Annotated in this window: 56 protein-coding genes and 1 pseudogene (1 of these 57 running past the window's edge); 29 read left to right on the top strand and 28 right to left on the bottom strand. The window is 70.3% G+C overall.

All coding sequences use genetic code 11. The annotated features are described in order from the left end of the window. Window positions 1-208: 208 nt before the first annotated feature. Window positions 209-1,012 carry a DUF222 domain-containing protein gene (locus ASD43_RS14060; protein WP_235564196.1) on the top strand — a complete coding sequence of 268 codons (804 nt, stop codon included), beginning with the start codon at window positions 209-211 and terminating at the stop codon, window positions 1,010-1,012. Next, window positions 933-1,400 (top strand): HNH endonuclease signature motif containing protein, encoded by a 468-nt coding sequence (locus ASD43_RS17650; protein ID WP_327044411.1) that lies wholly within the window; start codon window positions 933-935, stop codon window positions 1,398-1,400. The genes ASD43_RS14060 and ASD43_RS17650 overlap by 80 nt, the downstream gene beginning before the upstream one ends. Here ASD43_RS17650 and ASD43_RS14065 read toward each other — a convergent pair. Then, window positions 1,321-1,974: a response regulator gene (locus ASD43_RS14065; RefSeq protein ID WP_056419716.1), complete on the bottom strand. Its 654-nt coding sequence runs from the start codon at window positions 1,972-1,974 to the stop codon at window positions 1,321-1,323. The genes ASD43_RS17650 and ASD43_RS14065 overlap by 80 nt on opposite strands. Before the next feature lie 226 nt (window positions 1,975-2,200). Here ASD43_RS14065 and ASD43_RS14070 point away from each other — a divergent pair, with 226 nt between their 5' ends. Then, window positions 2,201-3,361, top strand: a complete 1,161-nt coding sequence (locus tag ASD43_RS14070) for a sensor histidine kinase (RefSeq protein WP_056419720.1) — start codon at window positions 2,201-2,203, stop codon at window positions 3,359-3,361. A gap of 319 nt (window positions 3,362-3,680) precedes the next feature. Here ASD43_RS14070 and ASD43_RS14075 read toward each other — a convergent pair whose 3' ends face one another. Next, the gene (locus ASD43_RS14075; protein WP_056419723.1) at window positions 3,681-4,424 is read right to left on the bottom strand and encodes a GntR family transcriptional regulator; all 744 of its coding nucleotides are present in this window, start codon (window positions 4,422-4,424) and stop codon (window positions 3,681-3,683) included. 168 nt (window positions 4,425-4,592) lie between these two features. On the opposite strand from ASD43_RS14075, the gene ASD43_RS14080 reads away from it, so the two are divergent. The 6 genes from ASD43_RS14080 to ASD43_RS14105 all read left to right on the top strand — a co-directional run bounded on the left by ASD43_RS14080 (window position 4,593) and on the right by ASD43_RS14105 (window position 11,443). Next, window positions 4,593-5,522, top strand: a complete 930-nt coding sequence (locus ASD43_RS14080; protein WP_056419727.1) for a phosphate/phosphite/phosphonate ABC transporter substrate-binding protein — start codon at window positions 4,593-4,595, stop codon at window positions 5,520-5,522. 333 nt (window positions 5,523-5,855) lie between these two features. Next, window positions 5,856-6,704: a phosphonate ABC transporter ATP-binding protein gene (gene phnC, locus ASD43_RS14085; protein ID WP_056419730.1), complete on the top strand. Its 849-nt coding sequence runs from the start codon at window positions 5,856-5,858 to the stop codon at window positions 6,702-6,704. Beyond that, window positions 6,701-8,437, top strand: coding sequence for a phosphonate ABC transporter, permease protein PhnE (gene phnE, locus ASD43_RS14090; protein WP_056419733.1), 1,737 nt, complete (start codon window positions 6,701-6,703; stop codon window positions 8,435-8,437). The genes phnC and phnE overlap by 4 nt, the downstream gene beginning before the upstream one ends. After that, window positions 8,434-9,579, top strand: a complete 1,146-nt coding sequence (locus ASD43_RS14095) for a TIGR03364 family FAD-dependent oxidoreductase (RefSeq protein WP_056419736.1) — start codon at window positions 8,434-8,436, stop codon at window positions 9,577-9,579. The genes phnE and ASD43_RS14095 overlap by 4 nt, the downstream gene beginning before the upstream one ends. After that, window positions 9,576-10,343: an HAD family hydrolase gene (locus ASD43_RS14100; RefSeq protein WP_082539475.1), complete on the top strand. Its 768-nt coding sequence runs from the start codon at window positions 9,576-9,578 to the stop codon at window positions 10,341-10,343. The genes ASD43_RS14095 and ASD43_RS14100 overlap by 4 nt, the downstream gene beginning before the upstream one ends. 11 nt (window positions 10,344-10,354) lie before the next feature. Beyond that, window positions 10,355-11,443 (top strand): alcohol dehydrogenase catalytic domain-containing protein, encoded by a 1,089-nt coding sequence (locus ASD43_RS14105; RefSeq protein WP_056419739.1) that lies wholly within the window; start codon window positions 10,355-10,357, stop codon window positions 11,441-11,443. Window positions 11,444-11,500: 57 nt separating this feature from the next. Here the strand turns inward: ASD43_RS14105 and ASD43_RS14110 are convergent, their stop codons facing one another. Continuing rightward, the gene (locus ASD43_RS14110; protein ID WP_056419742.1) at window positions 11,501-12,037 is read right to left on the bottom strand and encodes a CinA family protein; all 537 of its coding nucleotides are present in this window, start codon (window positions 12,035-12,037) and stop codon (window positions 11,501-11,503) included. Continuing rightward, the gene (locus ASD43_RS14115; protein ID WP_056419746.1) at window positions 12,034-12,555 is read right to left on the bottom strand and encodes an FHA domain-containing protein; all 522 of its coding nucleotides are present in this window, start codon (window positions 12,553-12,555) and stop codon (window positions 12,034-12,036) included. Before ASD43_RS14115 ends, ASD43_RS14110 begins: the two co-directional genes overlap by 4 nt. 124 nt (window positions 12,556-12,679) lie before the next feature. On the opposite strand from ASD43_RS14115, the gene ASD43_RS14120 reads away from it, so the two are divergent. The 3 genes from ASD43_RS14120 (at window position 12,680) to ASD43_RS14130 (ending at window position 15,045) form a co-directional block, all read left to right on the top strand. Next, the gene (locus ASD43_RS14120; protein WP_056419749.1) at window positions 12,680-13,027 is read left to right on the top strand and encodes a DUF7882 family protein; all 348 of its coding nucleotides are present in this window, start codon (window positions 12,680-12,682) and stop codon (window positions 13,025-13,027) included. A 118-nt stretch (window positions 13,028-13,145) separates the two neighbouring features. Beyond that, entirely contained in the window at window positions 13,146-14,030 is an 885-nt protein-coding gene (locus tag ASD43_RS14125) for an SDR family oxidoreductase (RefSeq protein WP_056419752.1), read from the top strand. Window positions 14,031-14,058: 28 nt separating this feature from the next. Then, entirely contained in the window at window positions 14,059-15,045 is a 987-nt protein-coding gene (locus ASD43_RS14130) for an EamA family transporter (RefSeq protein ID WP_082539476.1), read from the top strand. A gap of 12 nt (window positions 15,046-15,057) precedes the next feature. Here ASD43_RS14130 and ASD43_RS14135 read toward each other — a convergent pair whose 3' ends face one another. After that, window positions 15,058-15,819, bottom strand: coding sequence for a YidC/Oxa1 family membrane protein insertase (locus ASD43_RS14135; protein ID WP_056419755.1), 762 nt, complete (start codon window positions 15,817-15,819; stop codon window positions 15,058-15,060). A 63-nt stretch (window positions 15,820-15,882) separates the two neighbouring features. After that, window positions 15,883-16,155 (bottom strand): DUF6412 domain-containing protein, encoded by a 273-nt coding sequence (locus tag ASD43_RS14140; protein ID WP_056419759.1) that lies wholly within the window; start codon window positions 16,153-16,155, stop codon window positions 15,883-15,885. A 48-nt stretch (window positions 16,156-16,203) separates the two neighbouring features. On the opposite strand from ASD43_RS14140, the gene ASD43_RS14145 reads away from it, so the two are divergent. Then, entirely contained in the window at window positions 16,204-17,250 is a 1,047-nt protein-coding gene (locus tag ASD43_RS14145; RefSeq protein WP_056419762.1) for an NAD(P)H-dependent flavin oxidoreductase, read from the top strand. Window positions 17,251-17,314: 64 nt separating this feature from the next. Here the strand turns inward: ASD43_RS14145 and purU are convergent, their stop codons facing one another. Continuing rightward, a complete protein-coding gene (gene purU / locus ASD43_RS14150; RefSeq protein ID WP_056419764.1) occupies window positions 17,315-18,166 on the bottom strand; it encodes a formyltetrahydrofolate deformylase in 852 nt (283 codons plus the stop codon). Between the two features lie 77 nt (window positions 18,167-18,243). On the opposite strand from purU, the gene ASD43_RS14155 reads away from it, so the two are divergent. Then, window positions 18,244-18,714: a hypothetical protein gene (locus tag ASD43_RS14155; RefSeq protein ID WP_056419766.1), complete on the top strand. Its 471-nt coding sequence runs from the start codon at window positions 18,244-18,246 to the stop codon at window positions 18,712-18,714. A gap of 3 nt (window positions 18,715-18,717) precedes the next feature. Here ASD43_RS14155 and ASD43_RS14160 read toward each other — a convergent pair whose 3' ends face one another. The 6 genes from ASD43_RS14160 to ASD43_RS14185 form a co-directional block, all read right to left on the bottom strand. Beyond that, window positions 18,718-19,434, bottom strand: coding sequence for a glutamine amidotransferase-related protein (locus ASD43_RS14160; RefSeq protein WP_056419769.1), 717 nt, complete (start codon window positions 19,432-19,434; stop codon window positions 18,718-18,720). Between the two features lie 69 nt (window positions 19,435-19,503). Then, the gene (locus ASD43_RS14165) at window positions 19,504-20,193 is read right to left on the bottom strand and encodes a LysR substrate-binding domain-containing protein (protein ID WP_082539477.1); all 690 of its coding nucleotides are present in this window, start codon (window positions 20,191-20,193) and stop codon (window positions 19,504-19,506) included. A gap of 94 nt (window positions 20,194-20,287) precedes the next feature. Continuing rightward, window positions 20,288-20,695, bottom strand: coding sequence for a DapH/DapD/GlmU-related protein (locus ASD43_RS14170; protein ID WP_045253907.1), 408 nt, complete (start codon window positions 20,693-20,695; stop codon window positions 20,288-20,290). Between the two features lie 82 nt (window positions 20,696-20,777). After that, complete coding sequence (locus ASD43_RS14175; protein ID WP_056419780.1) at window positions 20,778-21,551, bottom strand: DNA-formamidopyrimidine glycosylase family protein; 774 nt, start codon at window positions 21,549-21,551, stop codon at window positions 20,778-20,780. Further along, a complete protein-coding gene (locus ASD43_RS14180; protein ID WP_056419782.1) occupies window positions 21,551-22,303 on the bottom strand; it encodes an EI24 domain-containing protein in 753 nt (250 codons plus the stop codon). The genes ASD43_RS14175 and ASD43_RS14180 overlap by 1 nt, the downstream gene beginning before the upstream one ends. Before the next feature lie 34 nt (window positions 22,304-22,337). Continuing rightward, window positions 22,338-26,960 carry an ATP-dependent helicase gene (locus tag ASD43_RS14185; protein WP_056419785.1) on the bottom strand — a complete coding sequence of 1,541 codons (4,623 nt, stop codon included), beginning with the start codon at window positions 26,958-26,960 and terminating at the stop codon, window positions 22,338-22,340. Window positions 26,961-27,029: 69 nt separating this feature from the next. Between ASD43_RS14185 and ASD43_RS14190 the strand changes: the two genes are divergently transcribed. Further along, on the top strand, window positions 27,030-27,440 hold the full coding sequence (locus tag ASD43_RS14190) for a DUF6157 family protein (RefSeq protein ID WP_056419790.1): 411 nt from the start codon (window positions 27,030-27,032) through the stop codon (window positions 27,438-27,440). A gap of 2 nt (window positions 27,441-27,442) precedes the next feature. Here the strand turns inward: ASD43_RS14190 and ASD43_RS14195 are convergent, their stop codons facing one another. Continuing rightward, window positions 27,443-29,155, bottom strand: a complete 1,713-nt coding sequence (locus ASD43_RS14195; protein ID WP_056419801.1) for an ABC-F family ATP-binding cassette domain-containing protein — start codon at window positions 29,153-29,155, stop codon at window positions 27,443-27,445. A gap of 305 nt (window positions 29,156-29,460) precedes the next feature. Beyond that, window positions 29,461-30,117, bottom strand: a complete 657-nt coding sequence (locus tag ASD43_RS14200; protein ID WP_235564185.1) for an alpha/beta hydrolase — start codon at window positions 30,115-30,117, stop codon at window positions 29,461-29,463. A gap of 113 nt (window positions 30,118-30,230) precedes the next feature. On the opposite strand from ASD43_RS14200, the gene ASD43_RS14205 reads away from it, so the two are divergent. Further along, window positions 30,231-30,833, top strand: coding sequence for a DUF4916 domain-containing protein (locus ASD43_RS14205; RefSeq protein ID WP_045253901.1), 603 nt, complete (start codon window positions 30,231-30,233; stop codon window positions 30,831-30,833). A gap of 57 nt (window positions 30,834-30,890) precedes the next feature. Here the strand turns inward: ASD43_RS14205 and ASD43_RS14210 are convergent, their stop codons facing one another. After that, a complete protein-coding gene (locus ASD43_RS14210; RefSeq protein ID WP_056419805.1) occupies window positions 30,891-31,958 on the bottom strand; it encodes a threonine aldolase family protein in 1,068 nt (355 codons plus the stop codon). A gap of 83 nt (window positions 31,959-32,041) precedes the next feature. Between ASD43_RS14210 and ASD43_RS14215 the strand changes: the two genes are divergently transcribed. Then, entirely contained in the window at window positions 32,042-33,457 is a 1,416-nt protein-coding gene (locus ASD43_RS14215) for an MFS transporter (protein ID WP_082539490.1), read from the top strand. An 18-nt stretch (window positions 33,458-33,475) separates the two neighbouring features. On the opposite strand, the gene ASD43_RS14220 is transcribed toward ASD43_RS14215, so the two are convergent. Together ASD43_RS14220 and ASD43_RS14225 are read right to left on the bottom strand one after the other, a co-directional pair. Beyond that, a complete protein-coding gene (locus ASD43_RS14220; RefSeq protein ID WP_056419806.1) occupies window positions 33,476-34,117 on the bottom strand; it encodes an SDR family NAD(P)-dependent oxidoreductase in 642 nt (213 codons plus the stop codon). 129 nt (window positions 34,118-34,246) lie between these two features. Then, window positions 34,247-35,686 carry a DUF6421 family protein gene (locus ASD43_RS14225; RefSeq protein WP_056419808.1) on the bottom strand — a complete coding sequence of 480 codons (1,440 nt, stop codon included), beginning with the start codon at window positions 35,684-35,686 and terminating at the stop codon, window positions 34,247-34,249. A 72-nt stretch (window positions 35,687-35,758) separates the two neighbouring features. Here ASD43_RS14225 and ASD43_RS14230 point away from each other — a divergent pair, with 72 nt between their 5' ends. The 6 genes from ASD43_RS14230 (at window position 35,759) to ASD43_RS14255 (ending at window position 39,777) form a co-directional block, all read left to right on the top strand. After that, the gene (locus tag ASD43_RS14230; protein WP_056419812.1) at window positions 35,759-36,223 is read left to right on the top strand and encodes an Lrp/AsnC family transcriptional regulator; all 465 of its coding nucleotides are present in this window, start codon (window positions 35,759-35,761) and stop codon (window positions 36,221-36,223) included. 66 nt (window positions 36,224-36,289) lie between these two features. Beyond that, a complete protein-coding gene (locus ASD43_RS14235) occupies window positions 36,290-36,979 on the top strand; it encodes a hypothetical protein (protein WP_149422457.1) in 690 nt (229 codons plus the stop codon). 35 nt (window positions 36,980-37,014) lie between these two features. Then, window positions 37,015-37,632: a TetR/AcrR family transcriptional regulator gene (locus ASD43_RS14240; RefSeq protein WP_235564197.1), complete on the top strand. Its 618-nt coding sequence runs from the start codon at window positions 37,015-37,017 to the stop codon at window positions 37,630-37,632. Between the two features lie 144 nt (window positions 37,633-37,776). Further along, complete coding sequence (locus tag ASD43_RS14245; protein ID WP_056419820.1) at window positions 37,777-38,067, top strand: DUF4287 domain-containing protein; 291 nt, start codon at window positions 37,777-37,779, stop codon at window positions 38,065-38,067. Window positions 38,068-38,106: 39 nt separating this feature from the next. Beyond that, window positions 38,107-38,751, top strand: a complete 645-nt coding sequence (locus tag ASD43_RS14250; RefSeq protein WP_056419822.1) for a dihydrofolate reductase family protein — start codon at window positions 38,107-38,109, stop codon at window positions 38,749-38,751. 48 nt (window positions 38,752-38,799) lie between these two features. Beyond that, window positions 38,800-39,777 carry a 1,4-dihydroxy-2-naphthoate polyprenyltransferase gene (locus ASD43_RS14255; RefSeq protein ID WP_056419825.1) on the top strand — a complete coding sequence of 326 codons (978 nt, stop codon included), beginning with the start codon at window positions 38,800-38,802 and terminating at the stop codon, window positions 39,775-39,777. Window positions 39,778-39,858: 81 nt separating this feature from the next. Here the strand turns inward: ASD43_RS14255 and ASD43_RS14260 are convergent, their stop codons facing one another. Beyond that, the gene (locus ASD43_RS14260; RefSeq protein WP_056419827.1) at window positions 39,859-40,152 is read right to left on the bottom strand and encodes a DUF4229 domain-containing protein; all 294 of its coding nucleotides are present in this window, start codon (window positions 40,150-40,152) and stop codon (window positions 39,859-39,861) included. 37 nt (window positions 40,153-40,189) lie between these two features. Continuing rightward, on the bottom strand, window positions 40,190-41,083 hold the full coding sequence (locus ASD43_RS14265) for a hypothetical protein (RefSeq protein ID WP_056419830.1): 894 nt from the start codon (window positions 41,081-41,083) through the stop codon (window positions 40,190-40,192). Window positions 41,084-41,232: 149 nt separating this feature from the next. Between ASD43_RS14265 and ASD43_RS14270 the strand changes: the two genes are divergently transcribed. Further along, a complete protein-coding gene (locus ASD43_RS14270) occupies window positions 41,233-42,213 on the top strand; it encodes a glycosyltransferase family 2 protein (RefSeq protein ID WP_056419833.1) in 981 nt (326 codons plus the stop codon). Further along, the gene (locus ASD43_RS14275; RefSeq protein ID WP_056419834.1) at window positions 42,210-43,568 is read left to right on the top strand and encodes a polysialyltransferase family glycosyltransferase; all 1,359 of its coding nucleotides are present in this window, start codon (window positions 42,210-42,212) and stop codon (window positions 43,566-43,568) included. Before ASD43_RS14270 ends, ASD43_RS14275 begins: the two co-directional genes overlap by 4 nt. Here ASD43_RS14275 and ASD43_RS17335 read toward each other — a convergent pair. Continuing rightward, window positions 43,555-43,725, bottom strand: coding sequence for a hypothetical protein (locus tag ASD43_RS17335; RefSeq protein ID WP_162247504.1), 171 nt, complete (start codon window positions 43,723-43,725; stop codon window positions 43,555-43,557). The two genes, ASD43_RS14275 and ASD43_RS17335, sit on opposite strands and share 14 nt — an antisense overlap. On the opposite strand from ASD43_RS17335, the gene ASD43_RS14280 reads away from it, so the two are divergent. The 3 genes from ASD43_RS14280 to ASD43_RS14290 all read left to right on the top strand — a co-directional run bounded on the left by ASD43_RS14280 (window position 43,655) and on the right by ASD43_RS14290 (window position 47,265). Further along, complete coding sequence (locus ASD43_RS14280; RefSeq protein WP_442922235.1) at window positions 43,655-44,860, top strand: cytidylyltransferase domain-containing protein; 1,206 nt, start codon at window positions 43,655-43,657, stop codon at window positions 44,858-44,860. The genes ASD43_RS17335 and ASD43_RS14280 overlap by 71 nt on opposite strands. Window positions 44,861-44,944: 84 nt before the next feature. Continuing rightward, complete coding sequence (locus tag ASD43_RS14285) at window positions 44,945-45,817, top strand: N-acetylneuraminate synthase family protein (RefSeq protein WP_045253890.1); 873 nt, start codon at window positions 44,945-44,947, stop codon at window positions 45,815-45,817. Then, window positions 45,814-47,265: a DUF6716 putative glycosyltransferase gene (locus ASD43_RS14290; protein WP_157551046.1), complete on the top strand. Its 1,452-nt coding sequence runs from the start codon at window positions 45,814-45,816 to the stop codon at window positions 47,263-47,265. Before ASD43_RS14285 ends, ASD43_RS14290 begins: the two co-directional genes overlap by 4 nt. Before the next feature lie 8 nt (window positions 47,266-47,273). On the opposite strand, the gene ASD43_RS14295 is transcribed toward ASD43_RS14290, so the two are convergent. After that, on the bottom strand, window positions 47,274-48,209 hold the full coding sequence (locus ASD43_RS14295; protein WP_157551048.1) for a hypothetical protein: 936 nt from the start codon (window positions 48,207-48,209) through the stop codon (window positions 47,274-47,276). A 381-nt stretch (window positions 48,210-48,590) separates the two neighbouring features. Between ASD43_RS14295 and ASD43_RS17250 the strand changes: the two are divergent. Beyond that, window positions 48,591-48,666: pseudogene (locus tag ASD43_RS17250) on the top strand. 52 nt (window positions 48,667-48,718) lie between these two features. On the opposite strand, the gene ASD43_RS14300 reads toward ASD43_RS17250, so the two are convergent. The 6 genes in view from ASD43_RS14300 to ASD43_RS14325 are tightly spaced (at most 11 nt apart) and all read right to left on the bottom strand, a layout consistent with a single transcriptional unit that may run on beyond the window. After that, on the bottom strand, window positions 48,719-49,609 hold the full coding sequence (locus ASD43_RS14300; protein ID WP_056419849.1) for a siderophore-interacting protein: 891 nt from the start codon (window positions 49,607-49,609) through the stop codon (window positions 48,719-48,721). Continuing rightward, a complete protein-coding gene (locus ASD43_RS14305) occupies window positions 49,606-51,414 on the bottom strand; it encodes an ABC transporter ATP-binding protein (RefSeq protein WP_056419851.1) in 1,809 nt (602 codons plus the stop codon). Before ASD43_RS14305 ends, ASD43_RS14300 begins: the two co-directional genes overlap by 4 nt. After that, window positions 51,407-53,056, bottom strand: a complete 1,650-nt coding sequence (locus ASD43_RS14310; RefSeq protein ID WP_056419854.1) for an ABC transporter transmembrane domain-containing protein — start codon at window positions 53,054-53,056, stop codon at window positions 51,407-51,409. The genes ASD43_RS14305 and ASD43_RS14310 overlap by 8 nt, the downstream gene beginning before the upstream one ends. Beyond that, on the bottom strand, window positions 53,053-53,841 hold the full coding sequence (locus ASD43_RS14315; protein ID WP_056419859.1) for an ABC transporter ATP-binding protein: 789 nt from the start codon (window positions 53,839-53,841) through the stop codon (window positions 53,053-53,055). The genes ASD43_RS14310 and ASD43_RS14315 overlap by 4 nt, the downstream gene beginning before the upstream one ends. A gap of 11 nt (window positions 53,842-53,852) precedes the next feature. Beyond that, window positions 53,853-54,950 (bottom strand): FecCD family ABC transporter permease, encoded by a 1,098-nt coding sequence (locus ASD43_RS14320; protein WP_056419862.1) that lies wholly within the window; start codon window positions 54,948-54,950, stop codon window positions 53,853-53,855. Beyond that, on the bottom strand, window positions 54,947-55,655 hold the 3' portion of the coding sequence (locus ASD43_RS14325; RefSeq protein ID WP_056419866.1) for a FecCD family ABC transporter permease. 365 nt of this gene lie beyond the right edge of the window; 709 of the gene's 1,074 nt are visible here — the last part of the coding sequence; its start codon lies beyond the right edge, outside the window; the stop codon is at window positions 54,947-54,949. The genes ASD43_RS14320 and ASD43_RS14325 overlap by 4 nt, the downstream gene beginning before the upstream one ends.

Below are 55,655 nucleotides of genomic sequence, written 5' to 3' on the forward strand. Positions count from 1 at the left end.
CCCGATCGAGAAGGTGTGGGACCGGCTGAGTGTGGATCAACGCCTGGCGGCGGATGTCGCGTTGGCCGGGTGCGCCCGCGGATACGGTGTCGTGGTCGGTGATGATGACGGTGACAGCGACGATGTCTCTGATGTGAATGAGGAGGGTGTGGCCGGTCCTGCGCCGACGGTGCAGGATCTGGCGATGCTCGCGGAGGATCTCGCGTCGATGTTCGACCCCGACGGGGAAGAGCCCAGGGATGAGGTGGCGTGTCGTCGTCGGGGTGTCACGATCGGCCGGTTGACGGACGGGGTGCATGCGATCCGCGGGTTTCTGACCCCGGATGTCGCCGGGCAGTTCCAGGCGATCCTGGACGCGATCCTCAACCCCAAAGGCGACGGACCGCCGATGCCGGGCGTGCATTTCGTGCCGAGCGACGGCTTTGCCGCCAGTGCGGAAGCCGATGCCGATGCCGATGCCGATGCCGATGCCGGCACTGGCATGGGCGGTGTGGGTGTCGATGTCGATGCCGAGGGTGAGGATCCGTTCAACTCGGATCCGCGGTGTGTGCTCGATGACCGCACTTCGGCGCAGAAGCGTCACGATGCTCTCGCGATGGTTCTCACGATCGCGGCCCGCCACAACGACATGCCCACCCTCGGTGGTGCGGCACCGGTCCTCGTCGTGAACGTCGACGCGACAGACCTCGCCGCCCAGAGCGGCGCCACAGGTCTCGTCGCTGACGGCAGCCACATCGCCGGAGCCGCCTTCGGAAACGCTGCGCAGGGATCTTCCTTCAGCAACGCCGCGCAGGGGGCCGCCTTCGGCAACACTGCGGAGTCGGGCGGCGGGAATGGTGGGTGGGCGACGGTCACCGGTTCCGGTGCCCATGTGCCCGTCTCCGTCGCCGCGCAGATCGCATGCACCGGAGCGATTCAGCGGGTGATGTTCGATGAGGGGCGGATCATTGCGATCACGACCACCGATCGGGTCTTCACGGTGCATCAACGGCGGGCGATCATCGCTCGCTGAGGGGCGGATCATTGCGATCACGACCACCGATCGGGTCTTCACGGTGCATCAACGGCGGGCGATCATCGCTCGCGACAAGGAATGTCTGATCCCGGGATGTCATGTTCCGGCGTCATGGTGTGAGATCCATCACGTGATCGAGCACGCGAGGGGTGGTCCGACGCATACGGACAACGGTGTGCCGTTGTGTTGGTGGCATCACCGATCGCTCGGGAAGTCCGGGTGGGAGATCCGCATGAACGACGGCATTCCCCAGGTGCGAGGGCCGGCGTGGTGGGACCCCGACCAACGATGGCGCACCCCGCGACTCAGCGGAAGTCGACGAGTCCGGCGTGCGCCGCGGTCACGAGGATCTGCACGCGATCGCGTACGTGCCATTTCGACATGATGCGTCCCAGGTGCGCCTTGACCGTTCCCTCGGAGACGATCAGAGTGCGCGCGATCTCCGCGTTGGACATCCCCTGCGCCAACCGCTGCAGCACCTCCTGCTCGCGATCGGTGAGGACCTCGAGTGTGCCGTCGCTGCTCATCGGCTCGGTGTCGCGCACATGCTTGATCAGCAGTGACGCGATGCGCGGCGACAGGGAGCTCGCTCCGCTGTACACCTCACGCACGCCTTCAAGGATGCTGGCCGCGCTGGAGTCCTTCAGAAGATAGCCCGACGCCCCCGCACTCAGCATGGGCAGTACGGTGTCGCTGCCGTCGAGAGTGGTCACGGCGAGGATCTTGACCTCAGGCCAGCGACCGCTGATCACACCGGTCGCCTCGATGCCATCCATCTCCGGCATCTGCACGTCCATCATGACGACGTCAGGGTGCTCACGCTCGACCGCTTCGATGCCTTCCAGGCCCGTCTCTGCCTCGGCCACGACGTTGATCTCGGGGTCGCGAGAGACGAAGTGCGAGAGTGCTGAACGCACCAGTGGGTCGTCGTCGACGATGAGAACGCGGATTTCCGGCATGTGGGAAGCCTAACGGGGGTCGCTGCGCGGTGCTCAGACCTAGACCTTTGGCTAGTGATGTCTGGACTTGTGACAGATGTGAAGCGCTCGGATCACCGAGAAGATGAACTTATTACTTCACAAAAGTCCAACAACGGAGGTGAATCACTATGACTTTCTGGCAGGCATTCAACCAGTTCTTTGGCTTCACTCGCTAATCTACCTGGCTATTAGGAGATACTGAAGCATGGCTTTTGGTCCTCCCCGCACTGGCGACTCTGTCGTTTCACGGCTCGGGAAGGGTGAGAAGCTCAGCACGATCGAACGCATCGCCATCCTCGCGACCGTCATCACGATGGTCGTCTTCGGGATAGTCGGACTGTTCCTCCCTCCGGGAGTCGACCCGTTCGTCGCCGCGGTCAGCATCGCGTCGACCGCCGTGCTCGTCCTGTACCTCTGGTGGCCTCTCATCGCGACGTGCGCACTCGCCGTCGTGTTCGCACTCTCGTTCTTCACGGGTAGCCAGACGGAAGTACTGACAGTCGCCGCACTCGCTGCAGCACTGATCATGCGACTCGGCTGGAACGCGCTCATCCTCTCTTACGCGGGAGTCTTCCTCCTCGCGACGGCGCTCGTCGCCTTCGGGGAGACGAGCACCCCGATCAACCTCGGCATCTACCTGATCTCCGCGACTGTCGCCGGAGCTGTGGGCTTCGCGCTGCGCGTGGCGTTCGCCCGAGGGCGAACCCTCGAAGTCCAGCTGGCCGAGAAGGCCGAGCAGGAGCGCCAAGCAGTACTCGCCGAACGGCGATGGATCGCCGGCGAGCTGCATGACAGTATCGCGCACCACCTCACCGTGGTGTCCCTGCACGTGCAGATGCTCGACGATCAACGAACGAGCTCCGATTCTCAAGAGGCGATCCGGATCGCCGCCCGCAAGGCGATGACCGACCTCCGCTTCGTGATCGACCTCGCCGACGACGGCCCCCGCTCCGAGGGCATGCCGACCGGCGACCTCGCCGCATCCGTCGACGAGGCGATGCAGGAATTCGAATCCGCCGGGCACACGGTGCTGCTCGACGGAGACCCCGCCGACGAGCGCGTCCCTCGCGCCGCCGAGATCGTCCTTGCCCGCATCATGCGTGAGTCCGCCACGAACATCCTCAAGTACGCCGGTGCGGGAGAGATCGAGATCCGTTTCGACATCGACGATGATCTCGCGCAGATGGCTGTGAGCAGTCCTCTGTCGGTGACTCCGCGCCGCGAGCTCTCCTCCAGTCGCACCGGCATCGGCCGAATGGCGGAGCGCGTGCTCGGCGCGAGCGGAGAGTTCAGTGCCGGAGAAGTCGATGGTCGGTGGGTCGTGACCGCACGTCTACCGATCGCTCGATCTGTCGCGAAGCCCTGACGGACGGTCGCTCGCTCGCATCCCCGTCTCGAGAGAAATACCGGAACGCGTTCTGAAAACCCGCGGAAATCCGGACCCCGATCGGGAAACACTAGACGAAGGTCTATGCGATGTCTCGACATTAGGCCGTATTCGATGGTGTAGCCGCCCGCTTACATTGGGTATACCCCAGAAATAGCGCATCCCCAGCGCTGTGATCGCGAGCGCGGTCTTGGTATCTGATCCCCATCGCGCTCGCGATCGGCTTCTCTCCTCACGGAGATCGAGGCCATCGCCCGGGCTCTCAGGAATCGCCCCGTTCTCGGTGATCGCCCGGTTCTCAGCCGCCGACCGCCCGCATGTAGTGCCCGTCCGTCGAGATTCCGGATGCGGCCACCGTGAACCGCACGACCTCGCTCAGATATCGATCCTCGGAGGCCTCGAAGATCCGACCCTGCGCGTCTCTCGAGATGCGGCTCAATCGCAGGATCGGTGTCCCCTGCGGAACGCGCAGCAGTGTCGCATCCTGTTCGTCAGCCGCGACGGCATCGATCTGGTGCTCCAGGCCCACGATCGGGTGGCCCACCGATCCGAGGTACTCGGTGATCGAGACCTCGTCGGTGTCGATGTCGAACAGACGCCGCCCGACCGCCTCCGTGTAGAAGAGGCGCTCCAGCATGGTGGGCCGTCCGTCGAGCGACCTCAGGCGCACGACGCCCACGATCGTGTCGTCGGGCGACACTCCGAGCGCCTCGGCGCGATCGCCCGCGCGACGCAGGCTCAGCTCCTGCGTCTGCGCACCCGGAGTGACCCCGAGGTCGCGCGCCCAGCGCGTGAAGGGGACCGACACGTCGACGGCCTGATTCGCCTTGCGGGCGACGACCCGCGCGGGGCGACCGCGACCGGTCTCGATCAGTCCCTCGCCGCGCAGTGCCGCCAGCGCGTTGCGGATCGGGCCGCGGGAGGTGTGCCAGCGCTCGGCCAGATCGGCCTCGGTGGGCACGTCGTCTCCCGGCCGCAGCACCCCCGAGGCGATCTGCGCCCGGAGGTCGTCGGCGATCTGGGTGTATACAGCTTCAGCCACATAGGCATACTACTTGGCACTCTCGATGATCTCTGTGGCGTTCCATGCGTGTTCACCCTCGGGAATGGCGGGTGAACGGCCGCTGAACTCTTCCGAGTTAGGTATATATGTGACCCCGACGGCTGTCAGAGTGGCTTCCGGATCACCCCCCCACTCCGAAAGGTCCTCATGAAGCTCCGTGTCCTTCCCGTCCTCGCCGGTGCCGCGATCCTCGCGCTCGGCCTCGCCGCCTGCTCCGGTCCCGCCGAGGCCACCGGCACGCCCGGCGCCGAGGGGTCGTCCTCGTCCGGCGGGTTCGCCGTCGACGAGAACACGCTCGTGTTCGGTGTCGTCCCCGACTCGGTCGACACCGAGACGAACTACCAGCCGCTCATGGACTACATCGCCGAGATCACCGGCAAGACGGTCGAGTACCACGAGTCCACCGACTACGCGGCGCTCATCGAGGCCGCCGTCGCCGGCAAGGTCGACGTGGCGTCCTTCTCGGGCTTCACCTATGTCACCGCCACGAACAACGGGGCGAAGCTGACGCCGATCTCGTCGATCGTGACGGAGGAGGGCCAGGAGCCCGGCTACTTCTCGCAGGCGATCGTCCCCGCGGACAGCGACATCTCGAGCATCGAGGAATTCAAGGGCAAGAAGGTCTGCTTCGTCGACCCGTCGTCGACGTCGGGCTACCTCTTCCCGTCGTACAACCTCATCGAAGCGGGCATCGACCCGAAGACGGACATCACCCCGGTCTTCGCGGGCAAGCACGACGTCAGCGTGCAGAAGGTCGGAGAGGGCGTCGAGTGCGAGGTCGGCTTCGCCGAGGACTCCGAGGTCGAGAAGTCGGATGCCGTGAAGGTCATCGATGAGACGATGGTGCCCGGTGCGCCGCTCGTCTACTCGTCGACTCTTCCCGACGACGTCTCGAAGAAGCTCATCGACGGACTCTCCGAGATCACGATCGACGACATCGTCGCCGCAGGCATCGACAGCGCCGACACCGACTCGTTCCGCAGCGTCTTCTACGCCACGAAGCCCGTCGATGACGCGTACTACGACCTGATCCGCGACATCTGCAAGGAGACCGAAGCGGAGCAGTGCAAGGCCTGACCGGCCCGCACTGACGCCCTTCGTCTCGTCGCTTCGCTCCTCGCTCAGGGGGCGGGGGCGGGTTCTTGCTCGGGGGCGGGTTCTTGCTCGGGGGCGGGTTCTTGCTCGGGGGCGGGTTCTCGCTCGGGTCCGGGTGGGGGGTCGCACTGACGCCCTTCGTCTCGTCGCTTCGCTCCTCGCTCAGGGGGCGGGGTCCGGGTGGGGGTGCGCATGGACGCCCTTCGTCTCGTCGCTTCGCTCCTCGCTCAGGGGTCGGGGGGGGAGTCCGGCTCCTGAGCGAGCGAAGCGAGACGAAGGGCCCGCATCATCCACGACGACACAGAAAGCCACGACATGACTGCCTCCGCATCCGATGCCCTGATCCGCCTGGACGGCGTGACGAAGACCTTCGGCTCCACCACGGCGCTGAAGAACGCGTCGCTGCAGGTCTCCCGTGGCGAGATCGTCGTCCTGCTCGGCCTCTCCGGCTCGGGCAAGTCGACGCTGCTCCGCCACCTCGACGGACTCGAGCTCCCGACGTCGGGCGACATCGAGGTCCTCGGTGCGAACGTGCCGACCCTCCGGGGCAAGGCGCTGCGCAGACTCCGCAGCCGCGTCGGCTTCATCTTCCAGCAGTTCGAACTCGTGCCCTCCCTCACCGTCCTCGAGAACGTCCTCACCGGGTCGCTCTCCGAGGTCAGTGGGCCGCGTCTCGGGCTGTGGGGATATTCGAAGGCCGCGAAGCTCCGCGCGCTCGGGCACCTCGACCGCGTCGGCCTGCTCGACCGCGCCTACCAGCGCAGTGACACACTCTCGGGCGGTCAGCAGCAGCGCGTCGCGATCGCGCGAGCTCTCATGCAGAAGCCCGACATCCTGCTCGCCGACGAGCCTGTCGCATCACTCGACCCCGAGTCCAGCGACCAGGTGATGGCGCTGATCCGCGAGATCGCTGCCGACGAGGGCCTCACCGTCGTCTGCAGCCTGCATCAGGTCGATCTCGCGATCTCCTGGGCCGATCGCATCATCGGTCTGCGTCACGGCGAGATCGTGCTCGACACCCCCACCACCGATCTCACCAAGGCGGAGGTCATGGAGATCTACGGCCGCGTCGCCACGACGACCGCCGAGATCACGGCCGTGCAGGCCGAGCTCATCGAGATCGCCGCAGACGTCACGGAACTCGACGGGGCTCGAGTCTCGTGACCCTCCTCTCCGACGTGCCCCGGGCGCACGAGGCCCCCTCGTCCGCACCCGTCGCCGATCGCGCCCCGCGGCGTCCGATCTCGCCCGAGCGCATCGCTGCAGGGCTGACCCTTCTCGCTCTCGTCGTCCTCGGCATCCTCGCCGTGAACGAGGTGGGCATCTCGATCCCCGCGATGGTGCAGAGCTGGGGCAACGCCGAGAACTTCATGGCCCGTGTCGGCGGGCTCACCTTCCCGGAGCCGGGCGATCTCGCCTGGCTGATCGCCCTCACCGTCGGACTCGTGCTGGTGGGAACCCTGCTCGCCGCGCTGCTGTCCGTGCCGATCGCGTACCTCGCCGCATCGAACACGACCCCCGGCAACGGATGGCGCGCCGCAGCGCGATTCGTGGGAGTCCTCACCCGTGCACTCCCCGACGTCGTGCTCGCCATGGCGTTCGTGCTCATGTTCTCGCTCGGCACGCTCCCCGGCATCCTGGCGATCGGCATCCACTCGATCGGCATGATCTCGAAGATGTTCGCCGACGCGATCGAGCAGATCGACGAGGGCCCCCGGCTCGCGATCCGTGCCGCGGGCGGATCGAAGATGCAGGAGTTCTCCGCCGGTATCCTTCCGCAGGTGCTCCCGAGCTGGGTCGCGACCGTGCTGCACCGCAACGACATCAACCTCCGCGGGAGCGTCGTCCTCGGATACGTCGGTGTCGCGGGACTCGGGCTCGAGATGTCGTACGCGTTCAAGGCGCTCAACTACGGCAAGGGCCTCGGCATCGCGCTGGTGATCTTCATCCTCTGCGTCGTGATGGAGATCGTCTCGAGCATGGTGCGCGGCGCGATGCTCGGGCAACAGAAGCACACCCGATCGTGGATCGACCGACTGATCCACCCCCGCCTCGGCGACCGGGCGAGCGACTCGACGACCACCGGTCCGGCGTGGGCGGTCTCACCTCAGAACGCGGTGCGTCGGCCGTGGACGGCGGAGCGCGTGCGCAACACGGCGGGAGTCGCGGTCGCCGTGCTCGTGGTGATCGGCAGCGTCGTCATCAGCCAGATCAACTGGATGGACTTCCTCACGTTCTGGGGCAGGATCCCCGAGGTCGCCGCCAAGTTCTGGCCGCCGTCGTTCGGCAGCTACGACGCCTCCGTGATGTTCAGCGCCATGCGCGACACCGTCGCGATCGCTCTCGCCGCCACCGTGCTCACCCTGCTGCCCTCGCTGATCCTCGGATCGCTGGCCGCGAGCAACGTCGCGCCGAGCGCGGGTGCGCGAGGCGCGGCGCGATTCCTGCTGGTCGGCATCCGCGGCATCCCCGAGCTCATCCTCGCGATCGTGCTCGTGGTGATCACTGGTCTCGGCGCCCAGGCCGGCGTCATCGCCCTCGCGATCGGCGGCATCGGACTGCTCGGCAAGCTGATCGCCGACTCGTTCGAAGAGGTCGACCGAGGCCCCGAGCGTGCTCTCCGCGCCGTCGGCGCCACCCGACTGCAGACCTACGCCTCGGCGACCGTGCCGCAGGGCATGCAGGCGCTGATCGGACACAGCTTCTACATGCTCGACACGAACATCCGTGCGGCGACCATCCTCGGCATCGTCGGCGGCGGCGGAGTCGGCTACTACCTGCTCAACGCCAGCCAGGGGTCGCGCTACGAGACGGTGACCGCGATCGTGCTCATGATCCTCGTGACGGTGCTGGTCGTCGAGGGACTCGCGATGTGGATGCGCAAGGTGTTCCGATGACCCGCGCCGCACTCACCGATACGGCGGATGTCGTCGTCGTCGGCTCCGGCATCATCGGTCTCGGCGCAGCCTTCGCGGCCGCGCGACGAGGGCTGAGCGTCATCGTCGTCGACAGAGCGGATGCTCCGGCCGGGGCGACGATCCGCAACTTCGGCCACCTCTGCATCGGCGCGCAGGCGGGGGAGGCGCGGCGCTACGCGGACGCGTCCCGCGAGCTGTGGTTGCGCCTGTCGCGCGATGCCGGCTTCTGGCTGCGCGAATCCGGCACCCTGGTCGCAGCCCGTCACGCAGACGAGATCGCGGTGCTCGAACGGGCGGCGGCAGACGGCGGCATCCGCATGCTCGAGACCGACGAGCTGCGGCGACTCGCGCCGCTGCGCGCAGAGCGTCTCGTCGGCGGCGCGCACATCGAACCCGATCTGCAGACCGATCCGCGTGCCGCGGCCGCGGCCATCGTCCGCCATCTGACGACGCTCGGCGTCGACGTCCGGTTCCGCACCGCGGTGACCTCCGTGGCGGGCGGACGCGTCGAGACGAGCAGAGGATCGCTCACCGCCGGCACGGTGGTGGTGGCGGTGAACCACGACATCGACCAGCTGCTGCCCGAGATCGCGGAGACGGCCGGCGTGATCCGCTGTGCGCTCGACATGATGCGCGCGGCCGTCTCGATGCCGCGTCCGCTCTCGGCCCCGGTGCTCACGGGCTGGTCGCTCGTGCGGTACGGGCGCTTTGCCGACGGCGACGCGGCGACCGCCCTGCGGGAGCGCCTGCACGGGGAGCGACCCGACCTCGCCGCTCTCGACCTGAATCAGATGTACACGCAGCTGCCGGACGGCACGCTCATCATCGGCGACTCGCACAGCTCGGCCGTCTCGCCGTCGCCGTTCCAGCCCGAGGCCGCCTTCGCCGCGTTCCTCGCCGAGGCGGAGGCGCTGTTCGAGATGCCGACGCCGCGGGTGCTCGAGCGGTGGCAGGGCGTCTACGCCACGGCGGCGCAGGACTTCCTGGTCCGGACACCGGACGAGCGGACGCTGGTGCTCGCCGCGACCACCGGCATCGGAATGACCACGGGGCTGGGGCTCGCCGAAGAGAATCTCACCGCCGCCTTCGGGTGGGCACCCGCACTGGAAGGAACACCATGACCATCTCGTCCGACTCCTCGCTGCACCCGGAGGCTCCGCCCACCGCGTCCCGCCTGACCGCCGCGCCCATAGAACTCGTGGTGCTCGACATGGCCGGCACCACGGTCGTCGACGATGGCGTGGTCGAGACCGCGTTCCGGCGTGCGGCCGAGAGCACGGGTGTCGCCGACCGGATGCCGTGGGACGACGCTCTCGCCCATGTGCGCGCGACGATGGGCCAGTCCAAGATCGATGTCTTCACGCATCTCGCCGGCGGCGACCGCGCGGCTGCCGAGCGCGCCACCGCGGCGTTCGAGGCGGCGTACGCCGAGATCGTCGCCGAGCAGGGGGTCTCGGAGATCCCCGGGGCGGCGGAGGCGATCCAGGATCTGAAGGATGCCGGTCTGACCGTCGTGCTGACCACGGGGTTCGCGCCGGTGACCAGGGACGCCCTGATCGAGGGCCTGGGATGGCGCGACCTGGTCGACCTGGCGCTGTCGCCGATCGACGCGGGGCGAGGTCGCCCCGCTCCGGACCTCGTGCTCACGGCGGCGATCCGCTCGCAGGTCTCATCGATGTCGGCCGTCGCCGTGGCGGGTGACACCGTGAGCGACGTCGAGTCCGGGCGTCGGGCCGGTGCGGGATTCGTCGCCGGAGTGCTCACCGGAGCGCACGACCTGCGCACCCTCACCGGCGCCGGAGCCGATGCCGTGCTCGCCGATGTCACCGGACTCCGCGGCGCGCTCGCCGAGCGAGGGCTGCTCGCTCTCGCCCGCACCGCCTGAATCGCGTGCACATGGGCACTCTGCTGACCCGACCGCCCGGCAACCGTCGAGACGTCACGCTGCGCCCCGCGGCCACCGCCATGGTGTGGATCGGCGAGGGGCATCCGCACGAGATGATCGCGGTGCCGGGGGTGGCGCTCGGTGAGAAGGACGTGCTGGTCGCGGTCGAGATGTCGACGATCTGCGGTTCCGACGTGCACACCGTGCAGGGCCACCGCTCCGCCCCGACGCCGCTGGTGCTCGGCCACGAGAGCGTCGGGCGGATCATCGCGATCGGTGACGCCGGCGCGACCGCGGTCGACGGCGCGGCGCTGCGCATCGGCGACCGCGTGGTCTGGTCGGTGACGGTCTCGTGCGGCGCCTGCGACCGGTGCGTGCGGGGTCTGCCCCAGAAGTGCCGCACGCTGGGCAAGTACGGCCATGACCGCATCGGGGTGCACGGCGATCTCTCCGGTGGCTTCGGCACGCACGTGCAGGTGCGCGAGGGCTCGGCGATCGTCCGCGTGCCCGAGTCTCTGCCGGCTGCCGTGCTCGCTCCGGCCTCGTGTGCGACTGCCACCGCCTGGGCCGCTGTGGCACGGGCCGCGCGCGATCACGATCTCGAGGGCGCCGCCGTGCGGATCCACGGAGCAGGGCTCGTCGGCCTCTCGGCCGCCGCGATCGCCGCCGACCGAGGCGCGATCGTCGAGGTCCTCGACCCTGCGCCCTCGCGCCTCGCGCTCGCCTCACGCTTCGGGGCGGGGACGCTCGATCGGGATCCGGATGTCGTGATCGAGGCCTCGGGGCACGCCGTCGCGGAGGCTCTCGTCGGCGTCGCCACCGGCGGGACGGTGGTGCTGGTCGGCAGCGTGTTCCCCGCCGACCCGGTGGCGCTGGATGCCGAGAGCATCGTCCGCCGGCTGGTGACGGTCACCGGCGTGCACAACTACACCGGGACGGAGCTCGCCGAGGCCGTCGTGTTCCTGGCCGGTCGCGGGCGCGCATACCCGTTCGCCGACGCGGTCGGCGACGTGCGGCAGCTGGCCGCGGTCGACGAGGCCATCGCGGCGGCATCCGCGCCGGGTGCGCCCCTGCGCGTCGGTCTGGTGCCACGGCTCTGAGATCGCGGAGCCGCGGAGTCAGCCCGTCGCCCGTGGGCAGCTCAGCCCGTGGGCAGCTCAGCCCGTGGGCAGCTCAGGCGATCCGCTGCGCCGCGGGCCCGCCGAGTGCAGACCCTCGGCGTGGAACGCGAGCAGCCGTGCCGCCGCGTCGACGGTCGCGTCGAGGATCTCGGCCGGGTCGCCGGTGAGCGCGAGCATCCGATGCCCCACGCCGTGGTCGGTGGCCCACCCGAGGAACACCGTTCCCGGATCGTGACCGCCCTCGGCATCGGGTCCGCCGACACCCGTCGTCGACACGCAGAGGTCGGCGTCGAACAGCTGCCGCCCGTTCGCCGCGAGCTGCTCCGCGCACTCCGCCGAGCAGGGATCCGTTCCCGGGGTGACCCCGAGCATGCGCTCCTTGACGTCGGTGAGGTAGGCGACGAGGCCGCCGGCGAACCAGTCGCCGGCATCGGCACCCGCCCCGACCGTGCTCGACAGGCGCCCCGATGTCAGCGATTCGACCACGCAGATCCGCAGCCCGCGTTCCGCGGCGACCTGGCTGAGTCGGTCGAGCGAGCTGAGTCGGTCGAGGGGAGAGTTCTCCGTCGTCACTGCTCTTCGGCGGAGTCCGCGTGCGTGGGAGCGTCGGACTCGACCGTGGCCTCGTCGGAGTAGTCCGGGCGCTCGGGCTGCAGGGGCTGGTCGGAGTACTCGCCACCCAGGCGTCCGCCGTAGGGGCGGCCGTGGTCGGCGAACTCGTCACGCGCGTACACGAGCTCCCAGTCGCCGACCGTGAAGCGGGCGCCGGTGCGCAGGGTCTGCATGCGCTCGCCGGGGTGCGTCGCGTCGGCGGCGGGGTTGGTGTTCATCTCGCCGTCGCCGTGCATCTCGAGGACGTACTCGTCGCGGTCGTCATGCGTGATCGTCGCGTGCACCGCGTCGGATCCGTCGAGAGTGAGCTCGTTGTCGGGCGAGGAGCCGATCCGCACCACGTCGACGTCGAGCGCGAACTCCGAACGGAGATCGTCGCGCGAGACGCGAAGGCGTGGGTTGCCCTCACCGAACTCGGCGTGAGTGGTCGTGGGGGTGTATCCCTCGTCGGGCCGGTCGTCGATGTGTCGAGCGTTCATGGTTCCGCCTCCTCGCATTTCTCCCCAGGCTAGACGCCGGAGGCACCCCTTCGCAGGGGGTTGACTTCGCTCACGGATCCTCACATATGCTCGACGCGACGCCAGGAACAGCGAGGAGAGTCGCATGGGCAAGTTCATCTACGAAGGCAGCGTGAAGACCGAGATCGAGGATCGCGCCCTCACGCACCTGCAACTCGTCATCACCGCGAAGCTGCGCCGCGCCGAGCCGTTCTCCTTCAGCTGGAGAGAGGACGCCAGCGTCGGCGGCGGACGCACGACCGTGTGGATCCATCCGGCGAGCTCGCTCGTGTTCAAGTACTTCGGCAGCCGTCAGCCCTCCATCAACCGGGGGTGGATCGAAGCTCTGGCCTTCACCGCCAACGCCCCGGGCGGCCTGCACATGGTCCCCGAGCCGCAGGACGCCACGGGGGTTCCGGCCGGCGCCGATCCGGCGGATCACCCGCACCTCTGACCGCGTCCGTTCTCGCGACCGGCAGGGGGTTGTCAACCCCCTGCCGAGTCTCCGTCCGTGCGGCGAAGGTCGATGGATCATCCCATCAGCAGACGCGCAGCGCAGACGAGGAGACACCATGGCAGACACCGCGCCCGACCCCCGCACCCAGCATCGCCAGGAGGGCTTCCCCGCCCAGCAGCAGGCTCAGCCGGGACTGTCGGACGAGACGCGCCCCGGACCGGACCACGGCGAACAGTCGTACGTCGGCCACGGACGCCTCGAAGGACGCCGTGCGCTGATCACCGGAGGTGACTCGGGCATCGGACGAGCGGTCGCCATCGCCTACGCCCGGGAGGGCGCCGACGTCGCGATCGTCCACATGCCCGAGGAGCAGGAGGATGCCGACGGCACGGTGGCGCTCATCCGTGCAGAGGGCCGCAAGGCGCTGAGCATCGCGGGCGACCTGCGCGACGAGGCGTTCGCGACGGACGTCGTCTCCGAGACGAGGAGCGCGTTCGACGGCCTGGACATCCTCGTGCTGAACGCCGCCTACCAGCACGACATCGACGGGTTCGAGAACCTGCAGACGGATCGACTCCGCCGGGTGTTCGAGACGAACCTGTTCGGCCTGCTCTACTCGGCACGCGCCGCGTACCCGCATCTCGCTCCGGGGTCGAGCATCATCGTGACCTCGTCCGTGCAGGCGTTCGAGCCGTCTCCCGGCCTGATCGACTACGCCATGACGAAGGCCGCGCAGGTGGCGTTCGTGAAGGCACTGGCCGAGGAGGCGGGGGAGCGCGGCATCCGCGTCAACGCCGTCGCCCCCGGTCCGATCTGGACGCCGTTGATCCCCGCGACCGGCTGGGGCGCGGAGCGCCTGAACACCTTCGGAGACGACACCCCGCTCGGCCGCGCAGGGCAGCCGGCGGAGCTGGCGGGCGCCTACGTCTACCTCGCGTCCGCGGAGTCGTCGTACACCTCCGGTGCGGTGATCGCGGTCACCGGCGGCAAGCACCTGTGAGGCGGTGACGGCGCCCTAGGCTGGACGGGTGCAGCAGTCCGCGTCATCCCGTCCGCTCGTGGGCGTGGTGCTCGTCGTCTGCTCGTGTCTCTCCCTCCCCTTCGGGGCGGCGGTCGCTGCACAGCTGTTCCCGGTGCTCGGCCCCTGGGGCGTCACCTCGTTGCGCGTCGCCATCGCAGCGGTGCTGCTGCTGGTCATCGTGCGACCTCGACCCGTGCGGTGGAACCGCACCCAGTGGATCGCGGCCGCCCTGTTCGGGCTGTCGCTGGCGGGCATGAACGGCTTCTTCTACGCCGCGATCGATCTCATCCCCCTCGGTCCGGCGGTCGCGATCGAGTTCCTCGGGCCTCTGGTCCTCGCGGCCGTGCTCACCCGGCGCCTCGGCGATGCCGCGTGGGTCGCGCTCGCGCTCCTCGGGATCGTGCTGCTGGGCATCGACGGCCTGGTGGGGTCCGAACCGCTGGATCCGCTCGGGCTCCTCTTCATCCTGATCGCCGCCGCGTTCTGGGCGATGTACATCCGCATGAGCGCCCGCGTCGGCACCCTCATCCCCGGAAGCGGCGGCCTCGCGGTGGGTCTCGCCGTTGCGGCCGTGCTGCTGATCCCGGTCGGCGTGCCCGCCGCGGTCACGGTCGCCGGCGACATGCAGCTGCTGCTGCTCGCCGCGATCACCGCCGTGCTGTCGTCGGTCATCCCGTACAGCTTCGAGCTCGCGGCGCTGCGACGTCTGCCGCAGCGCGTGTTCGGCGTGCTGCTGAGCCTCGAGCCCGCCTTCGCGACGCTGGCGGGGTGGCTGATCCTCGGGCAGAACGCCACCCCGCTTCGGATGCTGGCGATCGCGCTCGTCATCGTCGCCAGCGTCGGCACCACGTTGGGCGTGCACAGCGGACGGCGCCGAGCGGATGCCGACGCGCGCCGTGACGGCGCGGATCCCGACGGCGGCCCGGCCCCCGACGTCGGTCCGGATTCCGACGAGACGGGGCCGTTCACCGCGCCGATCCCTCTTCCCGGCTGAGGGCGCCGCGCATCAGGCGACGACCGATGCCGGCATGGGCAGCGGGTATCGGCGTCGCAGCAGCACCCGCTGCACGAGGGTCCAGATGACGGTGACCGTGAGGTACAGCGCGGCCGCGAGGGGCACGAACGCCGCGAACACGGCGGTCAGATAGTGCAGCGCCCCGGTGACGCGCATCATCGTCGGGGAGTTCAGCGGCGAATCGCCCTCCATCGGGGTGGGGCGGAAGACACGGCGCGAGATCTCGGCCACACCGATCATCACGACGATCAGGGCTCCGAAGACCAGCAGAGTGCTCGGTGACGCGCTGCCGCTGAAGACCGCCGAGACGAGACTGGTGCCCAACGGCGCGCCGAACAGGTCGTGCGTGAGCAGGTCGTTCGGGTGCCCGGCGATCTCGGGGCGGAGGAACAGGGTGTACAGGATGCCAACGACGGGCGCCTGCGCGAGCACCGGCAGCATGCCCGCGAAGGGCGACGTGTTCTCGGAGCGGTACAGCTCGAGCATCTCCTTCTGCAGGCGTTCCGGGTTCTTCTTGTGGCGGCGCTGGAGCTCGCGCAGTCGGGGCGCGAGGCGCGCCCTCGTCTGCTCGGCTCTGGCCTGGGAGAACCCCACGGGAATCAGCAGGGCGCGCACGAGGAGGGTGACGAGCACCACGGCCAGGGCGGCGGCGGATGCTCCGGCAACGGGCTCGACGGCGGAGGAGAGTCCGGCGAGGGCGCCGTATGCGGCGTCGAGGAGGAGGGTCAGTGGAGGGAAGGCGAAGATGTCCATGCAGGTGTCCGTTCGTGTGGCGGGAGGGTCGGCGACGGCCGCGCAGTCCCGCACGAGGGCGGACTACACGGCGGCGGCGACTCCCGGCGCACGGGGGCGCGGATGACCGGCGGCATCAGGATCGCTCTGGGCGAGCAGCGCGGACACGTCGATCGCCCTGAGCGGATGCGGTGCGCTGCTCGCGGACGGCGGCGCCAGGCTCAGCGCGACGACGATCGTCAGCGTCGCGAGGGCGACGAGGGCGATGGCGAGACCGAGGGCGGCCGCATCCGGCACGGCGACGATCCCGAGGGTGGCCGCGACGACGCCGAGCATCTGCCCGAACCACTCGCTCATGCGCGCCTCCTGAAGGCGAGCGTAGCACCGCGGGGATACCCTCGAGGCATGGCTGATCTTCGTGAGCTGCTCGGCATCGAGCATCCGATCCTCCTCGGTCCGTTCGGCGGACTCTCGTCGGTGGCGCTGACCGCGGCGGTGAGCGAGGCCGGCGGTCTCGGCGGCTTCGGCCTCTACGGCTACGGTGCGGACCGCATCCGCTCGACCGTCGACGACCTGCGCGCGGCGACATCTCGGCCGTTCGCGCTGAACGTCTGGCTGCCCACCGGCGACGAGGTCGCACCCGGCCCGCAGCACACCGTCTTCGCGCAGGCGCTCGAGCCCTTCTACGAGGCCGTCGGACTCGAGGTGCCTGTGCGGCCGCAGGCCTACCTGCCCGCTCTCGAGGAGCAGCTCGACGCGATCTGGGAGGCCGCGCCCGCCGTGCTCAGCGTGGTGTTCGGAGTGCCGTCGCACGACGTGGTCGCCGAGGCGCACCGCCGCGGCATCCGCGTCGTGGGAGCGGCGACGACCGTCGCCGAGGCCGTCGCGCTCGTCGGTGCCGGAGTCGACGCCGTCGTCGCGACCGGACTCGAGGCGGGCGGCCATCGCGTGTCGTTCCTGCGCCGGGCCGAGGACTCGCTCGTCGGCGTGCTGGCGCTGGTGCCCCAGGTGGTCGATGCCGTGGACGTGCCAGTGATCGCCGCGGGCGGCATCTCCGACCGGCGAGGTGTGGCCGCGGCGTTCGCCCTCGGCGCGTCCGCGGTGCAGGTGGGGACGGCGTTCCTCACCACCGCGGAATCGGCGGTGAACGACGCGCATCGGGAGGCCATCCGCTCCACCTCCGCGGAGGAGACCGTGCTCACCCGTGCCATGAGCGGCCGTCTCGCCAGGGGCGCCCGGAACCGCGTCGTCCGTGCCATCGAGGCGAGCGGGACGATCGCTCCGTTCCCGATGCAGAACTGGCTCACCGGGCGGTTCCGCACCGCAGCGGGAGAGCAGGGGCTGGGCGAGCTGCAGTCGCTGTGGATGGGACAGGGTGCCCCGCTCGCGGACTATCCGACCGCCGCCGAGGCCTTCGCGGAGCTCGTCGCCGGAGTGCCGCCGAGGACGTGAACCGCAGGTCCTCCGACGAGGCTGCGCCTGACCGGCCGGTCAGATTCAGACTCAGGGCTCTGACTCAGAGGATGACGGTGGAGCGGCCGTGCACGATCACGCGGTCCTCCGCATGCCACTGCACCGCGCGGGCGAGGACCTGACGCTCGACGTCCGCACCGCGGCTCTGCAGCTGCGCAGCCGACTCGGCGTGAGTCACGCGGGTCACGTCCTGCTCGATGATGGGGCCCTCGTCGAGGTCTGCCGTGGCGTAGTGCGCCGTCGCACCGATCAGCTTGACGCCGCGGTCCTTGGCCCTGGCGTACGGGTTCGCGCCGATGAACGCGGGCAGGAACGAGTGGTGGATGTTGATCACGGGAGCGCCGAGGCCCGTGATGAAGTCGTCGGTGAGGATCTGCATGTACCGCGCGAGCACCACCAGGTCGACGTTGCCGCGCAGCAGGTCGAGCTGGCGCTGCTCCATCGACTCCTTGTCGCCCGAGGGGATGTGCACGAAGGGCACGCCGAACGAGCGCACCGACTCGGCCAGGTCCGGGTGATTCGACACGACCATCGTGATGTCGATGTCGAGCTGGCCGCGCTGCGTGCGCCACAGCAGCTCGAGCAGGCAGTGGTCGTACTTCGAGACGAAGATCGCGACGCGCTTGCGTCGGGCGGTGTCGTGCAGGGACCACTCCATGCCGAAACGCTCGGCGACCTGAGCGATGTCGGCCTCGAGCGCGGGGCGCGCCGCCGACAGGCCCGGGAGATGGATGACCGTGCGCTGGAAGAACCGACCGCCCTCGGAATCGGTCGAGTGCTGGTCGAGCGAGATGATGTTGGCGCCGTGGGTCGAGAGCACGCCGGCGACGGCGGCGACGATGCCTGGCTGGTCGTCGCAGGCGATGAGCAGGCGGGCGGTGTCGGGCTGAGACATGGGGGCTCCTCGAGGGGTGTGCATCGATTCTGCCGTGGATGCGACCACCGGGCGAATCGCGCCCCTACCCTGGAGGGATGCACGAGTCACGGGCGTCGGCGTCGCAGCTCCTCTCGCAGGCGCGGGACGCGCTCGTCGGAGCGCCGAAGGAGGGGCTGGGCGAGGAGCGCGACTCCCGCTGGCGCGGCCGGCGCATCGTCAGGGTCGGCGACGCCTGGCACCTCGGAGTGCTGCTGGTCACCGACACCCACGCCCTCGCGACGGCGGAGGTGCTGCGTGCGGCCGACCCCGGACGCCGCGGATACACCGCAGAGTCGGCACGGGATCGTGCGGAACGGCGGGCACTGGCGCTGAGGGGCGGATTCGATGAAGGAGCCGTCGCGCATGTCGGCTGGACGGTGATCGACGTGGACGCGGTGGATGCCGGGGGCTCATCCGGTCCGCTCTCGACGATCGACGGGGTGGCCTCGGTGCGGTGGAGCACCGCCGGCGGGTGGATGCCGTTGGAGGCATATCTGCATGAGCGGATCGCTCTGCTGCAGGGCTGATGCTCAGCCGAAGGTCTCCGCGAAGCGGCGGAGCAGGGCCGCGCCCTCCGTCACCGAGGCAGACAGCACCTGCCTCTGCACGATGTCGAATTCCTCGGGAGCGAAGTAGCCCGTGGTGCGATAGAACGTCATGCGGTCGGCGAAGTCCCGCGGCGTGGGTTCGGGGTGGAACTGCGCCGCGTAGAGATGAGAGCCGACCCGGTAGGCCTGCACCGGGCAGGTGTCGTTCGTCGCGAGGAGCACGGCGCCGTCGGGCAGGCGCACCGCGCTCTCCTTGTGTGCGGTGAACACCGTCAGCGAGGGAGCGCTCGGGCCGAACACCGGGTCGGCGGCGCCTTCGTCTGTCGTCGAGATCACTGCGGCGCTGGCCGACTCGGGAGTGTCCGAGGTGACCTCGCCGCCGAGCATCCGGGTGACGACCCCGATGCTGAAGCAGGTGAAGAACGCGGCGATCTCCCGATCGATGGCCCGGCGGGCGATCTGCGCGAGATCGGCCTCGACCCGCAGCTGCACGTCGGACTTCTCGGTGTCGCTCACGTTGAAGGGCGAGCCGCCCACCACGACGCCGCTGTACCGGGCGAGGCGCGCGGGATCGAGACGCTCGGTGAGCAGGTCGAGCCGGTCGACGACGTCGACGTCGAGCGCCCGACGGAACGAGGCGTGCTCGGCGTCGGCCGCCCCGAGCTCGGGGCGCACACAGACGTAGAGAAGCGAGGCCACCACGAGAGTCTAACGACGAGGCGGAGGGCTCGACGTCGCGAGCCGACCGTGCACGGGGCGGGCCGGGTCTCAGCGCGAGGAGTTGGAGGTGCGTCCGCGCACGATCCCGACGAACGTGTCGACATCGGCGGTGGTGTGCTCGCGTCGCCAGGCGAGCGCTACCGTCGAGAGAGGCCCGTCGGTCAGCGGGCGGTGGTCGGCGTCCTTGCGCTTGTGCAGTCGCGCCAGCGAGAGCGGCACGATCAGGATGCCGGTTCCGGCGGCGGCGGTCGCCACGGCGTCGGCCACCGGCATCGGGGCGAAACGGGGCGCCAGCGCCCCGGGGATATCCAGGGGCCCGAGCGGATCGTCGGACGGGACCATCACGATCTCACCGGCGAGGTCGGCGATGGTGAGCTCGTCGGCGGCGAGCAGGTGCGATTCGCGGGAGGCGATCACGACGGGGGTCTCGTCATAGAGGGCGATCACGTGCAGCTCGTCGCCGGCCAGCGGCAGGCGGACGAGAGCCGCATCGACGTCATCGAGAGCCGAGCGCTGATCGGCGACCTCGATCGTCACCAGCTCGAGCGGCACATGCGGCATCCGCTGCTTCCAGGCGTCGATCCACTTGCCGGGCGTCGCGCCGGGGACCATGCCGAGACGGAACGTACGCGGCTCCTCGGGAGTGTCGGCCGGCTCGTCGAACACGACCTTCGCGGTCTTCTTCGGGGGCTTGGGCGGCGGGAACCGCTGGGCTGGTGCCGCTCTGTTGCGGCGCACCGGAAAACCCTTCCCGGCGCGTCCCGCCGGTCGTCGTCCCTGAGTCGCCATGTGATTCAGGGTACCCGCCCGATGGGCGGGCGGCGGGCCGGGCTCAGGCCGCGAGCCACAGGCCCTTCGGGTCGGTCGCCACGGTGAGACCCGCCGCGACCGTCTCGTCGTCGCCGATGCGCGCGCCGCGTACGATCCGCGCACCCGCCCCGACCTCGGTGCGGACGCCGATGTGCGCGCCGTCTCCGACGGCGGCGCCCTGGCCGATGTGTGCGTGCGCGTCGACGTGCGCACCCTCGCCGATCACGGCATCCGGTTCGATCCAGGCACCACGGGCGACGGTGGCACCGGCGCCGATGCGTGCGCCGGGCTCGATGTACGCGCCCGCCTCGATGTGCGCCTTCGGATGGACCTTCGCGCCGTGTGCGACGAGACCTCGACCGTTCGCGTGCTTGCGATAGCGCAGCGTGGCTCCCTGGTCGTTCTCGATGTCGACGTAGTTCTTTCCCACGATTCCTCCCCGTGTTCCGGAGTTCTCCGGATATATAAATAACCACGGGTGGGCCCGGTTCATTCCCGAGAATGGATGCGGGTCATCTCTGGCAGTGGGGACACCAGAAGGTGATGCGCTCACGAGTGGGATCGGCACCCTGTTCACCGCGTCTGATGAGTGTTCCGCAGCGCCGACAGGCGCGTCCGGACCGCCCGTAGACCCAGGTGCCCTGACCGGGTCGGTCGACACCTGTGAACGTCCGGTGCCGTCGATCCCGGTTCACGCGGATCGTCCGCACGCCGAGCTCGATCAGGGCGGCGACATCGACCTCCGGTGCCGGGGTGGTGGGCAGGATTCCGCGCAGGAACAGGAGTTCTGCCGCATACTCGTTGCCGAAGCCCGCGACGTTGCGCTGGTCGAGCAGGGCCACGTGGATGCTGCGGGTGTCGGCGGCGACCCGTCGAACGGCCTCCGCGGCATCCCAGTCCGGGCCGAGCGGATCGGGGCCGAGGTGTCCGACCAGCTCCTCCTCGTCGCGCGTGGGCACCAGCTCGATCTCCGCGAGGTCGATGCCGACGGCCTCCTGCTGCGCCGTCCCGACGATGGCGCGCACCTTGAAGGCGGGGTGCCGCCATCTCTCGCCCGCGCTGTACACGAGCCAGGCGCCGTCCATGCGCAGATGGGAATGCAGCGTGCTGTCACCGATGCGCAGCAGCAGATGCTTGCCGCGCGCCACGGAGGAGACGATGGGCTGGCCGGTCAGATCAGCGGTCGCGAAGCGGGGGACGCGCAGATCGAAGCGCGTCACCTCGCCACCGACCAGGGCCTCCTCGAGGCGTCTGGCGGCGCGGAAGACGGTATCGCCCTCGGGCATCAGCCGGTGACCGTGGGGAGCGGAGTGCGCTGCAGCATCGTGCGCGCGAGCGTCGTGGCTCCGGCGACCGCGGCGGGCATGACGGCGACGGCACCGCCGGGGATCAGGAAGCACAGCTGCGTCGCGACGCCGAACCCGAGGACCCGCGCTCTGCTTCCGCGGAACAGGGAAGCACGGTCGGCCGGGCTGAGGTCGCGCGCGTCGAAGGCGCGACCGGTGAGCTCGCGTGCGAGCATGCGCCCCGACAGCACGACTCCGGAGACCGGACCCAGGAACCCGCCGAGCAGCGGGACGAGCCCGAGCAGCAGCACCAGGATCGCGATCAGGATGCCGAGCAGGACGAGGCGGATGCCCTCGCCGACCGCCGTCCAGAAACCGCCGCCGTCGGCGGGCGGCGGATCACCGAGGTCGATCTCGACCGCGTGCCAGATGCGCTGATAGAACGGGTCGCCGATCGCCAGGGCGAGAGCGCTGAACACGGCGCTCGCGAGCGCGAGCGCCGCCGCGAAGACGACGACGCCGACCGCGAGGCGCAGCACCGTGCGCCACTCCGGGGCCCAGCCGTCGGCGAAAGGGGTCAGGGCGTCGGAGACGACAGGGAGCGAGAGGGCGAGCGGCACGAGCCCCGCCAGCAGCACGATCGCGGCGATCACGCCGGGCACGAGGCCGAGCGCCATGAGGCCGGGTCGGCGACGCCACGTGCCGAAGCCGCGCAGGAGCAGGCGGACGCCCTCGGCGAATTCGCGGATCATGGACCCAGCCTAGGAGCACTCGACACGGCGGCCGTCAGATCGCCTTGCGCAGTGTGTAGCCGCGGGGAGTCGCCACGAAACCCGCCTCCTGGAGGGCCACCGCGAGCTCGGTGCCGTAGACGCCGTCACCGTTGACCTTCTCGACCGTGAGCGTGTCGAGGCGGCGCGCCCTGGCGGTCGCGGACAGATCCGCGGCCGCTGCCCGCAGCACGTCGGTGTCGTCGGTGAAGCACAGCACGGTGCGCCCGCCCCGTTCCAGATAGAGCACGAGCGAGCCGTCGACGAGCACGACCAGGCCGCCGGCCTTGCGCCCCGGCCGATGCGACACCTCATCGCGCTTGGGCCACCCGAGCGCGGCGCCGTAGGGGTTCGCCGGGTCGGTGGCCGCCAGGGTCACCGCGGCGCGCGGAGGCGGGTCGGCGAGACCGGCGAAGGTGCGCAGACGGTCGACGGTCGCCGAGGCGGCGAACTGCGCGGCACCCAGCTTCTCGATCACGTACCCGCGACGGCAGTGCCCCGCCTCCTCGAACCCGGCGAGCACGCGATAGGTCTGAGCGAATCCCCCGGGCACGCCCTCGGCCTGCACGGCACCGCGGGTGACGACGCCGTAACGGTCCAGCAGCAGCCCGGCGGTCACGGTCGCCCTCCGCGCCGCATCCGTCTCGACCGCGGGCAGCAGCGACCACCGCCCGCCGACGGAGCTGGGGCGGGGCGTCGTGGTGCGCGTCAGCGACATCCCCCGGTAGGTGCGGGTGCGCGGCGCGCGCCGAGTGACGCGGTGGGCCTGCGAGCCGCCGGCCAGCAGCGAGCGGATCGGGGCGAAGGTGTCGTTGGTGACCCGGCCGGACCACGTCAGGTTCCACAGCGCCTCGAGCACCGACTGCTCGTTGTCGGCGGCGACCATGTCTCTGAGCTGGCCCGCGAAGTAGGCGCCGCCGGCGCCGAGAGCGTCGAGCACCCGCGCCTCGAGGGAATCGGCGGCGAGCTCGTCATCGGGCTCGGGCAGCGTGAAGGGCGCCAGATCTGCAGGATGCAGCGACACCCACCCGTCGCGACCGGGAAGCGTGCCGTGTCCTGACCAGATGACCTCGCCCGCCGCGGTGAGCTCGTCGAGCAGAGCAGGGGAGTAGTCGCGCACCCGGGAGGGCAGCACGAGCGACTCCCAGGCGCTCGCCGGGATCGGCACCCCCGCGAACTGCTCGATCACGGCGAGCACCCCGTCGACCCCCTCGAGAGGGCGGCCGAGGTGCTGCCAGTCGGGGAGGAACCGCGCGAACGCCTCCGGCGACACCGGTTCGACGCTGCCGCGGATGGCGGCGAGCGAGCGCATCCGCAGGCGGCGCAGCACCTCGCTGTCGCACCATTCTGTCTCGTCCCCCGAACCGCTCCCCGAGCCCGCCGAAGGGTCGGGCAGGAAGAAGCCGCTCGTGAGCCTGCCTGCGTGCTCGAGGCGCTGCAGCGTGTGCCGCGCGACAGCCGCGCCCAGACCGAACCTGGTCGCGATCGCGGTCGTCGTGAACGGGCCGTGGGTGCGTGCGTAGCGGGCGACGAGGTCGCCGAGCGGATCGGCGAGCGGCTCGAGGAAGGCGACGGGTATCCCCGTCGGCAGTGCCGCGCCGAGTGCGTCGCGCAACCGCCCGGCGTCTTCGATCGCGGCGATTCTCGTGGTGCCGGCGACGGTGACCGGGATCGCCCGTCGTGCCGAGACGAGTGCGTCGAGATGCTCCGCCGCCGATCCGGTCTCGGGGTCGAGGCGCGCGTCGATCTCTGCCGCATCCATCGGGCCGAGCATGCGCAGCAGATCGGCCACGCCCTCGAGTCCGCGCGCCCGACGGTCGGGATCGAGGCGCTGCGCCTCACGCTCGAACTGGGCGATCACCTCGGGGTCGAGCAGCTCGCGGAGCTCGACCGTGCCGAGCAGCTCGCCCAGCAGGGCCGGGTCGACCGAGAGGGCGGCCGCCCGGCGCTCGGCGAGCGGCGAATCGCCCTCGTACATGAACGCGCCGACGTAGCCGAACAGCAGATCACGGGCATAGGGCGACGGCTGCGCGGGCTGCGTCTCGACCAGTCGGATGCGCCGATCGGCGATCGACACCGCGAGCCGGCGCAGCGACGGCAGGTCGTAGACGTCCTGCAGCACCTCGCGCAGCGTCTCGAGGATCACCGGGAACGTCGGGTGGCGCCTGGCGACCTCCAGCAGCTGCGCGGAGCGCTGACGCTGCTGCCACAGCGGTGTGCGCTTGTTCGGGTTCATGCGCGGCATCAGCAGGGCCCGGGCGGCGCACTCGCGGAATCTCGACGCGAACAGCGCGGATCCGCCGACCTCCTGGGTGACCAGCTGTTCGAGCTCGTCGGGGTCGAACACGAAGAGCTCGGCTCCTGGGGGCTCCGCCTCGGCATCCGGGATGCGCACGATGATGCCGTCGTCGCTCGCCACGGCCGACCCCTCGACGCCGAGCCGCTCGCGGATGCGCGCGTTGATCGCGAGAGCCCACGGCGCGTGCACCTTCATGCCGTACGGGGAATGGAGGATGACCCGCCAGTCGCCGACCTCGTCGCGACCGCGCTCGACCGTGAGCGTGCGGTCGGTGGGCAGCGTGCCCGTCGCCTCCCGCTGCTCGGTGAGATGGGCCATCAGGTTCATCCTGGCCTGCTCGTCGAGGCCGGCGTCGATGAGTCGCTGGGAGGCCTTCTCGGGCGTCGCCGCAGAGACCTCCCGTGAGAACCGGCCCAGTGCCTCGCCCAGCTCGAACGGCCGGCCGATGCCGTCGCCGTGCCAGAAGGGCACCTTGCCCGGCTGCCCGTAGGCGGGGATCACGTTGACCCGGTCGTGGGTGATCTCGGCGATCCGCCAGCTCGTCGTGCCCAGGGTGAACACGTCGCCGACGCGCGACTCGTAGACCATCTCCTCATCGAGCTCGCCCACGCGGGCGCCCGTCGATTCGCCCGCGACGAACACGCCGAACAGTCCGCGGTCGGGGATCGTGCCGCCGCTCGTCACGGCGATGCGCTGCGCGCCGGGGCGACCGGTCAGGGTGCCCGCGTCGCGATCCCAGACGAGGCGCGGTCGCAGCTCGGCGAACTCGTCGGAGGGGAAACGCCCGGCGAGCAGGTCGAGCGTCGCCTCGTAGGCCGAGCGGGGCAGCGACTGGAACGGCGCCGAGCGGCGAACGGTCTCGAACCACTCCTCGACGCTGATCTCGCCGAGCGCGCAGGCCGCCACGGTCTGCTGCGCGAGGATGTCGAGCGGATTGCGGGGCACCTGGATCGCCTCGATCTTGCCGGCCAGCATGCGCTCGGTGACGATCGCCGTGTGCAGCACGTCGCCGCGGTGCTTGGGGAAGAGCGCCGCACGGCTGATCTCGCCGACCTGGTGGCCCGCGCGTCCGACGCGCTGCAGTCCCGAGGCCGCCGACGGCGGAGCCTCGACCTGGATCACCAGATCGACCGCGCCCATGTCGATGCCGAGCTCGAGGCTGCTCGTCGCGACCACGCAGCGGAGCACGCCGGACTTCAGCTCCTCCTCGACCTGCGCCCGCTGCTCCTTCGACACCGAACCGTGGTGCGCCTTGGCCAGCACGGGGTCGGCGCCCGCTGTGGCACCCGCCTGCGCCATCATCGCGGCGGGCACGGTCGCGTCGGGCAGAGCGACGCCGATGCGCTCCGAGTAGATCTCGTTCAGCCGACCGGTGAGGCGCTCGGCCAGCCGTCGGGAGTTGGAGAAGACGATGGTCGACTTGTTCTCGAGGATGCGGTCGACGATCGCCTCCTCGACGTGCGGCCACACCGAGCCCGTGACCTCCGTGTACTCCGCGTCGGCGCCGTCTCCGGCATCCTTCGGCGCACCGGGGGGAGGAGGGGGGTTGGTCATGTCGTCCATCGGGACGACGACGCCCAGCTCGAACGTCTTCGACGCCGGTGGCGCGACGATCTCGACGGGGGCGGCCCCGCCGAGGAAGCGCGCGACCTCGTCGATCGGGCGCACCGTCGCCGACAGGCCGATGCGCTGCGCCGGCTCGTCGTGGCCGTGCGAGCGGCGGAGCGCGTCGAGGCGCTCGAGGCTGACGGCGAGGTGGGCGCCGCGCTTCGTCGCGGCGACCGCGTGCACCTCGTCGATGATCACGGTGTGCACGTCGCGCAGCGTCTCGCCCGCCCGGCTCGTGAGCATCAGGTAGAGCGACTCGGGAGTCGTGATGAGGATGTCGGGAGGGTCGGAGACCAGCTTGCGCCGATCGCTCGAGGTCGTGTCGCCCGAGCGCACGCCGACCGTGACCGCGGGGGCGGCGAGACCCAGTCGACGAGCCGACTGCCCGATCCCGATGAGGGGCGAGCGCAGGTTGCGCTCGACGTCGACGCCCAGCGCCTTCAACGGCGAGATGTAGAGGATGCGCGTGCGCGACGTGCCGTCCTTCGAGGACGCGGCCTTCGAAGTCGTGACCGCCGACGGCGCGCCCGCGCCGCGTTCGCGGAACACGCTGTCGATCGCCCACAGGAACGCCGAGAGGGTCTTGCCCGACCCGGTCGGAGCGACCACGAGCGCGTGCTTGCGCGCCGAGATGGCCGTCCACGCGCCCGCCTGCGCGGGAGTGGGTGCGGGGAACGCCCCCCGGAACCAGTCCTGCGTGGCGGGGGTGAAACGGTCGAGCACGTCGCTCATCCCTCCATCATCACCCCGGCCACCGACATCGGGCTCGCCATTGTCCGTGGCCTGGCGCATCCTGTATGCATGGCGTCGCACACCACGAACTACCTGAGCACCTTCATCGAGGTCGCCGAGGACTGCCCGGTCGATCATGCCGAAGAGCCGCCCGTGGGCGATACGCCGACGATCGCCGCGCTGCACTACCGGCTGATCGCCGAAGAGCCCTACGGTCGAACCTCCGATGACGTCCTCTTCGCGACGCACGCACTGCGTCGTGGCATCGCTCTCGACGACACCGCGGCGCGCGACGCGTTCTTCTCGACGGGGCAGCCGTGTCTGCGCTCCTCACCGCTCGGCAAACGCTACGGCTGGGGGATCGATCACGACGCCGAGGGCCGTGTGGCCCTGGTGCCGCGCGAATCCGACGACTATGCGCTGCGCGCGGCCGACCCCGCGATCGCCCATACCAGGGCGATGCGGAGTCGGCGCGCATGAGGTCACCGCTCGGCGAGTGAGCCGTCCGGCAGGATCTCGAGAGTGAGATCGAGCCCGAGACGGCGCAGGAACGCGTCGTCGTGGCTCACGACGAGCACGGCGCCGCGATACGCGCGCAGGGCGTCGACCAGTTGATCGACGGTGTCGATGTCGAGGTTGTTCGTCGGTTCGTCGAGGACCACGAGGTGCGGCGGGGGATCGGCGAGCAGCAGCGATGCCAACGCCACGCGGAAGCGCTCGCCGCCGGACAGCGCGGCGACCGGTCTCTCGGCGGTCGCCCCTCGGATCAGGAACCTCGCAAGCCGGTTGCGCAGCTCCTTCTCGGGCACCTGCGGAGCGGCGCCCGCGATGTTCGCGAACACCGACCGGCCCTCGTCGAGCCCGTCGACCCGCTGCGGCAGATAGCCGACGCGGTCGGTGAGCGCGGTCGCCGTCAACGCCGGTCGTTCCGCATTCAGCAGGGAATCGTCGAGAGCATCCGCCGCGCCGTGAGTCGGACGGATCGGCGGCATCTGTGCTGAATTCCGAACACCAACACCGCCACCAACATCGCCACCAACGCCACCGGCATCCGCTACCAGCCGCTCGAGCAGCGTCGTCTTGCCGGCGCCGTTTCGCCCCACCACCGCGACGCGGTCGGGGCCCTGGATGATCCACGACCGCTCCCCGTCGCCGAGCGCGGCGATCCGTCGACTGCCCGAGACATCGGGGTCGGGAAGCTCGATCTTCATCGATGCGTCCGCGCGCAGCCGCCGCCCCGCCTCGTCGAGTGCCGCGCGGGCGGCATCCTCCTTCGCGCCGACCTCGGTGCGCAGTCTCCCCGCCGAGACCTCGGCGGACATCCTGCGTCCGTGGGCGACGATCTTCGGCACGCGTTTCTCGATCTCGGCCCTCTTCGCGGTGCGGGCGCGGTGCGCGAGCTTCACCTCCGCCTCGATGCGCTGGCGCTTCTCCTTGCGGAACTCCTGCTTGGCCGTGACCTCGGCCTGTCGCGCGGCCTCCTGTTCGGCATCCAACCAGGCGCGCCACTGGGAGTACGGACCGCCGAACACGCTCAGCGCGCGGCCGTAGAGCTCGGCGGTGTCGTCCATGAGCTCGAGCAGCGACAGGTCGTGGCTCACCACGATCAGTGTGCCCTTCCATGAGGCGATCATGGCCGCGAGCCTCGATCTGGCCTCACGGTCGAGGTTGTTGGTGGGCTCGTCGAGCAGTGTGATCGGCGCACGCCGCAGTCGGATGCCGGCGATCGCGACCAGCACGGCCTCGCCGCCCGAGAGCTCTCCGACCGTGCGGTCGAGGAAGTCGGGCGAGAGGCCGGCCTCGGCGAGCGACACCTCGGCGCGCGCTTCGATGTCCCAGTCGTCGGCCACCGTGTCGAAGTGCGACGGGTCGACGTCACCGGAACCGATCGCGCGCACCGCATCGAGCGCGTCGGCGACGCCGAGGAGCTCGGCGACCCTGCGGCCGGTGTCCAGCGTGAGCTGCTGCGGGAGATAGGCGACGTCGCCCGACGTCGTGAGCGACCCGGAGGTCGGGCTCAGCTCGCCGGCGATCAGGCGCAGCAGGGTGGACTTCCCTGCGCCGTTGCGGCCGACGAGGCCGGTGCGCCCTGCGCCGAAGGATCCGGAGACGGCGTCGAGAGCGACCGTGCCGTCGGGCCAGGTGAAAGAGAGCCGGTCGAGGGTGACCGACGAATGAAGAGCGGAGAATGACATGGTGTCTCCTGTCGAGTGCGAGGGTGCACTGACACCGGGCGCCCGCAGGGTCCCGCCGGAGCGGGATGCCGTCGCGAAGACGGTGGGCGTGGTCTGCCGTGGAGTCGGCGATCGTCGGGTCAGCGCGCGGAAGAATGAGCGCGAAGGCGACGGATCAGATCAAAGGACTTCCAGACACGGCGGACAGGACTCCACGACGATACCCGGGCGTGTCGCGGCAGCGCAACCCCGGGCGTGTCGGAGTCGGGGATATCGCTCCGAGGAGTCCCGGGTCTCGCTCGGATCGCTCCGGGGTCGCTCCGCGGTCACTCCTGAGCGGCCCGCTCCAGCCACTTCGAAAGGAAGGCGTGGACGTCGCGCAGCTCGTCTTCGGCGATGCTGTGCGTGAGGCCGGTGTACACGCGGCCCGACAGCTCGGAGTGTGCGGGGAGCCACTGCGCCGTGTGGGCGACACGCGCCTCGGGGATCACCTGGTCGTTGGTGCCGCGGCCCCAGAAGACGTGGGGCTTGCGCCGGGTCAGTGCCTCGTCGTGCGGCAGGTCTCCCGAGGCGACGTAGCCGCTGAGCGCCACGACCGTGTCGACGCGGTCGGGGTCGAGGCGCATGGCCTGCAACGCCACGGCGGCTCCCTGCGAGAACCCGAGCAGGGCGACGCTGGAGGCATCAGCCGCGGTCTTCTCGAGCCAGCGCAGGAACGCCTCCGCAGCGGCGGTGACGGATTCCGGGCTACGGCCGTCGAGACCCTCGATGGCGTACCAGGAGCGTCCGGGCATCGGCCACGGGGGAGCGAGCGGGGCGGCGACGGATGCCAGGGCGATGCCCTCGGGCAGATAAGGCGCGAGGCCGAACAGGTCGTTCTCGTCGGCGCCGTAGCCGTGCAGCAGCACCAGCAGCGGCATCCCCGCCCGGTCGGGCACGGACCAGCGCGTGAGGGTGTCGTCGATCGTCAGTGCTTCGCTCACGACCCCATCCTGCCAGGGGGTCCGGACACCCGCTCGGCCGTGAGGTGGACCGTATGCCGATCCGCCGGATGAAGTCCGTGTCGCCCCGAGGGCGCTGCTGGTAGAAAGGACACATGGCTGTCCGCACACCTGACCCCGAACCCGAACCCGACGACGGGATGGACGACTTCGGAGACGCGAAGCCGCCGGCGCGCGACACGAACCCCGGGTGGCTGAGCGAGTTCGAGCTGGCGGAGGCGCGACGCCACCTGCCCATGATCTACGTCGAGGCGATCCCGGTGCGCACCGACGGGTCGGGGCAGGTCACGGAGATCGGGATCCTGCTGCGCTCGACCCCGATGGGCGAGATGACGCGCACGATCGTGTCGGGGCGCGTGCGGTTCGGCGAGACGATCCGCGATGCGCTCTTCCGCCACGTCGAGAACGATCTCGGGCCCATGGCCTTCCCGCTGCTCCCCCCGCAGCCGCTGCCGTTCACGGTCGCGGAGTACTTCCCCATGCCGGGGGTGAGCGCGTATCACGACGACCGGCAGCACGCCGTCTCGCTGGCGTTCGTCGTTCCGGTGACGGGCACCTGCGAACCCCGCCAGGACGCTCTCGAGGTCACCTGGTTCTCACCGGAGGCCGCGGGCTCCGATGCCGTCGCCGCTGAGATGGAGGGCGGTCGGGGGACCCTGATCCGTCAGGCTCTGGCCAACCTCGGGCTGCTGCGCTGACGAAGGCTGCTGCGCTGACGAGGGCTGCTGCGCTGACGAAGGCCGTCGCGCCGAGGCTCAGCGGGCGGTGAGGCGCGCGAGCTCGGCGACGAACTCGTCGACGTCGGACTCCTCGGTGTCGAAGCCGCACATCCAGCGGACCTCGTTGCGTGCGGCATCCCAGTCGTAGAAGCGGAACTTCTCGCGCAGCAGATCGGCGACGCCGTCGGGGAGCTGTGCGAACACGCCGTTCGCGTGGGTCGGCTGGGTGAACGAGACCCCGTCGATCGTGCCGTCGGCGATGCCCGCCTCGATCGCGCCGCGCAGTCGCTGCGCCATCGCGTTCGCATGCCGGGCGTTGCGCAGCCACAGGTCGCCCTCGAGAAGCGCGATGAGCTGGGCCGAGACGAAGCGCATCTTCGACGACAGCTGCATGTTGAACTTGCGCGAGTACTGCAGCCCGTCCGATGCCTCCGGGTTCAGCACCACGATGGCCTCGCCGAGCATCGCGCCGTTCTTCGTGCCTCCGAAGCTGAGCACGTCGACGCCGGCGTCGCGGGTGAACGCGCGCAGCGGCAGATCGAGGGCGGCCGCGGCGTTGGAGATGCGGGCGCCGTCGAGGTGCAGCCGCATCCCCCGCTCGTGCGCGTGGTCGGCGAGCGCGCGGATCTCGTCGACCGAGTAGACGGTGCCGAGCTCGGTCGACTGCGTGATCGAGACGACGAGCGGCTGCGCGCGGTGCTCGTCGCCCCATCCCCACGCCTCCCGGTCGACGATCTCGGGCGTGAGCTTGCCGTCGTCGGTGGGCACCGCGAGGATCTTGAACCCGCCGATCTTCTCGGGTGCCCCGCCCTCGTCGACGTTGATGTGCGCGCTGGCCGCGGCGATCACGGCACCCCATCGCGGCAGCATCGACTGCAGTCCGGTGACGTTCGCCCCCGTGCCGTTGAACACGGGGAAGGCCTGGACGCCCTCGCCGAAGTGCGTCCGGAAGACCTCCTGCAGGCGCGCGGTGTAGGCGTCCTCGCCGTATGCCACCTGATGGCCGCCGTTCGCCGCCGCGATGGCCGCGAGGACCTCGGGGTGGACGCCGGAGTAGTTGTCGCTGGCGAAGCCGCGGACCGCGGGGTCATGCTGAATAGTCACCCCCCAAGCCTACGGGGGCATTCCGGCTCCGCGGATCGTGCAGGGACTACCGGATGTCGGAGGTCGGGCCTACCCTCGGCATCATGGCTCGCACCGCAGCGAAGACGGCCTTCGCGAACGTCCTCGTCAACACGCTGGTCGCCAACGTGACGACGAGCTTCCTGTGGTTCGCGCTCACGTTCTGGGTCTACATCGAGACGCAGTCGGTGCTGGCGACCGGCATCATCGGCGGCGCCTACATGCTCTTCATCGCCTTCTTCGCCATGATCTTCGGCACCATCGTCGACCGCCACCGCAAGCACACGGTCATGGTGCTCTCGAGCGTCGTCTCGGCTCTCGCGTTCCTGGTCGCCGGCGCGCTCTACGTCTGGCAGTCCGAGGCGGTGCTGCTCGACCTCGGGGGCCCGTGGTTCTGGATCTTCTCGGTGATCATCCTCTTCGGCGGGGTCATCGAGCAGCTGCGCAACATCGCGCTCTCGACGACGGTGACGCTGCTGGTCCCCGAAGAGCGGCGCGCGAACGCCAACGGGCTCGTCGGCACGGTGCAGGGGCTCGCCTTCCTGGTCACCAGCGTGTTCTCGGGTCTGTCCATCGGCTTCCTCGGCATGGGGTGGACGCTCGGGATCGCGATCGCCGCGATGGTGCTGACCGTGGTGCACCTGCTGTTCATCCGCATCCCCGAGCAGGCTCCCACTCCCGACCCCGAGGCGAAGAGCGCGCTGGATTTCCGCGGCAGCGTCGCCGCGATCCGGCTCGCCCCCGGGCTCTTCGCGCTGATCATCTTCTCGACGTTCAACAACCTCATCGGCGGCGTCTACATGGCGCTGATGGACCCGTACGGCCTGACGCTCTTCGACGCCCAGACGTGGGGGTTCGCGCTCGCGTTCGCCTCGACCGGGTTCATCATCGGCGGCGGACTCGTGGCGAAGTTCGGCCTGGGGCCGAAGCCGATGCGCACCCTGCTGTTCGTCGTGATCGCGATGGGCCTGCTCGGGTCGGTGTTCATGCTGCGGGAATGGTGGCCGCTGTACGTGATCGGCATGTGGGTGTACATGGCGCTCGTGCCCCCGGTCGAGGCCGCGGAGCAGACCGTCATCCAGAAGGTGGTGCGCTACGACCGACAGGGACGCGTGTTCGGGGTCGCTGCCGCGATGGAGGCCGCCGCCGCCCCGATCACCGCGTTCCTGATCGCGCCGATCGCCGAGTTCCTGATCATCCCCTACATGAAGACGGCCGACGGCCAGCGCCGGTGGGAGTGGCTGCTCGGCGAGGGAGATGCGCGCGGGATCGCCCTGATCTGCCTGTTCGCCGGCCTCGTGATGGTGGTCGTCGGGGTTCTCGCGTTCTTCACGAGGTCGTACCGCACGCTCACGAAGCTCTATGCGAATGCGCCGGTGCAGGATCCCGGCGGCGAGGATGGTGCGAGCGACGAGAGTCCTCCCGATGCTCCCGCCCCGGTGCGGGGTTCGCCGCCGGAGATGCCTGAATTCCGGCGCTAGCGGCGACCGGGAGCGCGGTCAGTCGAGGGGGAGGATCTGGTCGTTGAGGTCGACGGCATCGGCGTCCCAGAGAGACAGCACCCGCGGGACGAGCGCGTCGGGATCCAGCGCCTTCGCGCGGAACACCAGGGATGCCGCGCGAAGCGGCTCTCCGGCATCGCGGGCCGCCTTGGCGAAGCCCTGCGCCACCGCGCGTGCCCAGGCCTCGCTCGCGGCCTTCACCGCGGCGTAGTTCGCACCGCCCGCGAGCGGGCGTCCCACTGCGGTCGACGACACGATCGCGAAGCGACCGGCATCCGATGTCCGCAGCGCCGCGTCGAACGCCCGGCTGGTGGCCCGTACCGCGTCGAGAGCGGGAAGAAGGGCCCGGAAGTCGTCGTCGGACTGCCCGGCGAGACCACCGCCTCCGCGCCAGCCGCCCACGAGAGGGATCACCGCGTCGACCGCACCGAGACGCGTCGAGAGGGCGGTCATCGACTCCAGCGAGGTCGCGTCCGACGTCTCGACCTCCGCGCCGGCCTCCCGCAGCGGGGCGAGTCGGTCCGCCGAGCGGCCGGTCGCGATGACGCGGGCGCCGGCATTTGCGAGGGCGCGGGCGAGGGCGAGGCCGGACGCGCTGGTCGCTCCGGCGAGGACGATCGTGCGATCGGTGACGCTCATGTGCTCAACTCTCGTGAAGGAACGGATTCTCCGGAAGGAACAGTTCTGCGGCCACCCCCGAGAGGAATGGCCGCAGACACTGCGTCCGGTCGCACCACACGACCGGACCCCAGAAATGCGCTGTTCGAGTCAGGCGTCGCTGCCCCGGATGCCGACGGTCGACTCGATGACCGGCTTCATCTTCTTGTCGAGGGCTTCGAAGAACATGGACAGGGGGAACTCGTCGTCCAGGACCGCGTCGGTGAACCCCTTCGGGGCTCCCGCGAGGATCTCGTCGGGCAGGCCGCGCGCCCACTGCGAGGCGGGGTGCGGGGTGAGGACGCCGCGCACGAGGTCGTACGCGGSGAGCCAGTGCGACGTCTTGGGGCGGTCGATCGAGCGCCAGTAGAGCTCGTCGATCGCATCGCCCAGTGCGACCACGGCGTCGGGCACGGCGGCCCAGTCGAACGCGAGAGCGGTGTCGGTCCAGTGCAGCACCCCGCGCTGGTGCAGCCACGCGAACAGCAGCTGGCCTCCGAGACCGTCGTAGTTGCGCACGCGAGAGCCGGTGATGGCGAAGCGGAAGATGCGGTCGAAGATCACCGCGTACTGCACGAGCCCCGCGTGCTCGCGCATCTCCTGCTCGGAGAGCGAGAGATCCTCGCCGGCCTCGGAACGGGCGTCGAGCGTGCGCTCGATCCGCACGGACTCGCGGAACGCAGTCAGATCGCAGCGCAGCTCCTCGAGGGAATACAGGAAGAACGGCATCCGCTGCTTGATCATGAACGGGTCGAACGGAAGATCGCCCCGCATGTGCGTGCGGTCGTGGATGATGTCCCACATCACGAACGCGCGCTCGGTCAGCGCCTGGTCGTCGAGCATCGCCGCGGCGCGCTCGGGAAGATCGAGCTTGGTGATCTCCGCGGCGGCCCGCGTGACGCGGCGGTAGCGTGCGGCCTCGCGATCCTGGAAGATCGCGCCCCAGCTGAACGACGGGATCTCGCGCATCGCGACGGTCTCGGGGAACAGCACGGCCGAGTTCGTGTCGTAGCCGGGCGTGAAGTCGACCAGGCGCAGCGAGACGAACAGCTTGTTGCCGTAGTCGCCCGCTTCGAGGGCGGCGATGAACTCGGGCCAGATCGTCTCGACGATGAGCGCCTCGACCAGGCGATCGCTCGATCCGTTCTGCGTGTACATCGGGAAGACCACGAGGTGGCGGATGCCGTCGATGCGATGCTGCTGCGGCTGGAAGGCCATCAGCGAGTCGAGGAAGTCCGGCACGGCGAAGTCCGTCGCCACCCAGCGCTCGAAGTCGGCCACGGAGGCGGCGAGGTACTCGGCGTCATGCGGGAAGGCGGGGGTCAGCGCGCGGATGCCCGCGGTGATCGCGCCGACCAGGTCGCGGGCAGCGGCGTGGTGCGCGGCATCCGGGATCGAGCCGTCCTTGATCTGCATCTCGCGGAGGGCGATGGCCGCGTCCTTGAGCTGGGCCCAGGCGGCGCTCTGCTCGGCGACCCGAGCGTCTTCGACGACCTCGGGTTCGCCGACGATGGCCTGTGCAGCGGAGCTGTTGGCGGAAATGATGGACATCGGGACCTCCGATCGGAGAGTTTGACGGAAAGATTCCGGTCATTACGGAATCCTGACGATAATCTTACATACATGGATGATTCTGTCGACCGCGCGATCCTCGCCGAGATCTCCCGTGACGGCCGGGCGACGCTCGCCCACCTGTCGGATGCCGTCGGACTCTCGGTCTCCGCCGTGCAGTCACGACTGCGGCGGCTGGAGACCCGCGGTGTGATCAGCGGATATCGCGCCATCCTCGATCCCGAGCTGGTCGGGACCCCGCTGTCGGCCTTCATCGAGATCACTCCGCTCGACCCGGCGCAGCCCGACAACGCCCCCGAGCTGCTCGAGCACCTCGTCGCGATCGAGGCCTGCCATTCCATCGCGGGTGACGCGAGCTACATGCTGTTCGTGCGGGTCGCCTCACCGCGGGCACTGGAGGAACTGGTCCGGGACATCCGGCTCGCGGCGAACGTCAGCACCCGCACCACGGTCGTGCTGCAGACGTACTACGAGCATCGGCCGATCATCGCGGTCGCCCCTGACGTCTCCGCGTAGCCGACGGGCGTCCTGGGCGACGATCGTCATCTTGCCATGCTGTCACATAGTGTCTAAAGTCACTATGTGACTAATTCCGATCGATCGACGACTCCCACGACCGCTCGCCCCGGTGTGCGTGCAGCGACGGGAGCGATGAGGCGCCTGGCCCGCGACATCGTCGCCATCATCCAAGAGCACCGACGCGCCTTCCTTGTCCTGAATCTCGCGTACGTCGGCATGTTCGGCATCGGGATCCTCGCCACCGCGCTGGTCCCCGAGCTGCGACCGGGTGGCCTGGGTGCGCTGCAGGCGGAGCCCGGCACGGGCGGACTCGGAACGGTGATCGGCGACGCGTACCGCAGTGGCAGCATCGCGATCGCTGCCGTGGTGACCTTCGCCGTCAACCTCGTGTCCGCATCGCTGCTGCAGACAACGGTTCCGTCCCTCGTGATCCCGTTCCTGGGAGTCGCGGCGACGCTGGCTCGGGGTCTCTCCTGGGGCGTGCTCTTCACTCCCTTCGGCGCCGAGGATCCGACGTTCCTGGTCCACTGGGTGACCCTCGCGATCGAGGGCGCGGCCTACGTCGTCGTCGGTTTCGCCGCGTGGGTGCATGGACGCAGGTTTCTGCAGCCGCAGCGCCACGGCTTCGAGACGCGAAGGGCCGGATATGTGGGCGGCCTCGTGGCGACGCTGAAGCTCTACGTGCTCGTGATCGTGCTGCTCATCCTCGGCGCGCTGTACGAGGCCGTCACCGTGATCCACCTCATCGCGTGAATCGCGATGCCTGGTACCGTCGCGGAGTGACAGAGATGCTGATGCCGATCGATCTGCGTCGCAACCCCGACGCCAGACTGCAGGTGTCGCGCATCGCCGCCGAGCTGTTCTGGCGTGACGGCGTCGCAGCGACCCGCGGCGAGGACATCGCCGCTGCCGCGGGGATCGCGACGCGGACGCTGTGGCGGTACTTCCGCTCGAAGGAGTCATGCGTCGAGCCGATCCTCGCCCAGCTCGGCCGACGTTTCTCCACGGTGCTCCGCGCCTGGCCGCTCGAGATCGGACTCGCGGACTACCTGACGGCGGCGAGCGTGCCGGGCCCCGCCGACTTCTCGACGGACGACATCGCGGCGATGCGCATCGTCGTGATGGGATTCGACGAGCCGGCGCTGCGCAGCGCGTGGCTCATGGTCTGCGATGAGGCCGAGCGCGAGGCGGCAGCCGTCTTCGCCCCTCGGCTCGGGCTGCCGGCCGATGCGGATGCCGCGCGTCAGGTGGCGGCGTCGATCTCGGGGGCGATCCGCGCGCAGAGCGATGCGATGAGCCGCGACTACGTCACCGCGGGAATCGTGCCGCGCAGCGAGGACGTACTCGAGCAGCTGGTCACCGCGATCGTGGACGCGAGCAACGGGCGTGTCGGGCCGGCCGTCTGAGGCCTCGACCGTCACCGCGACATTCGCGACGCGCGCGGGTGGCTGCGCGCAGGGGGTGCGCGATGTCGGATGCCTGGGGCATCATGATCGTGCGGCCTCTCCGCCGCACCGACATCTCCGTCGCATCGACATCCGGGAGCATCCATGTCCTTCCAGGCCTACCTCGACAAGGTCGAGACCCAGACCGGTCTCACTCCTCGACAGTTCATCCGGCTCGCCGAGGAGCAGGGTTTCGACGCCACGACGAAGTCGACGGTCGTCCTCACCTGGCTCAAAGAGGAGTATGGCCTGGGGCACGGTCATGCCCAGGCGATGGTGCACGTGATCCTCAAGGGTCCGAAGATCAGCGACAAGCATGTCGGCAAGGGCGGGGCGCACGGCGACGCCTCCGACACGCTCTGGCTCGACGGCAAGGACAGCAACCCGAACGCCTGACCCCCGTCCGCCGAATCGTCAGAGAAAGCGAGCAGCACCATGGCAGTACGCGTCGACCTCAACGTCTCTCTCGACGGGTTCGCGACGACCACCGATCAGACGCCGGAGAACCCGTTCGGCGATGACTGGGGCCGACTCGTGGCGGCCTACACCGCGACGCGCACCTTCCGCGCGCGGGTGTTCGGCGATGACTCGGGCGCGGGGACGACCGGCGTCGACGAGAAGTACGCGCACGCCTATTTCGCGGGCATCGGCGTGGAGATCATGGGCGCGGGGATGTTCGGGTTGCACCAGCATCCCGACGATCCCGAATGGCAGGGGTGGTGGGGCGACGCTCCGCCGTTCGAGGTGCCGGTGTTCGTGCTGACGCACCGGTCACGCGACTCGATCGAGTTCGCGAACGGCACGGTCTTCCATTTCGTCGAGGCGGCCCCCGCGGAGGTCCTGCAGCGAGCCGTGGAGGCGGCGGGCGACGCCGACGTGCGCATCGGCGGTGGGGTGGACGTGGTGCGGCAGTTCCTGCAGGCGGGGCTGGTCGACCGGGTGCACCTCGCGGTCAACCCGCTCGTGATCGGCAGCGGGGAGCGCATCTGGGACGGACTGCGCGGCATCGAGAACGACTATGCGCTGCACACCGAGGTGGCCGAGAGCGGTGTCGCTCACCTCACCTTCCGCCGCGACTGAGGGGCGGGCGCACCGGCGCACATCGCCGCCCCCAGTAGGATTCCGAGCGTGGCAGCATCCTCGAAGCGCAAGAACACCTCCGCCCGCGTGAGCGGCAATCCCGCGAAGCGGGCGAGTGGCGACCCGGCCCGGCGACCCGTCATCGAGGCGGGCCCGGTCACGATCGGCGACTGGGTCGGCGCCGCGCGTCTGCGCACCCTGCCGCTCGCCGTGGCCCCCGTCGTGATCGGCACCGGCGCCGCGCGCAGCACGGGACCGGAGTTCCACTGGGTGATCGCTCTGGCGTGCCTGGCGGTCGCCGTGCTGCTGCAGATCGGCGTGAACTTCGCGAACGACTACAGCGACGGCATCCGCGGCACCGACGCCGTGCGTGTGGGCCCGGCGCGTCTCACCGCATCGGGGCGCGTGACGCCGCGCACCGTGCTCGTGATCGCACTCGTGTTCTTCGCCCTCGCCGCCGCCGTGGGCATCGCGATCGTCGTGCGCACCGAGCAGTGGTGGATGCTGGCGATCGGCGCGGCCTGCATCATCGCCGCCTGGTTCTACACGGGAGGCAAGCGCCCGTACGGGTACAACGCTCTCGGCGAGGTCTTCGTCTTCATCTTCTTCGGGCTCGTCGCGACCCTCGGCACCACCTGGGTGCAGGTGTTCGCGCTGCCGCAGCAGGCCTGGCTCGGCGCCGTCGCCGCCGGTCTGTTCGCCTGCGCCGTGCTGCTCGCCAACAACCTGCGCGATATCGACCAGGACCGCCTGGTCGGCAAGAGAACCCTCACCGTGCTGATCGGCGCGCCGGCCACCCGGGTGCTGTTCACGCTGTTCGTGCTGGTGCCGTTCGGCATCCTCGTCGTCATCGCGCTGCTGTATCCGATCGCGTGGATCGGACTGCTCGCCCTGCTCGCGGGGCTGCCGGCGATCCTGATCGTCTGGACGTACCGTCAGCCGAAGGAACTGGTCATCGCCCTCGCCCTGACGTCGCTGACCGCCCTTCTGTACGCGGGCGCCCTGTTCTGGGCGCTCGCCGGCTGACTCGGCCGCATCCCCACAGCGGGGGAGTGCGCGCGGTGGCGTGCGCGGAGGAAGAGTGCGCGCGCCCGGGGGACAGGCGGGTCAGTCCTCGCGGCGGGTGATGCCGCCGTCGATCGCGGCGTCCTCGGCATCCGCATCGGCCTGTTCGGCGGAGCCACGGCTGTCGCGTCGTGCGACGATGCGCGCCGATGCGTCGGTGAGAGGTGCGCGCAGGAAGAGCATCGAGATGCTCACCCCGATCAGGGCGGCGAAGATCGCGGCGAGCCACCAGTACTCCCGGAAGATCGGGAAGAAGAACCACATGATCGCGAGCGGCACGAGGAATGCCAGCAGTCGGAGCACGGTGTAGACGAGGAAGGGTGCGCGGTTCTTCACCCGGCCAGTCTACGTTCGCGACCTGAGGCGTCGCCTGTCAGCTCCCGATCCCCAGATCTCGCAGGGGGATGCCGCGGATCACGCGCCTCCACGGGTGCTCGCCGAGCGACCACAGAAGCGCCGCGTCGACATCGAGAGCGAGGTCCTCGCATCCGACGGGGAGCGGCGTCGTGTCCCGCACCAGCCCCTCGCGCGGTCCGGACCACAGTGTGCCGGGGTGCATCAGGTCGGACTGCGACACGAGATGCCGGTCTCCCCAGCGCACGGCGCCCTGCATGTGGCGGATGCCGGGCGAGAACCGGGCCTGCTCGTGGAACGAGTCCTCGTCGGTCGCCGGCACGGTGAACTCGGCGATCCTGCCGGTGTCGTCCCTGCTGTATTCGCCGATCAGCACCCGGCGCAGCGGCGTGCCGTCGTCGTCGAACACGCGCCCGAGGTACGAGCAGCGCAGCTCGATCGGGTGCACGCGGGTGCGCACGGCGACGAGCGCCGTGCCGCGGAGCCCGTAGCGGGACGCGCCCGCGAGGCGGCGTGCGTCGGCACCGCGCACCCGGCGGATGCGCGCGAGATCGAACTCCCAGATCCCGCGTCCGGTGGCGGCGACGAACAGCCGGTCGTCGAACCATGCGAGCCCGCCGGCATGGATGGCTGCGGGCTGCAGCACGCCGTCCTCCTCGACGGCCAGCAGCACGTCGAGGTGCCGTGAGCGGTCGAGGTCGATGAACGCGACGCGGGAGGCGAGGTGATGGCCGTCGAGCTGCTGACGGAACCAGCTCACCGCGAGCCTGCGTCGGCCGTGCCAGATCCCGAGGTCGATGCCCTGCGGATACCAGCGTCGGGTCCACGACCGGGCGCTCAACCAGTGCAGCTCGACCGCGCCGCGGCGCTTCTGCCGCACCGGACGCCAGGTCGTTCCGAAGGGCCAGAGCATGCTCCCATCGTCGTGCATCACCGGGCGAGGGGGCGAATCCGACACCCGACGCACCTGGCGGCGTCTGACGTCACCGCGCGTTCACCCCCGCGTCCCCGACCGGCGACGAACGCCTGAGAGCATGCCGGGATCGCCGACCCGGGAGTCCCGTGCGCACACCGCTCGTCACCGTCATCCTGCCCGCCAAAGATGCCGGTGCCTTCATCGGCACGACTCTCGACACCCTGACCCGTCAGTTCGACGACCCGGGGGCGCTCAAGCTCGTCGCCATCGACGACGGCTCTCGTGACGACACCGGCATCCTGATGCGGCACTATGCGGAACGGTTCCCGCACGCGACGGTGCTCGTGAACGCGCGACCCCGGGGTCTCGCGAGCGCTCGCAATCAGGGACTCGAGCACGTCGAGGGCGACGCCTTCTGCTTCCTCGACGGGGACGACTGGATGCAGCCGCAGCGACTGTCGGTGCTGACCCGCCGTCTGCACGAACTGGACTGCGACGTCCTGCGCACCGATCACGTCACCGTCAGGGACGGCGTGCGCACGCTGGCGACGGCGCCCTACCCGTGGCGGGAGAGGGTGGTCTCACCGCGGGACGCGATCCTGCCCGATGACCAGCCGACCATGGTGGACTATCCGTTCGCGTGGGCGGGCATCCTGCATCGGCGGGTGCTCGACGACGGTCTCGCCGGCTTCACCCCGGGACTCTTCACCGCCGAGGACCGTCCGTGGATCTGGCGCCTGCACCTGCAGGCCCGCTCGTTCGCCGTGGTCGATGCCCCCGCCCTGCTCTATCGTCGCGGGGTGTCGACGTCGCTCACCCAGGTGCGCGATCGTCGCCAGCTCGACTTCGTGCGAGCGATGGCGGAGGTGCTCCAGCTCGTGGAGGCCGATCGCGAGGCCGAGCGCTTGCTGCCCAAGGCCGTGTGGAGCGTGCTGGCGCTGAGCTCGCGACACCTCGTGCGGTCCCGGCGGATGACCCCGGGACTGCGTGCCGAGATGCGCACCGCGGTCAGGGGGCTGCTCGCGAAGCTGCCGGACACCGAGGCCGCGGCCGTGCTCTCACGCCTCGACGGACCGCGACGGCGGGTGCTCGCACCCCACCTGCGGGCAGTCGGGAGGGCGGCATGACGCAGCTCTTCGCCCTGCACAGCGCGTACGGCCTCGCCACGGTGGCGGCGGCGCTCGACGGCGGACTGCTCGGCGCGCACGGCGAGCGCATCCTCGTGCCCTTCGTCTCGTCGCGCGTGCCGGAGACGTCGGTGGGGATACTCGCCGACCCGGCCCTCGCCACCCTGCGGGACCGCTTCGATCGGGTCGAGGATCTCGACGCGCTGCTCGGCCCCCTGCATCCGAGCGGGTGGCAGCCGGACGCCGCCGACCTGCCGCTGCTGCGCCGATTGCTGACGCGGGCCTGGCGGCTCGCCGACGACGACCTCGAGGTGTTCGTGCAGAGCCCGCAGGTCGCCCCGGCGCACACGCTCATGCTGCTGTTCCCGCACGCGCGACTCACGGTCGTCGGCGACGGGCTGATGACGTATTCGCCGATGCGCATCCGCCTCCCGCACACGGTGACGGCGCGGATCGGGGCCGTCGTGTACGCCGACGTCGTGCCCGGAGTGACGCCGCTCGTCGGGGGGACCGCGGCCGTGCCCGTGCCCGTCACGCCCGATCTCCTTCGCGCGGCTCTCGCAGAGACCGCCGAGGACGTCGACGACACGGCGGAGCTCGTCGATGCCCTCGGCGGGGAATCGACCGCGCTCGTGCTCGGACAGTACCTCTCGGCGCTGGGGCTGCTGAGCGAGCGCGAGGAGGTCGCCGCCCAGCGCGCGATGATCGACCGCGCGGCGCAGGATCGCCCCCTCCACATCGTGTTCAAGCCGCACCCCGCGGCTCCGCCTCGGCGCAACGACGCCCTGCGCGATCGGGCCGGAGTGCTCGGCATCGACTTCCGCGAGTACCACGGTGCGCTCGCCGCGGAGGCGTTGGCGGAGCGCATCGACGCCGGGGTCGTCGTCGCAGGGTTCTCGACCGCGCTGCCGACCGTGCACGCGCTGTTCGGACGGGATATCGACGCGGTGGGCACCGCCGAGGTGCTCGCACGGCTGACCCCGTACGAGAACAGCAACCGCGTTCCCGCGACGATCGTCGATGCGCTCACCCGCCCGGACTCGCCCTACCGCGACCCCGAACGGATGCAGCTGCTGATCGACGCGGTCGGCTACGTCATGCAGCCCCTCGTCGCCGCTCATCTGCGTGGTCGTGCCGAGACGCTGCTGCAGAGCATCCACCCCGCCGATCGCGAGCGGTACTTCACCGCGGACCGGCTGGCCGAACTGCGGCTCCCCGGAGCCCCGGCCGAGACGATGGTGCGGCGGATGCTGCGGCCCGCGGGAGGCGTGGGTCGCACCGAGCAGGTCAGGCTCACCGTGCGGGGTGCGGGCCGACGCGTCGGTCGGGCCTGGCGCGTGCTCAGGGGGCGGTGACCGGAATGACCACGACGAGGACGAGGGCGGCGATGACGAACGGGACGGCGACGACGATGACCGACGCGACAATGACCGACGCGACGATGACGGACGCGACGATGACGAACGCGACGACGCCGGATGCGGGTGATCGCGGACGGGTGGTCGCGATCATCCCAGCGCGCGGCGGGTCGAAGGGGGTTCCGCGCAAGAACCTCAGGAGGGTCGGGGGGATGCCGTTGGTCGAGCGCGCCGTGCGCAGCGCCCTCGCGGTCCCCGACATCGATCTCGTCGTCGTCTCGACCGACGACGACGAGATCGCCGCGGTCAGCCGTGCCGCCGGCGCGCGCGTCGTGCGTCGTCCGGCCGCGCTCTCGGGCGACACCGCCTCGTCGGAGAGCGCGATCCTGCACGCCCTCGAGGACCTCGAGGCCGCCGGTGAGCGCATCGACGTCGTGGCCTTCCTGCAGGCCACGTCGCCGTTCATCCCGACCGGCGCGCTCGCCGCCGCCGTCCGCGAGGTCGGCGACGGTCGGGCGGACAGCGTGTTCGCCGCACACGAGACCTACGGATTCCTCTGGGGGCGCGGCGGCGGCACTGCTGCCGATGCGGCGGTCGCACTCAACCACGACGCCGCGCACCGACCGCGTCGTCAGGATCGGGAGCCGCACTACCTCGAGACGGGCGCGTTCTACGTGTTCCGCGCGGAGGGCTTCCGGGCGGCGGAGCACCGCTTCTTCGGTCGCATCCGCATCGCCGAGGTGCCGGAGTGGACGGCGATCGAGATCGACGACGAGCAGCAGCTGCGGATCGCGCGAGCGCTCGCCGCGCTGCATGAGACGCCGGAGCGCATACCGGTCAAGGCCGTGGTCACCGACTTCGACGGGGTGCACACCGATGACACCGCGAGCGTCGACGCCGACGGTGTCGAGCGGGTGCGGGTGAGCCGCGAGGACGGCATGGGGGTCTCGCTGCTGCGGCGGGCCGGCATCCCGATGCTGATCCTGTCGACCGAGGTCAATCCGGTGGTGCGGGCGCGCGCCGAGAAGCTCCGCGTTCCGGTGATGCACGGCATCGACGACAAGGAGTCGGCGCTGCGCGGCTGGGCGGCGGACGCCGGCATCCCGCTCGCCGAGATCGCCTACCTCGGCAACGACGTCAACGACCTTCCGGCTCTGCGCATCGTGGGGTGGCCGATCGCCGTGGCGAATGCGCATCCGCTCGTGCTCGCAGCGGCCAGGGTCGTGCTCCGTCGCCGGGGCGGACACGGCGCCGTCCGTGAGCTGATCGAACGGGTGTTGCCGGGCTGACCGGTGCCGGTAACCGCGTGGTCGTGCGGCGTTCACCCCCGGAGCGTACTCAGGGAGGACGGCATCTCGACGACCGGAGGAACCATGACTGTCAGCATCGGCTCACGCGTGATCGGCGGCGGCCACCCCGCCTATCTGATCGCCGAGATCGGCCTGAACCACAACGGCGACGTCGACATCGCCAAGCGCCTGATCGACGTGGCGGCGAAGGCCGGTGCCGACGCCGTGAAGTTCCAGAAGCGCACACCCGAGATCTCCACCCCCGAGCACATGCGCGACGTGCCGCGCGAGACGCCGTGGGGGACCATGAGCTACCTCGACTACCGCCGACGCGTCGAGTTCGGGCGTGACGAGTACGTCGCGATCGGCGACCATGCCACGATGCTCGGCCTCGACTGGTTCGCCTCCCCGTGGGACGTGCCGAGCGTCGACTTCCTCGAAGAACTGAACGTCGTGGCACACAAGGTGGCCTCCGCGAGCCTCACCGACACCGAGCTGCTCGTCGCGCTGCGCGAGACGGGCAAGCCGATCATCCTCTCGACGGGCATGTCGACGATCGAGCAGATCGATCGCGCACTCGCCACGCTCGGCACCGACCGGGTCGTGCTGATGCACGCCACCTCGACGTATCCGCTGGAGCCCGAGGAGGCGAACCTCCGCGCGATCGCCTCGCTGCGCGACCGTTACCCCGGCATCCCCGTGGGGTACTCGGGCCACGAGCGCGGACTGCAGATCTCTCTCGCCGCCGTGGCGATCGGCGCCGTCGCGGTCGAACGGCACATCACGCTCGATCGCACGATGTGGGGCTCCGACCACGCCGCCTCGCTCGAGCCGACGGGGCTCGAGCACCTCGTGCGCGACATCCGGGTGATCGAGACGGCCCTCGGCGACGGCGTGAAGCGGGTGTTCGACAGCGAGCGCGCGCCGATGGCGAAGCTCCGTCGCATCTCCGCATGAGCGGATCGGGCATGAGCGGATCGGGCATGAGCGGATCGGGCGCGAGCGGATCGGGCGCGCTCCGGGTCGTCGCGATCGCCGATGCCGACTCGTTCGTGAAGTGGTCGGCGTCGCTGCTCGGCGGCGTGGCCGGCATCCGTCCGCATCTGCTGATCGTGCAGACGCCCCTGACGGCCAGCGTCGCGCAGCAGCGCACGGCCCTGGCCGGAACCGGGATGCTGCCCGAGAACGTCACTCGGGTGGCCTTCGCGCAGGCCGCGGGGTGGCTCGAGGGGCAGCGCCCCGACGTCGTCCTGCTCGCCGGGCGCGGGCCTTTCGTGCGGCTCATGGGCCGGGTCGTCGACGTGCTCTCCCGTCGCCCGGTCGTCGTCACGGGCCTACCAGGCATGGCGATCCCCGCCCAGCGGGGCGCTCTGGAGTACCGCCGTCACAGCGACCTCCTCGTGGTGCACTCGCACCGGGAGGAGCGGGCCTTCGCCGACCTGGGACATCGGATCGGCGTGCAGGTGCCGACGGCGCTCGCCACGCTGCCGTTCGCACGCTCGAGGTCGCGGATGCTCGCGAGCGACCCGGCTAGGGTGCGCGCTGCGGTCGCCGACTCCGACCGTCACTCCCGCACCCTCGTCGCCGAGCGACCCGTGCCGCAGGGTCAGGCCCGCCCGGCGCGGCCGCCGGCGACCGACCTCGTGTTCGCGGCGCAGGCCCTGGTCCCCGTCTCCCGGGAGCAGAGAGACGAGATCGCGGCGACACTGGTGCGCGCGGCCGAGGCCGATCCGACCCGCCGTGTGGTGCTCAAGCTGCGCTCACGGCCGGGCGAGGCCGAGACGCACCTCGAGAACGCCCCGTACCTCGACCTGCTGCCGACGCGGTTGCCTCCCAACCTGGCGATCTCGTACTCGTCGATGGCCCAGGCGCTGTCGACGGCGGCGGGGCTCGTGACCGTGAGCTCGACTGCGGCCATCGAGGCCGTCGCCCTGGGGATCCCGGTCATCGCCCTGGATTCGTTCGGGGTCAGCAAGAGCCTGCTGAACACGGTGTTCGTCGGCAGCGGTCTGCTCGGCGGGCGCAACGAGGTCGTGGCCGGTCGGTTCCGGCATCCGCATCCCGACTGGCTGCGCGACAACTACTTCCACCCGTCCTCGGAATCCGCGTGGTGGTCGCACGTCGAGCATCTGGTCGCGCTGCGGCGCGCCGGAGCGCTGCCCGCGCGCCGGGTGACCGCCGCTCGCGGCGGACGGATGCACGAGGCATGGCACCGCGCGAGCGTTCTCGGCTCCGAGGATCGCACGCTCAGCGGCGCGGCCGCTCTCGCGATCGGAGTGCCCGCCACCGCGGCGCTGGCCGCCCTGCGCCGCGGTCGCGCGCCGGTGGGCGGCGGCACCTGGGCGGACGCGTCGACGGACTTCACGCTCGAACCGAACCCGTTCCAGGACTCGATCCGGCGCTGAGTGCCGATCTACCTCGGGGCTGAGGCGCGGCCGATGATCGAGGGCGGGTTCGGGTCATCCCATCGCTGGAAGGTCTGCACTCCCCAGAACACGGCGAACAGGATCAGGGCGACCGCTTCGCCGACGAAGACGATCGGAGTCTCCCCGAACGTCTGGCGGAAGAGAAGAGCCACGACGAGCAGCACGAGGTCGGCGATCAGCAACCCCGAGATCCAGCGGTAGAGCGATCGTTGGCGAGGAGTGGGCGCACTCTCGCCCGGTTCGAGGGGGCCTCCCGCATGGAGGATCGGGACCGCCGAGAACACGCCGAAGAACAGCAGAGTCACGGCGAAGTGGATGCTGTGCACGGGCCAGAAGTTGAATGGGAAGGACTCGTTCAGCGCAGGGGCGAATGCGAGGGCGACGACGACGACGGCGGTGGTGACCGCGATGATCGACACCAGTCGGGCCGAGCGATCCGGGGTGCGGGTGCGGTGGCGGATCACCGCCGTCGCGACGACCACGGCCACGACCACGACCACATAGACGGCGATCCCCGCCTTGGCGGTGCCGATGTCCTCCGCCGGAATGCAGTCCACCGTGACCGGGCAGGGCAGGTGACCGACCGCACGAGGATCGGCGAGGCCCGTCGGAACGATCGCGATGAGGGGCGCGAACACCGCGCAGACATCGAGGAGAGTCGTGGCACGGCTCCGTCCGGAGAGCGCGAGGAGCACGACGGATGCCGCGAAGAGCGCTCCGACGAAGACATCGCGCCCGGGGGTGTAGAAAGCATGGCTGATCGAGGCGAGCGGCTGCCATCCGAACACCAGCGGCTCCCACGTCACGACGACGCTCTGCAGTGCGACACTGACGAGCAGCGTGAAGACGATGAGCACCAGGGCGAGACGCAGGTAACGGTGGGTCTTCTGCGGGGTCGTCGCGGGGGGAACTGCGGCTGTCATGAGGCGACCGTACACCGCTGCCCCTTCGCAGCTGCGCCTCGCACTCACCGCACCGAGCGCGAGCACCTGCATCCCGTGTGTGATATTCCGGGCGGCCGCGTAATGATCCGTGATCTCGCGCGTCTCTACAGGGGAGGGCCCTCTGCGGCCCTTCCCCCGGCACTCTCTGCCGGGCGGCCGCAGCCTTTCCTGGCTCCGGCGGGGGAAGGCGCGGGGGCGTCTTCCCCCTTTTCCGTTCCGACCTCTTCTGCCCCTCACGGGTGTGGTCGTGCGGTGCGGAAACGTCGCAGGGCGACGCGCTGCGCCATGATCCGACGCACTCTGTCAACCCCCGCAACGATTCTCGCCATCGGCGACGGGGCCGGGTAGCGTCGTCATCATCGCGGCGATCCGGGCGGTCCCGGGCCTCAGCTCATACCTGACGGCGTTGCGGGTTCGACTCCCGCCGTCGCGTCCACTTCGAGGCATGCGTGCCTCTCACGAATCACTCGTGCCAGGCACTCTCGCGGTCAGAGGCCGAGCGCATCCAGCCGTTCCTCGAAACGCACCTGCACGTCCTCGGGCTCGGCGCCCTCGCTGTCCGCCCAGGTCGCATCGAGATCTCTGCGCACCGACTCGGGCAGAGCGGCGAACTTCGTGTCCCACGAGTCAATGGGGGTCCAGTATCCGACGACCTTGAACCGGGTCGCGGGAAGGCCGAGCTCTCTCCTGAGGTACTTGCGGGCGTCTCGCAGGGCGACGGTCTCGCCCGCGACCCAGACGTATCCCTCGTCGAGCGCGAGTCGTTCGTCGACGATCCCCCGCACCAGCTGGCCGAGAGCACTGGGGCCGTGACCGTTGCCGCCGACCACCCACGTCACGTCGGCCTCGGCGCCGAAGTCGAAGGCGCCCCGATCGTGCTCTGGCGGCACCTCGACGACGATCCTGGTGCGGACGCCGGCGGGGGTGTCCACGGCGATGCGTGCGGCGGCGGGCAGTCCCGTGAGGTCGCACACGAGCACCTGCCAGGTGATGCCCGCAGGCGGCGAGTACAGCCCTGTCGGCGAGGTGAAGCCGAGCATGTGCCCCGGCTCGGCGCGCGCCGCCCACGGTCCCGCGACCCCCGACCGGTGGATCACGAAGTCGATGTCGAGTTCACCGGCCTCCGGGCGCACGCCGCTGATCGTGTACGTGCGCATCGGAGACTCGGGCGCTCCCTCGGGGGTCTCCCACCAGTCGCCCGCAGGGACGGGCAGTGAGACGGCCGTCGGGTCGTCTCCGTGCGGGAAGAAGACCCGCACGTATTCGTCGCCGACGCCCGTGCTGAGGAACTCGGAGACATCGGCGCCCCCGAGAGTGACGCGGGTGAGCATCGGGGTCAAGGTGGTGGTGTGGGTGACGATGCCGCGGTGGATGTTCACGGAGTCCCTCTCTGCTCGTTCGGGGGGAGAAGCTCGTTCGGGGGGAGATGCTCGTTCGGGGAGCGATGGAGCTGCGGACCTTCCGTCTGCGCCAGCCAGAAGCGGCGATAGAGCCCGTCGGTCGCCAGCAGGTCACGGTGCGTTCCGCGTTGGGCCGCGCGCCCCTCGGCGAACACGATGATCTGCTCGGCGGTCGACACCGGCTCCAGTCGATGCGCGATGAGCACGGTCGTACGGTCCCTGCGCAGCACCCTGATCGCCGCTTCGACGGCGTCGCGGTGGTGGAGCCCGACATCGGCCGTCGCCTCATCGAGGATCACGACGGCGGGGTCCGCGAGCAGCGCCCGTGCGATGGCCAGCTGCTGGATGCGTCCCTCGTCGATCCGGGCGCCCGCATCGTCGGAGGTCAGCGAGTCGACAGCCCACTCGGCACCGACGGCGATGAGCGCGGCGACCATCTGGTCGTGGGTCGCCGCGGGAGCGACCAGGCGCAGGTTGTCGGCGATCGTGCCGCGGAACCGGTGCAGCTCCTGCGAGAGGTAGTACGGGACGGTCGTCTCGGGTTCCACGTCGACGACGCCGGATGTCGGCGGGTGATGCCCCGCGATCACACGGGCGAGGGTGCTCTTGCCCGAACCCGACGAGCCGACGAGCGCGGTGGTCGTGCCCGGCGCGATGCTCAGTGTGACGTCGCTGATGCCGCGCCCCGTCGTCGGGTATCGGTAGCCGACATCGCGCAGCTCGATCCCGACCCTCGGGCGGACGACGGGCTCGCGGTCGCCGACACCGACCGGCGCTTCTCGCGGCGTCGCCGGAGCGAGGTCGATGACGCCCACGAGCCTGGCGAGTCCGATCGCCGCGCGCTGGATGTCGTCGAGACCGAAGATGAGCTGACCCACCGGATCGAAGAGTCGATGGAACAGCAGCGCCGCAGTGGTGACCATGCCGACGGTGACCGCGTCGCCCGCGTGCAGCAGGAACCCCGTCGCGAGGATGGCACCCAGGCCGACCAGCTCTCCGGCGTTGATCCAGCGGAACAGACGGTTGCGCACACGGACGCCCTCGACCTGCATCCGGATCGAGTCCTCCGCCCGCGTGCTGACCCGTTCGAGCGCGTGGTCCTGCTCGCCGAGAGCGGTGAGCGTCTCGATGCCCTCCACCGCCTCGAGCACGGCCTGGCTGCGTGCGGCCTCGCGCACGCGCACCTCGCGGAACACCACGCGAGAGCGACGGAGGAACGCCCGGGTGCCCAGCAGGTAGAACGGCACACTCGCGATGCCCGCGAGAGCGAGCCGGGGATCGAGCGCCGTCAGAGCGAGCACGGAGACCCCGATCGCGAACCCCGCCGACAGCAGCACCGGCACGACGTTGCCGCCCGCCTCGGCCACCGCATCGACGTCACCGGTCACCCGGGAGAGCAGGTCGGCCGTCTCTCCGTCATCGACCGTGCTCACCGGCAGACGCATCGCCGAGGCGAACACGTCCTCACGCAGGTCGGCCAGCACATCCTGAACCAGTCCGGCCAGCACACGAGCGGCCCAGAGCATCGCCAGGGCGGCGCCGACGGCGCCGGCTCCCGCGGCGACGACCCAGCCGGCGACGACCGCGATGCCCGCATCGTTCGAGACCGCGTCGACGATGCGGCCGAGGCATGCGGGCAGCACCACTCCCAGTGCGGACGCGACGAGGAACAGTGCGGCGGTCGCCACCGCCCGTCCGCGGTGGCGGCGCAGCAGCGTCGCGATGACGACGCGCACCCTGGCGCCCGTCGCTATCGGCAGCAGCGGGGCCGGGGCCTCAGTCATGGGCGGCATCCGTGTCGTCGGGCGACAGGTCGATGACCCGATCGCAGGCGCCGAGGAGCACCGGTGACGTGCTGATCACGATGGTCGTCCGGTCGAGCGCGGCCAGCGCTGCGGCGATGTGCGCCTCGGTGATGGCGTCGACGGCCGAGGTCGGCTCGTCGAGCACCAGCACGTCGGCGTCGGTGTGCAGTGCGCGTGCGATGCCGATGCGCTGACGCTGGCCCCCCGAGAGTCGTCTGCCGGCCTCGCCGACCTGGGCGTCCCACCCACCGGCCTCGGTGATCGTGTCGTGCAGGGCGGCGACCGCCGTCATCTCGGGTGACGGGGCGGCTGTGGCGCCGTGGCCTCCCACGGCCTCGCGCAGCGTGCCGCTCATGATGGTCTGACGGTGGGGCAGCGCGACGACGCGTCGGCGGTACTCCTGCGGGTCCAGATGCCTCGGGTCGTGCAGGGCGCCGTCGATGGCGACCGCGACCGCGTCGGGGGCGGGAGGCGTGCGAAGCCCCAGCAGCCGCGAGAGCGCGCGGGCCTCGTCGCTGTCGGAGGGGCGGATGCCGAGCAGCTCGCCGCGGCGCACATCGATGTGCGGGGACCCCTCGGGGCCGGGGCGGAACGTCAGAGCGATACCCGCCTCGACGGGGCGTCGCTGCGCGGAACGGGGCGCGGCGAGCGGGACGTCGAGCAGATCGTCCGTGTCGATCATCTCGGCCAGTCGCTTCGCCGAGGCGAGCTTGTGGATCCAGTTCGAGGGGAACGATCCGGCGTACGCGAGGGATCCGCTGAGGAACTGCGCGAGACCGAGCACGGTGACGAGCTCGCCGATGCTGATCTGTCCCTCGGCGGCGAACCACGCCGACAGTCCGGCGAGCGCGGTCGTCGCCACCGCGGCGAGCACGGAGCTCACCGCGTCGTACGCGGCGAGAGATCGCCCGGCGGTCGTCGCCGCGATCCGGCTGGCGCCACTGGCCGTGACGTATCTGCGCACCGCCTCCTCACGGGCCCCGATGCCGACGAGCACCCGGAACCCGGCCATGAAGTCGGCCGCGACGGCGCCGGCCTCCGTCGCGGCGCGCTGCTCTGCGGCGCCTCGGCGTTCGATAGGGCGTGAGACGATCCGCATCGTGACCATCATCGCGAGCGTCGAGGCGAACACGACCAGCGTCGCGATCGGCGAGATCACCAGCATGGCGAACGCGGCGCCCGCGATCGCCGCGATCGTCGCGCACTGCTGCGCGACCGACCACGCGACGCCCGCCACGCGATAGGTGTCGGAGGTGACGAAGGTCAGCGCCTCACCGGGGGTCATCGCCCGTCGGGAGAGGCGAGGGCGCAGCATCCGCGAGAGCGTGAGGTGGCGCAGCGCCTGCTCGCCGTAGCCGTAGACGCCGACCATCAGACGGGATGCGGCCTGGTAGCTCGCGGTCAGCACGAGGAACGTGCCCAGGAGCACACCGAGCCACAGCGCGAGAGCCTCCGGGTCGGATGGCAGCACGGCGCGGTCGATCGTGGCGCCGATGATCACCGGGATCGCGGCCTCGGTGAGCGAGTGCACGATGAGCAGCGTGGTCGCGGCGGTCAGGGTGATCCCGCGTCCCTGCGAGGTGAGGGCGAGCGCGAAGAGCCGGCGGGGGGTGGTCGTCATCGCGTCCGCCGCCCCAGCGGCAGCACGAGCGGAGTGCCCGATACCGGATCGGTGATCACCGTGCAGGGCAGGTCGTACACGGCCTCGACGAGTTCGGCCGTGATGATCTCCCGCGGATCTCCCTGCGCCACGATCTCGCCGTCCCGCATCGCGACGAGGTGGGTCGCGTAGCGGGCGGCGTGGTTGAGGTCGTGCAGCACCGCGACGAGGGTCGTGCCGCTGCGGTGCAGATCGGCGAACAGTTCCATGAGGTCGATCTGGTGGGCGATGTCGAGGAAGGTCGTCGGCTCGTCGAGCAGCAGATGCCTGGTCTGCTGAGCCAGGGCCATCGCGACCCAGACGCGCTGGCGCTGACCGCCCGAGAGCTCGTCGACGAGGCGTCGAGAGAGGTCGGTCACGCCGGTGGCGGCCATGGCCTCGGCGACGGCTCGCTCGTCGGCGCTGCTCCACGTGCGCATCGCGCTCTGATGCGGAAAACGGCCGCGCCCCACGAGATCGGCGACCGTGATGCCGTCGGGCGCGATCGACGACTGGGGGAGGAGGCCCAGCTTCTTCGCGGCATCCTTCGGCTTCAGGGAGCGCAGCTCGGCGCCGTCGAGCAGCACGGTCCCTGTGCTCGGACGCAGCAGCCGGGCGAAGCCGCGCAGCAGCGTCGACTTGCCGCACGCGTTGGGGCCGATGATGATCGTGAACGAGTCATCCGGCACCTCCAGCGACAGCCCCGAGACGATCGGGGTGTCGGAATAGTTCAGTGTGATGTCGCGGGCCTGCAGCGAGGTGGTCATCGGTGGTCCTTTCAGGCGCGGCGCGCGTACTGGGCTGCCAGCAGCCAGGCGAGATAGATCCCGCCGACCGACACGGTCACCACGCCCACCGGCACGGAGACGAGCTGGGCGAGGGTGTCCGAGACGACGACGAGTGCGGCGCCCGTGAGCATCACGGGGACGGTGCCCATCGGCGTGTTCGATCGGGTGAGTCGCTGCGAGATCTGCGGGGCGGCGAGGGCGATGAACGAGATCGGACCCGCGGCGGCGGTGACGAGGGCGACCAGCGCCACCCCGAACACCATCGCGGCGAGCCTCGTGCGTCCGGGGCTCACGCCGAGGGCGGTGGCCGCGTCGTCGCCCATCTCGAGCACCGGCAGGGTGCGGTTCAGAGGCAGGGAGGCGAGGGTGACGACCGCGAAGACGATCGCGGCGGGAACCAGCTGGTCGAATCCGAGGGAGGCGAGGGAGCCGGCGCCCCAGGTGGCCGCCATCATGGCCTTCTCGACGCTGACCGAGATCAGGATCCAGGAGGTGAGCGACCCGAGTCCCGCCGAGACGCCGATGCCCACGATGATCAACCGGAACGACGACAGCGTGTTCCTGTGGGCGAGCACGTAGACGAGCAGAGCGGTGATCAGCCCGCCGACGAGAGCGCCGACCGCCTTGAACATGTAGGTGTTCAGCTCGAGCACGACCATCATCAGGGTCACGCCGAACTGGGCGCCGACGCCGAAGCCGATGATGTCGGGGGAGCCGAGCGGGTTGCGGGTGAGCGACTGGAAGATGCCGCCGGCCAGCGCGAGGGCGGCTCCGCAGAGCACCGCGAAGAGCACACGCGGCAGTCGCCATTCGAAGACGACCTGGCGGATGTCGGGGTCGGATGCCGGGTCGACGATCGCGCGGATGACCGAGGGGAAGTCGACCTCGTAGGCGCCGATCGTCATCGATGCGAGGCCCGCCGCGATGATCACCGCGACGAGGACGGCGCTCACTGCGACCGCGCGCACCGGGATGAGTGCCGCGACCCGCGAGGTCTCGATGCGGAGCAGCCGGCGACCGTGGTCGACGGGGGTGAAGTCCCGGGTCCGCCGGTCGTGAGAGGACAGGCGTCGCTGGTCGATGCTCACAGTCCGCTCACCCGCTTGCGACGGACGAGGATGATCAGGATCGGTGCGCCGAGCAGCGCCGTGACGATGCCGACGCGCAGCTCGCCGCTGGGCAGCACGATGCGGCCGAGGACGTCGGCGAGAAGCAGGAAGGCGGGGCCGATGATCATCGAGTACGTGAGGACCCAGCGCTGATCGGGCCCGGTGAACCAGCGCACGACGTGCGGGATCATGAGGCCGACGAAGGCGATGGGGCCGGCGGCGGCGACGCTCGTGCCGGCGAGGATCGTGACGGCGGCGATGACGAGCACGCGCGTGACGCGCACGCGCGCCCCGAGCGACTGCGCCAGGTCGTCGCCCAGTGCCAGGGCGTTCAGCGAGCGCGCGCACAGCAGTCCGATGAGCAGGCCGGTCGCGATGAGCGGAGCCGCCCAGGCGAGCTGGTCGAGGGTGCGCCCGCCGATGGATCCGACTCCCCAGAAGCGCATGACCTGCAGTGTGCCGAGATCGCGCAGCACGATCGCGGTCGTGAAGCCGGTGAACGCGGCGCCGAGCGCGACCCCCGCGAGTGTGAGCTTCATCGGTGTGGCGCCAGAGCGCCCGAACGAACCCAGCGCGTAGACGAGCATCGTCAGCACGAACGCGCCGAGCAGAGCGAAGGGCACGTAGGCGCCAGGGGTGGTGAGACCGAGGATGCCGACGGCGAACGTGACGGCGAACGAGGCG

The sequence above is a fragment of the Microbacterium sp. Root553 genome, from assembly GCF_001426995.1.
Taxonomy (GTDB): domain Bacteria; phylum Actinomycetota; class Actinomycetes; order Actinomycetales; family Microbacteriaceae; genus Microbacterium.

Bases quoted from the DNA above. Each gene is read 5' to 3' on its own strand.
- ASD43_RS14060 (WP_235564196.1), top strand. From the start codon at position 209: ATGTTCGACCCCGACGGGGAAGAGCCCAGGGATGAGGTGGCGTGTCGT.
- ASD43_RS17650 (WP_327044411.1), top strand. From the start codon at position 933: ATGAGGGGCGGATCATTGCGATCACGACCACCGATCGGGTCTTCACGG.
- ASD43_RS14065 (WP_056419716.1), bottom strand. From the start codon at position 1,974: ATGCCGGAAATCCGCGTTCTCATCGTCGACGACGACCCACTGGTGCGT.
- ASD43_RS14070 (WP_056419720.1), top strand. From the start codon at position 2,201: ATGGCTTTTGGTCCTCCCCGCACTGGCGACTCTGTCGTTTCACGGCTC.
- ASD43_RS14080 (WP_056419727.1), top strand. From the start codon at position 4,593: ATGAAGCTCCGTGTCCTTCCCGTCCTCGCCGGTGCCGCGATCCTCGCG.
- phnC (WP_056419730.1), top strand. From the start codon at position 5,856: ATGACTGCCTCCGCATCCGATGCCCTGATCCGCCTGGACGGCGTGACG.
- ASD43_RS14095 (WP_056419736.1), top strand. From the start codon at position 8,434: ATGACCCGCGCCGCACTCACCGATACGGCGGATGTCGTCGTCGTCGGC.
- ASD43_RS14100 (WP_082539475.1), top strand. From the start codon at position 9,576: ATGACCATCTCGTCCGACTCCTCGCTGCACCCGGAGGCTCCGCCCACC.
- ASD43_RS14105 (WP_056419739.1), top strand. From the start codon at position 10,355: ATGGGCACTCTGCTGACCCGACCGCCCGGCAACCGTCGAGACGTCACG.
- ASD43_RS14115 (WP_056419746.1), bottom strand. From the start codon at position 12,555: ATGAACGCTCGACACATCGACGACCGGCCCGACGAGGGATACACCCCC.
- ASD43_RS14120 (WP_056419749.1), top strand. From the start codon at position 12,680: ATGGGCAAGTTCATCTACGAAGGCAGCGTGAAGACCGAGATCGAGGAT.
- ASD43_RS14125 (WP_056419752.1), top strand. From the start codon at position 13,146: ATGGCAGACACCGCGCCCGACCCCCGCACCCAGCATCGCCAGGAGGGC.
- ASD43_RS14135 (WP_056419755.1), bottom strand. From the start codon at position 15,819: ATGGACATCTTCGCCTTCCCTCCACTGACCCTCCTCCTCGACGCCGCA.
- ASD43_RS14140 (WP_056419759.1), bottom strand. From the start codon at position 16,155: ATGAGCGAGTGGTTCGGGCAGATGCTCGGCGTCGTCGCGGCCACCCTC.
- ASD43_RS14145 (WP_056419762.1), top strand. From the start codon at position 16,204: ATGGCTGATCTTCGTGAGCTGCTCGGCATCGAGCATCCGATCCTCCTC.
- purU (WP_056419764.1), bottom strand. From the start codon at position 18,166: ATGTCTCAGCCCGACACCGCCCGCCTGCTCATCGCCTGCGACGACCAG.
- ASD43_RS14155 (WP_056419766.1), top strand. From the start codon at position 18,244: ATGCACGAGTCACGGGCGTCGGCGTCGCAGCTCCTCTCGCAGGCGCGG.
- ASD43_RS14175 (WP_056419780.1), bottom strand. From the start codon at position 21,551: ATGCCCGAGGGCGATACCGTCTTCCGCGCCGCCAGACGCCTCGAGGAG.
- ASD43_RS14180 (WP_056419782.1), bottom strand. From the start codon at position 22,303: ATGATCCGCGAATTCGCCGAGGGCGTCCGCCTGCTCCTGCGCGGCTTC.
- ASD43_RS14185 (WP_056419785.1), bottom strand. From the start codon at position 26,960: ATGAGCGACGTGCTCGACCGTTTCACCCCCGCCACGCAGGACTGGTTC.
- ASD43_RS14190 (WP_056419790.1), top strand. From the start codon at position 27,030: ATGGCGTCGCACACCACGAACTACCTGAGCACCTTCATCGAGGTCGCC.
- ASD43_RS14195 (WP_056419801.1), bottom strand. From the start codon at position 29,155: ATGTCATTCTCCGCTCTTCATTCGTCGGTCACCCTCGACCGGCTCTCT.
- ASD43_RS14205 (WP_045253901.1), top strand. From the start codon at position 30,231: ATGGCTGTCCGCACACCTGACCCCGAACCCGAACCCGACGACGGGATG.
- ASD43_RS14215 (WP_082539490.1), top strand. From the start codon at position 32,042: ATGGCTCGCACCGCAGCGAAGACGGCCTTCGCGAACGTCCTCGTCAAC.
- ASD43_RS14220 (WP_056419806.1), bottom strand. From the start codon at position 34,117: ATGAGCGTCACCGATCGCACGATCGTCCTCGCCGGAGCGACCAGCGCG.
- ASD43_RS14230 (WP_056419812.1), top strand. From the start codon at position 35,759: ATGGATGATTCTGTCGACCGCGCGATCCTCGCCGAGATCTCCCGTGAC.
- ASD43_RS14240 (WP_235564197.1), top strand. From the start codon at position 37,015: ATGCTGATGCCGATCGATCTGCGTCGCAACCCCGACGCCAGACTGCAG.
- ASD43_RS14245 (WP_056419820.1), top strand. From the start codon at position 37,777: ATGTCCTTCCAGGCCTACCTCGACAAGGTCGAGACCCAGACCGGTCTC.
- ASD43_RS14250 (WP_056419822.1), top strand. From the start codon at position 38,107: ATGGCAGTACGCGTCGACCTCAACGTCTCTCTCGACGGGTTCGCGACG.
- ASD43_RS14265 (WP_056419830.1), bottom strand. From the start codon at position 41,083: ATGCTCTGGCCCTTCGGAACGACCTGGCGTCCGGTGCGGCAGAAGCGC.
- ASD43_RS14275 (WP_056419834.1), top strand. From the start codon at position 42,210: ATGACGCAGCTCTTCGCCCTGCACAGCGCGTACGGCCTCGCCACGGTG.
- ASD43_RS14280 (WP_442922235.1), top strand. From the start codon at position 43,655: ATGACGGACGCGACGATGACGAACGCGACGACGCCGGATGCGGGTGAT.
- ASD43_RS17335 (WP_162247504.1), bottom strand. From the start codon at position 43,725: ATGATCGCGACCACCCGTCCGCGATCACCCGCATCCGGCGTCGTCGCG.
- ASD43_RS14285 (WP_045253890.1), top strand. From the start codon at position 44,945: ATGACTGTCAGCATCGGCTCACGCGTGATCGGCGGCGGCCACCCCGCC.
- ASD43_RS14290 (WP_157551046.1), top strand. From the start codon at position 45,814: ATGAGCGGATCGGGCATGAGCGGATCGGGCATGAGCGGATCGGGCGCG.
- ASD43_RS14295 (WP_157551048.1), bottom strand. From the start codon at position 48,209: ATGACAGCCGCAGTTCCCCCCGCGACGACCCCGCAGAAGACCCACCGT.
- ASD43_RS14305 (WP_056419851.1), bottom strand. From the start codon at position 51,414: ATGACTGAGGCCCCGGCCCCGCTGCTGCCGATAGCGACGGGCGCCAGG.
- ASD43_RS14310 (WP_056419854.1), bottom strand. From the start codon at position 53,056: ATGACGACCACCCCCCGCCGGCTCTTCGCGCTCGCCCTCACCTCGCAG.
- ASD43_RS14315 (WP_056419859.1), bottom strand. From the start codon at position 53,841: ATGACCACCTCGCTGCAGGCCCGCGACATCACACTGAACTATTCCGAC.